The organism is Xaviernesmea oryzae (assembly GCF_900109605.1).
In the GTDB taxonomy this organism is placed as follows: Bacteria; Pseudomonadota; Alphaproteobacteria; order Rhizobiales; family Rhizobiaceae; genus Xaviernesmea; species Xaviernesmea oryzae.
This window is the reverse complement of the sequence record NZ_FOAM01000010.1, coordinates 57,672-114,187: the sequence shown is the minus strand read 5'-3', so window position 1 is coordinate 114,187 and position 56,516 is coordinate 57,672. Positions and strand designations below refer to the sequence as shown.

The following is a 56,516-nucleotide window of genomic DNA, read 5'->3' as shown; positions in this document are numbered from 1 at the left end:
GCGACAAGATGCCTATGAAGAGGCCGTCACGGCGCTGTTTGCCATGCTTGACGAGTTGGAGACCCGACTGTCGACCCGGCGCTATTTGATGGGCGCTCACCTGACGGAAGCCGATTGGCGGCTCTTCACCACGCTGGTGCGGTTCGATGCCGTCTATGTCGGCCATTTCAAATGCAACATCCGCCGCATCGCCGACTATCCGCACCTGCAGGCCTATCTGAAAGATCTCTACCAGGTTCCGGGCGTGAAGGAGACCGTGGTCTTCGATCATATCAAGCGGCACTATTATATGAGCCATCCGACGATCAACCCGACGCGGATCGTCCCTCTTGGCCCGGTTCTGGATCTGGACAGTCCGCATGGGCGGGAGAGCCTGGGCTAAGAAGCAGGCGTACTACAAGGAGCCTAGCGCTCGTCGGTGAGATGATCCATCGTGACGCATTCGCTACGAGAAGTCGGGCTGCGCACGGACGCGTTCGCCACAGCGGGAACAAGCCAGTTTCGGCAATATCGCATGGCTGATCCCAATTTCGCCAAAATCCAGGCCAGCCGGTTTTCTTTGACGAGGTCGAGCGCTAGGTAAAGCGCATGTTCAAGCTCGCCCATATTTCCGACGTCCATCTCGGTCCGCTGCCAGATCTTTCGCTGCGCGAACTCGCGTCAAAGCGTATCACCGGCTTCGTCAACTGGCACCGCAATCGCCGCAAGCACATGGTCAGCGACACGCTGGAGGTCTTGATGGATGCGGTGGAGGCGGCCGGCGCCGATCATCTGGCGATCACGGGGGATCTCGTCAATCTCGCATCCTCGCGCGAAATCGAGGCCGTCAAAACCTGGCTGACCGCCGCCGGGTCGCCGGAGCATATTTCGATCATTCCCGGCAATCACGATGCCTATGTCCCCGGCGCCTATGAAAAGTCGGTCAAAGCTTGGTATCCGTTCATGCGCGGCGAGCGGGCGCCGGAGAGTTGGAATGAGGATTTCCACTGTTTCCCCTATTTGCGCATCCGCGGAAATGTCGCGCTGATTGGCTGCTCGACAGCGGTGGCAACGCCGCCTTTCGCTGCCAGCGGCTATTTCGGCCGGCGGCAGGCGCGCGAGACGGTCAATCTCCTGCGCGCCGCAGGCGAGGCCGGCCTCTTCCGGGTGGTGATGATCCATCACCCGCCGATCCGTGGTGCGACCTCCATGCACAAGCGGATGATCGGGATCCGCCGCTTCGGCGCCGTGATCTCCTCTGGCGGCGCGGAGCTGGTGTTGCATGGTCACACACATTTGAACACCGTCTATCAGCTGCGCGGCCAGATCCGCCCGGTGCCGGTCGTCGGCATCGCCTCGGCTTCTCAAGGGGTGGGCGGGCACAAGCCGCCAGCCGGATTCAACCTGTTTTCCATTAATGGCAGCCCTGGACAATGGCTTTGCCGGCGCGAACGCTTCCAGCTCGCCGCTGACGGACGCAGCCTTCAACTGGCGCAGACGGACGAATTCTAACAGGCAGCCTACCGCATCTCTCAATTCGCGCGTGCATCATGCTGGCACCGGCGATGGCGATCCGCCCGCTTTTATGCTAGAGAGAATCTCTAGACTGCTTCGTGCGCCATTTTGCGTTTGACCGGATGCCGCCGGCATCCAGCCTGATACGAAGCCTCCCGTTTGAAGACAGGCAGTCACCGATCAGCATCGATCGCCTGTGGTGAAACCGGATCGACATGGCCCTGCCGCCAAGGTGAGCGGTTTTTGGCCAGGCGATCACTGAACCGATGGTTGGAAAGCAATGCATCCAGCAGCGGACTCGCAAAATTTCATGAAGGATCTCGTGGCGCTTCTGCCGCGGCTGCGGCGCTTTGCCATGACGCTGTGTCCCAGCGCCAAGGCAGCAGACGAAATGGTCGGTGCCGTCAGCCTGCGCGCGCTCGCCCATGGGCAACCGGCCGCCGATATCAGGCTCGATGCCTGGGTCTACAGGCTGATGCGTGCCCTGCGTCAAGAAAGCCTGGTGCTGGCGCCGGAGAGCCAATCGATCGAAGCGGCAGCCCGGATCATTCCGCTGCCAAGCGGCTCCTCAGCTGCCTTCCTGCTCGTCAATGTCGAGAAATTCAGCTATGAGGTCGCAGCCGATATTCTCGGCATTCCGCATGAGGCGGTGATGCGCCAGGTGGCGGAGGCGCGCATGTCCTTTGCTGCCCAAGAGACGAAGACTTTTGAGAAACGAGCCTGATTCCTTGCCCCACGCCACTGGTTCAACCCTTGTTTTGCGTCTGTCCGCTCTGATCGACGGAGAAGTGGATGAGGTGGAACGACGCGAATTGGAGCGCCTGGTCGAGAGCGACGATGAGGCACGCCGCCTCTATCAGCGCCTGAAGGCCGGCGGCGAGGCAGGACAGGCCGCGTTCGAGACCATGCTGAGCGATCCCTTGCCTCTCTCTCTCGTCCGCCAGATGCGCAACGGCGCCGAACAGAGCATGCCTGCGCAGGAGCGTGTTGCCACCACGATGGCGAAGCCGAAGCGCGTGAAGCTTTGGCCGCGGTTTCTATGCGGCGGCGTAGCGCTGGTGCTGATCGGTGGCTCGACGGGGTTTCTGATCGGCCGCACGATGAATGACGAGCTTCCGCCCGAGAGCTTGGCACCCGCGCGCAACTGGCGTGACGACATGATCGACGCCTATCGCATTCACACCCGCCAGCAGGGCCATCTGGTGGAGATGACCGCAACCGAGCCGGACCGGTTGGTTGCCTGGCTCTCGCAAGGAGCCGGCATCGGCTTCGCCCTGCCCGATCTCGCAGATCGCCAGCTCACGCTCGAAGGCGGACGGCTGATCGTGGCAGAAGGCAAGCCTGCAGCCACCCTGCTGTATCGCAATGGCGATGGCGACGTCGTCGCTCTCTGTCTGATGAAGGCGCCGCTGGCCGCCACGAGCGACAGCGCCGGAACACTTGCGGAAACGATGCGTGACAATCTCGCCATGCTCTCCTGGACCTCCGGCGGCATCACCCACGCCTTGATCGGCCCTTCTTCCGACGCCAATCTGCGCGGCCTGGCCGAAGAGCTTGCCGAACGGACGTGAGGCAGCGTCAGTCCGACTAGGATTAAGAGACCAAAATGAAGAGAGGCAGGGTGTTCGCCCTGCCCCACTGTCTCACTCAGTTCCCGATCACCCGATTGGCCGCCGACACAATCGCCTCCAGCGAGGCGGCGACGATGTTGGTGTTGATGCCGACGCCGAAGAGCTTGCCCTCAGGGTGTTCCAGCTCGACATACGCGATGGCCGAGGCGTTCGATCCGTGCTGGAGCGAATGTTCGGAATAATCGGCCACTGACATGGGAATGCCGAGATAAATCGACAGCGCATTGACGAAGCCGTCGATCGGGCCGTTACCCTTGCCCTCGATCTGCTTTGTTTCGCCGCGGTCGATGATTTCAGCCGCAACCACGCGCTGGCCTGGATGCTCGGTGCCGGCGGGATAGGTGTGGTGCTCGACAAAGCGCAGGCGCGCGCCGGGCTGCTCGACATAGCGCTCGAGGAAGCGAGCATGGATCGCCTTCGACGGCAGTTCCTTGCCGCCTTCATCGGTGATGCGCTGAATGTCTTCGCGGAATTCCACCTGCAGGTTGCGCGGCAGGTTGATGCCGTAATCCTCCTGCAGGATATAGGCGATGCCACCCTTGCCGGACTGCGAATTGATGCGGATGATCGCCTCGTAGGAGCGGCCGACATCCTGCGGGTCGATCGGCAGATAGGGCACTTCCCACAAGGTGTGATTGGCGGTCTTGATCGCCTTCATACCCTTGTTGATCGCATCCTGATGCGAGCCGGAGAAGGCGGTGTAGACCAGCTCGCCGACATAAGGATGGCGCTCGGGAATGACCATCTGGTTGGAATATTCATAGACCTCGCGCATGCGCACGATGTCGGAGCAATCCAGTTTGGGATCAACGCCCTGCGTATACATGTTCAGCGCCAGGGCCACGACATCGACATTGCCCGTGCGCTCGCCATTGCCGAAGAGCGTTCCTTCGATGCGGTCGGCGCCGGCCATCAGGCCGAGTTCGGCCGCCGCCACGCCCGTCCCGCGATCATTGTGGGGGTGCAGCGAAATCAGCACGTTCTCGCGATTGTCGATGTTGCGGCACATCCATTCGATCTGGTCGGCATAGATGTTCGGCGTCGACATTTCGACCGTCGAGGGCAAATTGAGGATCAGCTTGTTGTCGGCCGTCGGCTTGATGATCTCGACGACCGCGTTGCAGATCTCCAGCGCCACCTCCAGCTCGGTCCCGGTGAAGCTCTCGGGCGAATATTCGAAGCGGTAGCCGCCTCCGGCCTTAGCCGCCATGTCGGCGATCATCTTGGCTGCGTCGGTGGCGATCTGCTTGATGCCGGCGACATCCTTGCCGAACACCACGCGGCGCTGCAGCTCGCTGGTGGAATTGTAGAAATGCACGATCGGCCGGTGCGCGCCCTCCAGCGCCTCGAATGTGCGGGTGATCAGTTCGGGCCGGCACTGGACCAGCACCTGCAGGGAGACGTCCTTGCCGACATGCCCCTCTTCCACGCACCAGCGGGCAAAGTCGAAGTCGGTCTGTGAGGCGGAGGGGAAACCGATCTCGATTTCCTTGAAGCCCATGTCCAACAGCAGCTGGAACATGCGGGCCTTGCGGTCGTGCCCCATGGGATCGACCAGCGACTGGTTGCCGTCACGCAGATCGACGGAGCACCAGATCGGTGCCTTGTCGATGATCTTGGAGGGCCAGGTACGGTCCGGCAGGGCCACCGGCGGATAAGGCCGATATTTGCGCGCGGCATCGGGCATGCCCTGCTTCACGGGGTGGGTCTTGACGATCATCTCTCGGGTTCTCTTCGTCTGACGACCAGGCTTCGCGCATGGCCACTCCCCGATCTCGGCAGAAAGTAAGCGACAAGGCGACGCCGATGGCGTTCTATGGCTTATAAATTGGACGGATTGCAAGGAGCTGTGCCGGCGGGCTTTTCGGCTGCCGGGCGCTCCTTCAAAGAACCCGGCAACCGCGCGTAAGGCCGAGAAGAAGAAGAGACGTGAAGGCACGGGCGCGCTGGCGGACGCTGTCGCGTTCCGGCTGGCTCTGGCGCATCTCTGTCACGTCGTTGTTCGTCATGCGTCCTCTATAACGACCGCCGAAATAAAGGGCAAGCCTTGCCGTGAAATTCGGCAGCGACCGCGCGGATCGCATCCGCGCAAAGGGTTCATGGCTTTGCCAGCAGGCGGCCGGCGCGCTATGATAATTTCCATGACCATCCTGCCGCTGATCGAGGCCGAGGGCCAATTGCGAGAGCTTGCGCGCCGCGTGGAAGCGGGCGAGCGCATCACGCTGACGCTTGACGGAAAACCCGTCATCGAGCTCGTGCCGCCGGAGAAGACGACCGAAACCGGATCGATGCCAGGCCTGGAGGCGTTTCGCGCCTACAAGCGGGAAAAGGGGATCGATAGCATCTTCACCTACGTTGCCGAAGATTTCGACGATCCGCTCCCCGTGGATTTTCTGATCACGCCACTGCCGGCGCTTGAAGGCGAAAAATGAGGCTGCTTCTCGACACGCAGATCTTCATTGCGATCTTGATGGATTCAACGAACCGACTACCAGCCACGATTCAAGTCCTTCTTGAGCCCCTGTCAGCCGGCCGCTTCACGGAACCGAACAAGACATTCATCAGCGCAGCGACGCTGTGGGAAATGGCAATAAAGGTTCGGCTCGGCAAGCTTGGCTTCGGTGTGCCAATTGACACTCTGCCCGACATGATTGCGCGTCTGGGCATGACAATCATGCCCGTTCAAGCCAGCCATGCGCTGTTTCACGTCCAGCCCGAGCCACCGACGCGCGATCCGTTCGATCGTCTGCTGCTCGCCCAATGCGCCATTGAGGGCTTGCGGCTCGTGGCCATGGACCAAGCCCTGTCGGAATACCCGCTATTGGCCACCAGCCACGGCTGATCATGGAGCCAGACATGAAAAAGGCCCCGCCGGTCACTAGGCAGGGCCTTCGATGTCAGAAGCGCGAGGCTTCAAATATCGGCAACATTGGTGACAATGCGCGAGACCAATCCATAACCCACGGCGTCTTCGGCCGAGAGCCAGTAGTCGCGATCGATGTCCTTGGCGATCTTTTCTTCCGGCTGGCCGGTGGCCTTGGAGAAGATCTTGATCAGCCGCTCGTTCATCTTGATGATTTCACGTGCCTGGATCTCGATATCGGAGACCATGCCGCGCGTGCCGCCAGACGGTTGATGCAGCAGGAAGCGGGTGTTCGGCAGGCAGATCCGGCGCTCCTTCGGCACGGAAACATAGATCAGCGCGCCCGCAGAGGCGACCCAACCGGTGCCGATGACCCAAACCTTCGGCTTCACGAACTTGATCATGTCGTGAATGCTGTCGCCCGATTCGACGTGGCCGCCGGGCGAATTGACGAAAATCCTGATGTCGTCATCGCCGGCGGCGGCCAACGCCATCAGCTGCGAGCAGACTTTTTGCGCCAGATCCTGCGTAATCCCGCCATAGATGAAGATCGAACGAGACTTGAACAGGTTCGCCTCGGTTTCCTTGCCCAGCGGCAACTCCGTCTTCTTGTCGTCGTCGTCTTCGTTCATGCGTCTCTCCCCAAGGGATGCTTCGTGATGTCCGCTTTCCAGATAAGGCGACTCGACGGCGAAAACAATGCGCCTTGCCGCACAAGCACGGCCATGCCTGCCGTCAGCGTGGCGTTTTCGCCGATATGGTTTCCAGCCTCCGCCTGAAGCCGGGTGCCGCCGCGCCGACGATGGTAGGCTCCATCGGATTACGCAAATGTAAGAATAAACAGACTTCCATTTGTCACGATCGCCCCCTAACTCATGCTGTGCCGGTCGTTGCACCGGCGCCGCCGGTCTCAAATCCGGGACAGGGCGGCTTGAACCATTGGCGTGGACGTCCGTTCCTAGAACCAGGAACGAAACGGCGTTTCAAGGAGGCGCGCATGTCCCCGGATGAAAAACAGCTTTTGACCGCCCTGTTCGACAGGGTGAAGGCGGCTTCGAATACCCCGCGCGACCGCGAGGCCGAAGCCCTGATCGAGCAGGCCGTTCGGGCCCAGCCCTCGGCCACCTATTATCTCGCGCAAGCCGTCATCATTCAGGAAAAGGGGCTGGAAGCGGCCTCCGCCCGGATCGAAGAGCTGGAAGCGCGGCTGCGCGATCTGGAAGCGAACCGGACGCGGGCGCCTGAACAAGGCGGCGGCTTCCTGAGCTCGATCTTCGGCAGCAACGACCGGCCGCAGCCAGCCCGCGAGGATGCCCGCCCACAGGCCGCACCCGGCGGCCCCTGGGGTCCGCGTCCGAGCAACTACGGTGCTCCGCCTCCGCAGGCACCCGCTTATGGCGGGCAGCAGGGCTATGGCAGCCCACCGCCTGCCTATGGCGGCAATCCCGGCCCCTGGGGCGGTGCGCCGCAGCAGCCATCGGCCGGCGGCGGCTTCATTCGCGGCGCGCTTGGCACGGCGGCTGGCGTGGCCGGCGGCATGCTGCTGGCCAATTCGCTGAGCGGCCTCTTCGGCAGTCATATGGCGCAGCAGGGCCTGACGGCACCAGGCGAAACGCTCGCCGGCTCGCCGATCGAGGAGACAACCATCGTCAACAATTACTACGGCGATGACGCGATCACCGAGGCCTCTGATCCCGGCAATGCAGGGGATGGCGGCTGGGGCCAGGATGACGGAGGCTTTCAGCAGGCCGATGCCGATCCGGGCGACAGCTTCGGCGGCGATGACTTCGGCGGCTTCGGCGACGACAGTTCGAACGTCTGAGCTGGAGGTCTTCCGAGATCGGGGGATATAAAGCCCTCACCTACCCCAGTTTCGGAGAAGGCCGCCACCGCGAAACCACACCATCCTCGGGCTCGTCCCGAGGATCTGCCGACATCCATCTGTCGACACATCGCTGATGCTCGGCAGAAGCACGAGCATCACGATCTCGTCAGGCGGAGGCGATCACAAGGCAGAATACCGCCACGCTCAGTGGAGCCGTGGATCAGCCTCGGCCGCGATAGGTCGGCACGCCCTGATCGGGAAGCCAGAGACCCTCGGGCGGTGCGCCCGTCTGCCAGAAAACATCGATCGGGATGCCACCGCGCGGATACCAGTAGGCGCCGATGCGAAGCCATTTCGGTGCGAGGAGATCGACGAGCCGTTTGGCGATGTCGAGCGTGCAGTCCTCGTGAAAGGCACCGTGGTTGCGGAAGGAATGGAGAAAAAGCTTCAGGGATTTGGATTCCACCAGCCATCCAGCCGGCACGTAATCGATGACGATATGGGCAAAATCCGGTTGTCCGGTCATCGGGCAGAGCGACGTGAATTCCGGCGCGGTGAAGCGCACGACGAAATCTGCGCCCTGATGCCCGCTCGGTACCCGCTCCAGCACCGCATCGTCCGGGTTGGCAGGCAGATCCGTCTTCTGCCCCAGTTGGGAAAGCCCTGTTACGTCCGTCTTGGTCATGCCTTGCGGCCTCCTGTCAGTTTCACGCGCACGCCATGCGCTTCTTCGCTTTCCGGCTCCACATGGATGGCAATCTTGGCCGTGGGCTGGACGGCACGGATCGCGTCCTCGATGCGGTCACAGATAAGATGCGCTTCACCCACTGTCATGCCGGCAGGCACGACGAGGTGAAAATCCACGAACATCGCCGCACCCGCCTGGCGGGTCTTGAGGTCGTGCACTCCGAGGGAGCCGCCGGCATGGGACGCGATCGCCGCTTTGATCGCCTCTTCGTCCTCCGCCGGCACCGCGCGATCCATCAGGCCATCGACCGAACGGGCAATCACCTTCGAACCCTGGATGAGGATGTTGCAGGCCACGAGCACGGCGAGCAGCGGATCGAGCACCGCATAGCCGGTGAGGAAGGCGAGCGCGAGGCCGATGAGCACACCGCCTGATGTCACCACATCCGAGAAGATATGATGCCCGTCTGCCTCCAGCGCCGGCGAGCGTAGCGCCTTGCCAGCTCGCAGCAGCACGCCTGCCCAGATGGCATTGACGATACCGGCGGCGGCATTGATAGCGAGACCGAGCACCGGCGCTTCCGGCAGCTTCGGATCGAAGATCGCCGGGGCAGCCTCGTAAACGATCATCAGGGCGGCCACGACGATCAGCACGCCTTCGATGACCGCTGAGAAATATTCCGCCTTGTGATGGCCGAAGGGGTGGGAGGCATCTGCCGGCTTGGCGGCGTAGGAAATCACCACGAAAGCAATGATCGCCGCCACCACGTTGACGATGGATTCCAGCCCGTCCGACAGAAGCGCGACGGAACCGGTGACCCACCAGGCCATCAATTTCAGGCCGAGCACGCCGATCGACAGCGGAATGCCCCAAAAGGCCAGGCGATGCGCCCTTGCGCTATTGGCTGCGTCCATGAGGGATCCTCAAACAAGGGTTCGGGCCTGAGGCCGTCTGAGAAAAGGGCGAGGTGCTGCAGCAGCCCTAAGGATGAGCTGGAGCTCGAAGACCCACGGTAGAGCAAAGCTCTCAATTTTCAGCAAAGTGCCAAGGACACATCTGTTCCGACGACCGCAGCGCCGGAACGTGCCCGGGCGGCTCTTAGACCATTTCAGCTCGAAAGAAAACCAGACGCCAGGTCACTTGCTCGACACGCTCACCGTCTCGAACCGTCGATCATGACGACGAAGGAACCGCGTCATAATCGCTACGCAGCAGGCCCATCTGGATCAGATCGATGAAATGTCCATCAATGCGCGCAGCTTTGCGTAGCAGACCTTCCTCACAAAAGCCGACCTTACGATAGAGCGCCGCCGCGCGCGGATTATCGTGGTGGCACGTGAGCTCTATTCGCTGCATCCCAGCAGCCCAAGCCGCTTCGATCGTGCGTAGGATCAGGCGCTTTCCCAAGCCTTGATTGCGAAAATCAGGGATGATCCCCATGCCCAAAATGCCGCAATGGCTTCGCGCCGGCCGGCCCTCGCGCCGGATGTCACACCAGCCAACGACCTCGCCCGCCGCCACCGCCACCATTTGAGGATGGCCATTGGCGATATTGTCACGCACGAAGTCACGGGTACCATCAAGCGGCGGCGCTTCCAGAAAGATGAGATAGCGACGCTCGCGGGCGACCACGTCGAGCGCTCGATGAAAGCCCTCGATCAGACCCTCGCGGATTGGCTCGATCGTGATCGCCTCGGCGCTCACGGCTCAGGCCGCCTTGACCTTCGCGCGCTTGGCCAGATGTGCCACGACGTTCTCGATCATGCGCATGCCGGCGTCATGGCCGAGCGTCATGATCGATTCCGGATGGAACTGCACGGCGGCGACCGGCTCCTTCACATGCTCTATGCCCATGATCGTCCCGTCCTCGCTCTCGGCGGTGATCATGAACTCGCGCGGCAGGCTGGCCGGGTCGGCGAAGATCGAGTGATAGCGGCCGACCGTCACCTCCTTGCCAAGCCCGGAGAAGACCAGGCCGGGCTCCAGCACGCGGATGCGTGACGGCTTGCCATGCATGGGAACGGCGAGCTGGCGCAGATCGCCGCCATAGGCTTCGGCCAGCGCCTGCAGGCCGAGGCAGACGCCGAAGATCGGCAGCTCGCGCACCCGCGCCTTCTTGATCGTCGCCTTGCAGTCGAAATCCTTGGGACGGCCGGGCCCGGGCGAGAGCACGACGAGATCCGGCTTGACGCTGTCGAACACCTCTTCCGGCACCGGCGAGCGCACGGTGACGACCGCCGCCCCGGTCTGGCGGAAGTAGTTGGCGAGCGTGTGGACGAAGCTGTCCTCATGGTCGACCAGCAGGATTTTGACGCCCGTGCCGACGGCAGCGACGTCGCGGGCGATCTTGTCGCGGTTGCCGGTCTTGGCGTCACGAATGGCGGCGATCATGGCGGAGGCCTTCAGTTCGGTTTCGGCTTCTTCCTCATGCGGATCGGAGTCATTGAGCAAGGTGGCGCCAGCGCGCACCTCGGCAATGCCGTCCTTGATGCGCACGGTGCGCAGCGTCAGGCCGGTGTTCATATCGCCATTGAAGCCGACCATGCCGACGGCCCCGCCATACCAGGCGCGCGGGCTCTTCTCATGCTCCTCGATGAAACGCATGGCCCAGAGCTTCGGCGCACCTGTCACCGTCACCGCCCAGGCATGGCTGAGGAACCCGTCAAAGACGTCCATGTCGTCGCGCAGGCGGCCTTCGATATGATCGACAGTATGGATGAGACGCGAATACATCTCGATCTGCCGGCGGCCGATGACCTTGACCGAGCCCGGCTCGCAGACCCGGCTCTTGTCGTTGCGGTCGACATCCGAGCACATGGTCAGCTCGGACTCGTCCTTCTTGGAATTCAGCAGTTTGAGAATCTGCTCGCTATCGGCGATCGGGTCTTCGCCGCGCCGGATCGTGCCGGAAATCGGGCAGGTTTCGATCCGTCGTCCGGAAACGCGCACGAACATCTCCGGCGAAGCGCCCACCAGATATTCCTGATGCCCGAGATTGATGAAGAAGGAATAGGGCGACGGGTTGATCGCCTTCAGCCGGTTGGAAATCTCCGAAGGGCGGCTGTCGCAGCGCTCGAAGAATTTCTGGCCAGGCACGACTTCGAAGAGATCGCCTCGGCGGAAGCTTTCCTTGGCCTTGGTGACGAGCTCGGCATATTCGCCCGGACGATGGTCGCCATGCGGCGGGATGCTGTCGACCGTGCGGAAAGGCTCCGGCGTCACGTCGCCGGCTTTGCCCTCCGTCGTCAGATCACCCTTGGCGAAATCATAGCGGTCGATCCAGGCCTTGGCGGCGTAATGATCGACGACCAGAATTTCGTCGGGCAGGAACAGCACCATGTCGCGCTGGTCATCAGGCCGCTTCAGCTTCAGGTCGATCGCGTCGAACTGGAAAGCGAGATCGTATCCGAAGGCGCCATAAAGGCCGAGGCTGGAATCCTCCGCCGAAAAGAACAGCGCCGTCACCGCGCGCAGAACGGTGAAGACCGTCGGCATTTTCGAACGCTCTTCCTCGGTGAAGACGCGCGCGGGCGGATCGATGGTGAGGTCGAGGCGGCGGGCGCTGCGCGTGCCGAGCGTGATGTCGGCAACGGTTGCCAGATGATCGGCGATCACCTCCAGCAGCACCTCGCCACGTTCATTGAAGGCCTCGATCCACAGCGCGCGGCCGAAGGAGGAGAGACCAAGCGGTGGATCGACGATGGCCGTATCCCAACGCGTATAGCGACCGGGATATTCGTAATTGGAGGAGAAGACGGCACCGCGCCGCTCGTCGAGCTGGTCGACATAGGCGGAAATGGCGGTTCCATACGATGCCTCTCGCCGGCGGCGTGTGACGGTGATCCCGCCCTTGGTCTGATAGGTCTCGCCGCCATCGGCCAGAATTGTCGTCGCCATCTGCTCACTCGCTCCGTTCAGGCCCGGTCCGTTGCTGCGGCTTGAATATGAAAAAAGCCGCCTCGAATGTTCGGGCGGCTTGTCGTCTCAATCACGCATCTCAAACGCATGAGGGGTCGAGGCCGCTGTCAGCGGGCCCACCACCAGTTCATGCTGATCGAAATCTTGCGCATGCGCATCTTCTACACTGCCACGCGCACCTGCGCAAGATCGCTGCCTGTTTGAAGAGGCAATCCGGGCACAGGCGCGCCCGGATACGGACCGACGAGTACGCGCAGCCGTCTATTCGGCTGGCAGCGGACGGACGCGCATGAAGCGCACCGTGGCGAACCACAGCACCACCCCCAGCGCCAGAAGCGCGCCGGCAATCAGATATTGAACCGGATCCCGACCTGTCCACGGCCCCGCGAAGAAGGCACAGGAGACGGCACCAAGCACCGGCAGAATCGTTGGCGTGCGAAAATGCTTGTGATCGACCGGATCGCGGCGCAGCACCAGCACGGCGACATTGACGATGGCAAAGACGCAGAGCAGCAACAGTGCCGTGGTGCCGCCAAGCGCCGGCACGCTGCCGGCAAAGATGATCAGCGCCAAGGCGATTGCGCTCGTGAACAGGATTGCGACATAGGGCGTGCGCCGGCCGGCATGGACCCGGCCGAGCGCGTCCGGCAAGACGCCTTCGCGCGCCATGCCATAGATCAAGCGGCTGGCCATCATCATGTTGATCAGCGCCGAATTGGCGACCGCGAACATGGTGATCACAGCGAAGATGCCGATCGGAAAGCCGGGTGCGCCGGCCTGCACGACTTTCAGAAGCGGCGTTTCCCCCTCTCCGAGCTCGGCTGCGGGCACCAGCGTAATCGCCGAAACGGCAACCAGCACATAGATGACACCCGTGAGCATCAGCCCACCCAACAACACCTTGGGAAAGATGCGGCTCGGGTCCTTGCATTCTTCGGCCATGTTGACCGAATCCTCGAAGCCGACCATGGCGAATTTTTTTTTTGATGTTGCGGCGATCACCGAGAAGATCAGGCTGCTGTCGCCAGGTGTGGCAAAGGTAAAGGCGCGGGAGACATCCCCCTGCCCGCCGAGGATTGCATAAGCGCCGATCCCGATGATCAACAGCAATCCGGTCAGTTCGACGACGGTCAGCACCACGTTCATCTTCACGCTTTCGCCAACGCCGCGGAAATTGACCAGGCCGACGAGCATCAGGAAGAGCACGGCCACCAGCGTGACGCCGATCGTCCCGGCATCGAGCCCGATCGCCGCCGCAAAATTGGCGGCAAAGGCGCGCGATGCCGTCGAAGCGGATGTAATGCCGGAGGACATGACCGCAAAGGCGACGATGAAGGTGAGGAAATGGACGCCGAAAGCCTTGTGCGTGTAAAGCGCCGCGCCAGCGGCCTTGGGATATTTGGTGACCAGCTCGAGATAGCTGAAAGCGGTGAGCAGCGCCACGACGAAGGCAATCAGAAAGGGCAGCCAGACGACCCCGCCGACTTTCTGCGCCACCTGTCCCGTCAGCGCATAGATGCCGGTGCCGAGAATGTCGCCGACGATGAAGAGAAGCAGCAGACCCGGGCCCATCACCCGTTTCAGCTCGCCCTCCCCCTCGCCCGCGCCGCTCAAATGCCGCTCCATGCTGCCCATCGCCTGTCCCTCCCAAAACGCCGATTACGCTCTGTTCCAAGGCAGTTAGGGCGGAGCCCGGCGGAAGGGAAGAGTATACATCAGCATATTCTTAAGAAGCGAGCCGCTCGGATCCAGGGTTCTGAAAAAACGACGGGCCCTCACAAGCCACTCCAAGCGGCTGAAAATGTTGAGATTCGTTGTAATCACCGTCATCCCATAACCAAGGGCGGTGGCGGCAATCACCTGATCGCCAAACCCAAGGTGACGGCCTCTTGCCTCGGCTTCGTCATCCAGAACACCGACGATCCGCGCGACCTTGGCATCCATGGGGCGGATCTGCTCAGCAAATTGATCGGTTATTTGATCCAGCCAGGCCGCAAGATGTTTCGCCTGTTCGATACCGCCTCTGCGATGTAGGGCCCTCAGGCTGGCTTCGATTTCCAGCAATGGTCATTGCGGAGAGATAGAGCATACCTGCCACGCCCTGCGCATGAAACCACTGGCGCATGTCAGCAGGGGGCGATCTTTTAACGGGCGCGAGAACCGACAGGATGTTCGGGTCGATCAGAAACCCATTCATAGATCGGCGTGACGCAACTGAGCCTCAACGCGCTTTGCTTCGTCCTTGCCTGGGTAGGCCATCAGGAAATCGCCAAAGTTTGGCTGAGGGCGGGCGAGCATCTTGCGGGCTGCCTCGGCGGCATCCACTGAAACCAGGACGGTGGCCGCCTTCCCAGGCCGGGTGATCGTGACAAAGCCGCCATTCGCCGCCTTATCGACGAGACCTGGAAAAACGCGCCTTGGCATCAACCACGCTGAAGCTAGACACGATCAATCCGGCAAAATGACTGTTAATGGTCATTACAGTGGGACACCACCTTATCCACAAGCAAGATCACAAGACTGCAGAACCAGGCTTTTGCGTGCAGCCTATCCCTTGCAGGAAAGGGACAAGCTCCAAAACCCCGCCGCTGCGGCGAACATGCGACATTGCGCGTCGCGCCTGCGGCGGCACCTGAAACACGACCCCCTAAACTGGCTTCCAACATCAGCACGCTTGAGTTGGCGGAGAATTGATGGTTGCCTAACGCATCATGAAAAGGGGAATGACATGCGCATTGTAAGCAAGCAGACACTCACGCGGGCCCTCGCCCTCACTCTCGCAACGGCGGCCTTTTCGCCGGCGCTGGCCGCTGAGCCGAAGAACTGTGGCACCGTCCGCTTTTCCGATGTCGGCTGGACCGATATTACCGCGACCACGGCAACCGTCGCCGCCATTGTCGAGGCACTGGGCTACAAGGCCGACATCAAGGTTCTATCGGTTCCTGTCACCTACCAATCGCTGAAGAACAAGGACATCGACGTCTTCCTCGGCAACTGGATGCCGGCCCAGGAAAAGGACGTCACCCCCTATCTGAAGGAAAAGACGGTCGATTCCATCGGCGTCAATCTGGAAGGCGCGAAGTATACGCTCGCGACCAACGCCAAGGGCGCCGAACTCGGCATCAAGGACTTTTCCGATATCGGCAAGCACAAGGACCAGCTCGACGGCAAGATCTACGGCATCGAGCCCGGCAATGACGGCAACCGCCTGGTCATGTCGCTGATCGACAAGAAGGAAATGGGCATGGGCGGCATGGAGCTGGTGGAAAGCTCCGAACAGGGCATGCTCGCCCAGGTTGCCCGTGCGGACAAGGCCGGCAAGCCGGTGGTCTTCCTCGGCTGGGAGCCGCATCCGATGAACACCACCTTCAAGATGACCTATCTGACCGGCGGCGACTCCACCTTCGGTCCCAATTTCGGCGGCGCAACCGTCTACACCAACACCCGCGCCGGTTATGTCGCGGAATGCCCCAATGTCGGCAAGCTGATCTCCAACCTGAAATTTACGCTGGAGATGGAAAACCAGATCATGGGCAAGATCCTGAATGACAGCGAAGAGCCGGCCAAGGCCGCGAAGGAGTGGCTGAAGGCCAATCCCAAGGCTGTCGAGCCCTGGCTGGCTGGCGTGACCACGAAGGACGGTGGCGATGCTCTGGCTGCCGTCAAGGGCGAGCTCGGCCTGTAAAGGCGCGTTCCCGCCTGCTTTCGCTCCGCTTCAAGCGTCGGCCTCTATTACCAGGCCGGCGCTTGAAGGAAGAGATGCGGTGCACCTCTTGCGCAAGCCGGGGCCTGTTGGCCAGCCGCGCAACATGCGGATGCGATCGCGCAGACATCCGTTGGGCAGATCATCATTTCATGTCGCTTGGCCGCGAATTGGTTTTCCATGCCCTAATGGTCCCTGCCTCCAAGCCAAATGGCTGCCACCCGGCGTTCGCATCCTGCAGGGGCTGTGCCGATCCTGAAGGAAAGCCCCTGCAAAGCCTGAACAGCGGATGGCGCCAGGGAAACATAATTTTGATCAAAAGCTTAGCGCGCCCCATAGGCGAAATGGGCCTACATATCTTGCCTCAAAGGCTTTAAGCTGGGCCCAACAGCCCTGACCATGCTCCTATCAACGAAGATGGACCCAAGCCGGTGGAATTTCTGACCGAACATCGCGTGCCGATCGGCGTTGCCGCTAAGGCGTTCGTCGATTGGCTGACGACCAATTTCGAGCTGTTCTTCCAGCAGCTTTCCAACCTGCTGCTCGCCGTTGTCGATGCGCTGCTGTTCGTGCTGCAGACGCCGCACCCGCTCGTCGTCGTCGCGGCTGTCACGGGCTTGTCCTGGTGGCTCCGGCGGTCGATCGGCATCACGCTGTTTACGCTGCTCGGCTTGTTGCTGATCATCAACCAGGGCTATTGGAAGGAAACCACCCAGACGCTGGCATTGGTGCTGGCAGCCAGCGCCGTTTCGATGGCAGTCGGCATCCCCATGGGCATTGCCGCTGCCCGCCGGCCCTGGTTCTATGCGATCCTGCGGCCGATCCTCGATCTGATGCAGACGATCCCGACCTTCGTCTACCTGATCCCGGCGCTCATCCTGTTCGGGCTCGGCATGGTACCGGGCTTGATCGCCACGGTGATCTTCGCCATTCCCGCGCCCATCCGGCTGACAAGGCTCGGCATCATCTCCACGCCTCCTTCCCTGGTCGAAGCGGCCGTATCCTTCGGCGCGACCCCGAGCCAGGTGCTGCGCAAGATCGAGCTGCCCTTTGCCATGCCGCAGATCATGGCCGGGCTGACGCAGACCATCATGCTCTCCCTGTCGATGGTGGTCATCGCCGCGCTGGTCGGGGCGGACGGGCTCGGCGTGCCGGTGCTGCGCGCGCTTAACACGGTCAATGTCGCCAAAGGCTTCGAGGCGGGCCTCTGTATCGTCATCCTGGCCATCATCCTCGACCGGCTCTTCCGGTCCTCCGACGCGGGAGACGCGTGATGAACGACGCAGTGATTTTCGGCAATGTCGACATCGTCTTCGGCGATCGGCCCGAACGGGCGCTGGCGATGGTCGATCAGGGCCGCAGCCGCGACGAAATCGGTGCGGCAACGGGCCTGGTGCTCGGTGTGGCCGGCGCATCACTCAGCGTTCGCGAAGGCGAAATCCTCGTGCTGATGGGACTGTCGGGCTCCGGCAAGTCGACGCTGCTGCGCGCGGTCAACGGGCTCGCGCCCGTGGTGCGCGGCAATGTCGGCGTCCGCACGGTCAAAGGCACGACGATCGATCCCTATCGCGCCTCCGCCAAGGCGCTGCGCGATTTCCGCATGCACACGGTTTCGATGGTCTTCCAGCAATTCGCGCTCCTGCCCTGGCGTAGCGTGGCCGACAATGTCGGCTTCGGCCTTGAGCTTGCCGGCGTGCCGGACGCCGAACGGCGCCGGCGGGTGAGCGAGCAACTCGAACTGGTCAATCTGAGCCAATGGTCGGAGCGCAAAGTGCAGGAGCTCTCGGGCGGCATGCAGCAGCGTGTCGGCCTGGCGCGCGCCTTTGCCACAGGCGCGCCGATCCTGCTGATGGACGAGCCCTTCTCGGCACTCGATCCCTTGATCCGAACCCGTCTTCAAGACGAGCTGCTGGAATTTCAGCGGCGATTGAAAAAGACCATCCTCTTCGTCAGCCACGATCTGGATGAAGCCTTCCGAATCGGCAATCGCATCGCCATCATGGAAGGCGGGCGCATCATCCAGTGCGGGACGCCGCAGGAGATCGTCAAAAATCCCGCCAATCAATATGTGGCCGATTTCGTCCAGCATATGAACCCGATCACCATGCTTTCGGCCGTTGACGTGATGGCGCCGGGTGTCGTCGCCACGCCGAACGCGGCCGGGGTGACCGCCACGGCCAGGCCGGACACGCCGCTGGTGGATATTCTCGATGCCCTCGCCCGCCAGCCAGGGGCTATCGGCGTGGTCGACAATGGCGCGATCATCGGCACCATCGACTTGCAAAATGTGGTGGAAGGGCTGACGCGCCATCGCCAGATACGCGAATGAGTGACGCTGAGCGGCCGAAGGGGCCGGACCGTAGGCGGGACGCGACCGACGATGACATAGCCCTGGCGCGCCGCCTTCTCGACGGCGCGCCTTATGCCGCTCTGGCGGTCATCGATCCCGAGAGCGGCCATCCTTTCGTCAGCCGAATCCTGTTTGCCACCGATATCGATGGTGTGCCCTGCCTCTTCGTGTCCGATCTTTCGCAGCATACCAAGGCGCTTGTGAGCGATCGGCGCTGTTCGCTCTTGGTCGGCGAACCGGGCAAAGGCGACCCGCTCGCCCATCCACGGCTCACGCTGCAGGCCGACGCTGTCGCCGTGCCGCGATCCGGTGAGGATCACGCCAGGTTGCGGGCTCGCTTCCTCGCCCGTCATCCAACATCTTCGCTTTACGTCGATTTTCCCGATTTCGGCTTCTTCCGCCTGTTGCCTCTGCACGGCCATCTCATCGCCGGATTCGGCAAGGCCTTACGAATCGGTGGTCACGATTTTTTGATCTCTTGATCAACGTTTAACATCTGCCTTAAAAACGATGTGACTTTGCTTGACAGGAGAAGTCTGAAATACCCGGAGACGAGATTTCTGTATTCACGATTCTTTTTTAAGGGATCGGGAACTCTCGCCAAATCTGGGGGTTGGATCTCATCGGACAGCACCTTAAAATCAGTAGCGGCTTTCATTGTGATTGAATGCCCCTTCAGTCACATACGAAGAGTTTCAATGTCTTGCCGCAGATCTGAAGGCAAAGTCTCAAGCCTGGTTCGGTTTAATCGACCTTACCGCCCCTAAATTTTGCAGTACGCGGTTGTTCTTGCATGCGACTACCCTAATGATCGTAGGAGCTAACCTTGTAGTGCAAAAGCGCCAGCGCACGGAGTTTGATAATATGCCAGCGACAAACCCTACCGATATTGACGAAGCCGAAGTGGCCGCCGAATTCCTTTCGGCCATGGCTAACCCAAAGCGATTGATGATTCTGAACTACCTGGTCAAAGAGGAAATCGCCGTCGGCGCCTTGGCGAACCAGGTCGGCCTCAGCCAGTCGGCGCTTTCCCAGCATCTCTCGAAGCTCCGGGCTCAAAACCTCGTCAGCACCCGACGTGATGCACAGACGATCTATTATTCCAGCTCGTCCGAAGCGGTGATGAAGGTGCTGAAAACCCTCACCGAGATCTATGGTGTGGATGAGAAGATCGAAAGCGGCAAGAAGAAGACGGCCTGAACGAGGCTGTCACGCCTCACAGAGTCCGGTTTTGCTCCGCACGCACAGCGGATAAGGCATTCCGGCATCGGGGCGGAATGAAAGACCAGACACGTTCGGCCATGATGTCTGGACCAAACGGGAGGCCGGTGGACCGGCACTGCGGATATCTGGGAGGATAGCGCCGCATCATCACATTCCGGCGAAGGAGCAACGGCCCATCTCCAGTGGCCGCTCCTGCCGCTGGGATCGCAATGGCTTTCGCAGGATCAACCGGATCTCGGCCTATATTAAGCCGTGTGTCCGGTCTGTCCGTCGCGGGCCTCCCTCTGATACCGGGCGCCTTTCGGCAGCCCGGTTTTTTTTGGCCTCAACGCTCTTGGGCAGGACTGAACGGCGAAGCACTCGTCCTGACGGATCCATCCCAATGCCTTCACCACGAAAGCGTTGAAAGCATGTTGGGCGGCAGAAAGATTCACGCTCAGCTTACGTATTTGTGATCTAACAAAATCCTTGCATCCGGCTATATCGGCTGAACAAGAAAAAGGCTGCGTACGTCTCTGAAGGTCTGGCAGACGGCGGCAGAAAGTATGTTTACGTCTTCTTTCCTTTTACGGTCTCAAGCGTCCGCTGAGATGCACACGAAATAGAGGAACACTTCAGAGACGATGCGCTGATCATCTCTGAACCTTTAGCCGATTCAAGGAGATCTGAGGCAGGCATGGATCTAGGCCAGCGGGAGAGGCAAGACCATTTGATGGACTTGGTGAGGACAAGTCCGGTTCCGCTTCGCTGGGGCGTGATCGGGGCGGGCGAGATCGGCATTACGTTCGCTCAAGATATTGCATCTGTCCCGAATGCCCGGTTGACGGCGGTGACGAGCCGTCGACCCGACCGGGCACGGCTTTATGCGGAGCGCTTTGGCGGGCTCGCATGCCTTCCCGATCTCGATGCTCTGCTCGCCCATGATGTCGATGCGATCTATATCGCCACCCCCAACACCCAGCATGCCGAGCAGGCAGTGCGCGCGCTGGCCGCAGGCAAGCACGTGCTGGTGGAAAAGCCGCTTGCCATGTCGGCTGAGGAAGGCCGCGCAATCCAGGCTGCGGCCAAAGCGCATGGTGGTTTCGCCATGGAAGCGCTCTGGACCGTCTTTCTCCCGGCGATCACCCAGCTGCGCAATTTGCTGCAGGAGGGCGCGATCGGCGAGATCAGACAGGTCAGCGCGCAGCTCGCCTATCAGAAGCCGGAGGACCCTCGCAGCCGCTTCTTTTCGGCAGAGCTTGGCGGCGGGGCAATGCTCGATCTGGGTATCTATCTCGTCGGTTTGACACTGCATCTCTTCGGCAGTCCCAAAGACATGTCAGGCCGCTGGCAGGCCGCCTCCACAGGTGTGGACATGCGGGCCGACATGAGGCTCGCCTATGAGGGGTTCTCAGCCGAACTTGCCTGCGGCTTCGATCGAACCGAGACCAATCGCTATGTCATCGCGGGCGAGACCGGTGCGCTGATCATCGATCAGCCCTTCATCGCCGCCCCCCGCCTCTACCTATCGCGCAGTGGCATGGTCACACGCCAGCTCGGCGCATCGGGTCACGCGCTTGCCGGCAAGCTGCTGCAGCGGCTGACGGCCTGGCCGCTCGTACCGGGTGTCCGCCAGTTCCCGCATCCGGGCAGCGGCCTCGGCTTCGAGATCGAAGCCGCAAGCCGTGCCATTTACGCTGGCAAGACCCAGCTCTCAGCCATGCCGCTGGCGCGCAGCATCGAGGCGCTTGCAATCCTCGACCGGATCCGCGCCCAACCGCCTGAAAACTCGCGGCAGTCAGGATAGGCTTTGCGTCCTGTCGCCATCCATGGCGGAGGCGGCAGGCGGCAGCGGTCGATGCTGGTTGAGCCCGGCATGCAGCGCCAGGGCGATGTCGGTCAGGTGCAAGGCAGTGCGGCCCGAAAAATAGGGCGCGGTGCCGGTACGGATCGCCTCCGCCTGAACCGCCACGCCACGCGCGAAGTCGATGCGCGAGGGATAGGGCGGAAGCACTCGCTTGCCCTTGGGATAGGCCTCGCTGCGCCCGGCCGTCAGGCGAAAACCAAGCTTTCGGCCAATCTCATGCTCCAGACGGTCAACGAGCCGCGGCCAGAACGGGCGTTTCGCCCCGAAGGGCTCGACATGCACGGCGGAGAACTCGTCCCAGAGATCGCGCACCACGATGATCCCCGCGTCGCCGACGATGGTCAGCGAGCGATCCCGAGGCGCGCCAAGCCCGCTGGTCAGCCGGGCCGACACGCCTGAGCGGAAAGCAAGGCAGCCGACGGAAAAGTCGTGGCCAAGCGACAGGCCCTCCGTGCCCGGCCCCTTGTCGGGAAAGGCAAGGCTTGCAAAGGCGGTGACGTGATCGACCGCGCCAAAAAGCGACACCAGCCAGCTCGCAGCATAGCCGGAATGTTCCAGCGTGCAGCCGATGGTGAATTCATGCACACCGGGCCAGGGCGCGCCGGATTGGGCGCTCTTCCAGCTGCGCCAGTTGCCGCGAAAGACCGGTCCGTCCTCCATTTCGGCATAGGCCAGCCGCGGCTTGCCGATCACGCCGCTGCCGAGCAAACGGGCGCAATGGGCGCGTGCCGAAGACAGCGCATTGGCCGGCGCGCCGGCAATGACCAGACCCTTTTCTTCCGCCAGCCGAACTACTGCCTCGGCATCCTCGATGGCCATGGCCAGAGGCTTCTCGCAATAGACATGCTTTCCCGCCGACAAAGCCCGGAGATTGATCTCGGCATGGACATGCGGCGGCGTGAGATTGACGACAATCTCAACCTCGGGATCCGCCAGCAGCGCCTCCAGGCTGTCATAGGCCCGCGTTTTCCAAGCCTGGCAGAAGGCAGCGCTGCGCTCGGGGAGGATATCATGGACCCCGACAAGCCGCAGCGACGGATGGTTGGCGAGGGTCAGCCCGTAATAATCGGCGACGAAGCCGCAGCCGACAAAGGCTATGCCGGTGGTGGAAGGTCGGGTCATCGGCTTTGCCTCATCGGCCGGGCTCCGCGAGGAAGGACGCCATATAGACCAGCGGCGCGTTCCAGTTGATCGCCATCTCGTTGGAGCCCCAGGCATTGATATCATCGAGATAGCAAAGCTGCGGCGGGCAGTTCTTCAGCTTGGCGCGCGCCAGCTCGTCGACAAGCGTGGAGTTTGGCCCGCCTGCAAGCGTGCCGACCGGCGGACCGGGCAGCGAAGGATCGACCTGATGCGCATACCAGCGGCTGTGCTGGTTTCGGGCAAAACGGGTGCCGTAGCCGGTGATGTAGGAGAGGTTCATGGCATTGCGGCCAAGCAGATAATCCATGCCCTCGCCTGCCGCGTCGCGATAGCCGTTGCGCCCCGTCAGATCATAGGCGGCGGAAACCACGACCATGTTCTGCAGCATCATCTGATTCGAGCCCCAGTCATATTTGCCATCGCCTGGACGGTAGATCTGGCCGAAGCCTTCCTCCGCCTGCAGCGTCAGAAACCGGTCGGCCGCGTCCACGATCGACTGCACCACCTCGCCGCGCTCGGCCGCCGGCATGGCCTTGGCAAACAGGGCCAGCTGCACCCGACCGAGCCCGGCGGTGCTGCGCCAGTCGAAGGCCGTATTGCCCTGGAAAAAGACGTCATCGTTCCAATGGGACGAGCGCTTCAGGCGGTCGAGATAGAAGGGTGCGCCGGTGGTGATATAGAGTTCGGCTGCTGCCCAATAGGTTTCATCCTCGATATCGTCGTCGTCATAGTCGCCGCCGCCCTGCTGGCCGTCGGAGGTCGGAGCATAGAGCACGGGATTGTCGCCCGCTGCTTTCCATGCCTTGACGGCCGCAGCCGAAAGACGCTTGGCGAAACCTTCGTCATAGGGAGCGAACAAGCGGGCGCCCTGCGCCGCCACGGCCGCAAAAGCCAGCGTGGCGGCCGTCGATGGCCGATGCAGCGCCCGTTCCATCGGATCGGCGGCCGGGAGCATCGGCACCTGGGTCCATTTGGTGTCATGAACCTTGTGATGCACCATCCCGGCTAGCGGTGCGCCATCGGGCACCATCATCTTCAACAGGAATTCCAGCTCCCAGCGCGCCTCATCGAGGAGATCGGGCACGCCGTTGCCATTTTCGGGAATGCGCGACAGGCTGTCGCTGAAAACGGCCGAGCTGGCGCCGGCATATTTTGCCCCGCGCTCGAAGGCGGCCATGAGCTGGGCAACGGCAATGGCACCATTGACGGTGTACTTGCCCTGATCGCCGGCATCGTACCAGCCGCCGGAGACATCCAGCCGGTAGGTGCAGGACCAGTCGCCATAAAGGGTCCTGGCTGCCTTGCCCGTCAGGCAGCCGACATCCTTGTCGCCCCGGTTGGGCGCCACACCGACGTGGCCTGCCGCGCGCGCATAGGCCGCCCCGGCGATCTTGCCGTCAATGGCGATGCCGCTGCGCTGGGGATAGAACCAGGACAGCGCGTCGATACGCAGGGCCGCGAACACATCCTTGCCGATCGAGAACGGATCACTCGTCAGCGCCCCGACCTTCAGGCGAAACGCCGCGCCCTGAACCTGCACCTGTGAAAAGTCCAGCACCTGCACATTCGCGCCGACCGTCGGATCATAGATCGTCGGCCGGCCGCGTCCTGACATCACCACCTTGCCCGAAGCATCGATCAGGCTGAAATCGACCGGCTCGTCGCCGCCAATATAGGTCGCGCGCTTGATGGCGCCGAGGCCATAGCCGCTCTGATTGACGGCAATCAGCGCGGGCAGCTTGCGGCCGGTCTTGGGAATGGAGAGGGCGATGGTGGCTTGGGCAAGGCACAGGGTGTAGTCCACCGCCACTCCGCCCAGATGCAGCACCAGCTGTGACGGCTTGCTGTCCTGCGCAATGAAATTGACGGAGAAATCCATAGGCTGGCCCGGCTGCAACTTGGCCACCAGACGAGTCTGCGCCTTATAAGGCGGCGCATCCTGCTGGACCAGAACGGGCACCGACACCGGCTTGTCGGCCTGGAGCGAAATCGAGAGGCGGTAGCTCTGGCCGCCGCGCAGCTGCACGCCATTGATGCCGATCATCTTGTCCCAGGGCGCGCCGCCCGAGGGAACGCTGACACAGGCCGCCTTATCCTGAAGCTCCGGCTCCACACCACCGGCACCCCAAACAGCTGCTGGCTGGCCCGCACCATCGGCGGAAAAAAGCACGAGTTCGCCGGCGGGCGCATCGGCCTGTGCGCTCACGACACCGGCCATCAGGGCCAGAACAGTCAATAAGGGTCGCATGAACACCGGCGAGAGATCCTTTCTGGCTTCGCCCCTCCCCGAGCCCATCGGCCTTCAAGCCCGCTGGCGCCTTGGATTGAAGGACATGAATGGGTTGACGTCCATCCGGGCTTGAGGGTCGTTCTGGCGCATGGTCTAGCACAGGCGCTCACCGGCGGGTGACGCTGCGCCACAAACAATGAAAACTCGTTAACGCCATTGGCTCAAGGGCGATCATCACCCACCTATCGGCAGCTTGAAACCGGCGTAGCTGGAGCATTGCGCCGCTCCTGACCTTCCTTTCCGTCTGGCCGGCGGTAGGCCCTACACCCAGGCAAAAGCCGCTTTTTGCCCGGATCGGCTTGCATTCGGATGGTCGGACACTTACCTTTCGGCCATCGAACTTTGCTTGCGTCTTCGCCTGTCGCCTTCGGGCCCTGCCAGATTTCCTCTCATTGTCGATCTCAAGCCGGCCGCTTTGGCCGGAAACCATCAACGATTGAAAGGAATCGTTATGACCAGTGGTACCGTCAAGTGGTTCAACAGCACCAAAGGTTTCGGCTTCATCGCACCTGACGATGGCGGCGCGGACATTTTCGTGCACATCTCTGCCGTCGAACGTTCGGGCCTTGGCGGCCTGAACGATGGCCAGAAGGTCAATTTCGAAATCGTTCGCGACAAGCGTTCGGGCCGTAGCGCCGCCGAAAACCTCCAGGCTGCCTGATCGATCCGATCGTGCCTGGTCTGACCGCTGCCAAAAGGCTTTCGTCACGAAGGCAGCGAATGGATCGGAGGCCGGGTTCGCCCGGCCTTTATCTTGCCCGCCGTCCCATGCGGTCTGGTGGCCAGTTCCTCTCTCTATGTCGTGAACCGGTTTTGCGGGAACGATATACATCAAAACAAGGCGCAAAGCGCTCGTGCGGATGGTGCAATCGCCATACGCTTTTCAAGGCTGCGGCCCCGTGGCCTTACCGCCTCAGACGGCATCTTCGATTTCCTTGACCTTGATCATCGAAGCACTGCGACGTCCGTCTTTGGAAAAAGCCGATGCAAAAGCCCTATGCTTGAGCCTCGCAACACGAAACCAGCCATCTGTCCGAAGCAGGTCGCGCAGCAATATGTAGCGGCCCGGCTGAGATGACGACGGACGGCCTGTGAGCAAATCTGGAGATTTGCGACACATCGAAGGAAACAGCAGCCTCAGGCTGCGAAAGGAGAGATCATGCAGGTTCTTGTTCGAGACAACAATGTCGATCAGGCGCTGCGCGTGTTGAAGCGCCGCATGCAGCGCGAGGGCATCTTTCGCGAAATGAAGGCCCGCAGCTTCTATGAGAAGCCCTCCGAGCGCCGCGTTCGCGAAAAGGCCGAAGCCGTTCGCCGCATGCGCAAGCTCGCCCGCAAGAAGGCCCAGCGCGAAGGCCTGCTGCCCGCGCCCAAGAAGAAGGACGCGCGTTAAGGTGCACCACCGTTTCAAGATGAAGGCTTCTGCCTCGAACGCCCGGGACCGGCATGGTCCCGGGCGTTTTGCGTTCTGTCTGGCGGCGTCTTTCGCCTTTTACGAAATTAAAGCCAGCCGCGCCGCTTGAAATAATAGAAGGGACCGGCAGCCGAGAGGAACATCACGAACAGTGCCCAGGGATAGCCCAGCACCCAGCTCAGCTCCGGCATGGCCTGAAAGTTCATGCCATAGATCGACGCCACCATGGTGGGCGGCAGGAAGACCACCGAGGCGACGGTGAAGATCTTGATGATCTGGTTCTGTTCGAGGTTGATCAGGCCGAGCGTCGCATCCAGCAGGAAATTGATCTTGCCGGACAGAAAGGTGGCGTGATCGCCAAGCGAGACCGTGTCACGCTGCAGAAGCTTGACCATCTGGCGCACCTCCTTGGCAACCTTGCGGCCCGAGGTCTCGACAGCGGCATGATAGGCGACCATGCGTGAAATCGACACGAGGCTTTCCCGCACGCTGGAGAGAAAATCACCCTTCTGGCCGAGTTGCTCGATCAGCGACTGAAGGTTGCTGGTTTTCTTGGTGGAAGAGCCGGTCTTGGAGCGGAAAACTTCGCGCGAGATCATGTCGATCTCATTGCCGATCCGCTCCAGCACATCGGCCATGCGATCGACCACGCTTTCGAGAATGCCAAGCATGACCTCTTCGCCATGGCTGTAACTATGCGCATTGACCCGAAGCGCCCGCGCGGTGAACAGCGCGAAGGGTTTCGGATCGGCATAGCGCACGGTGACCAGTGTCGCTCCCTTGAGGATGAAGGTCACCGGCGTCTTCATCGGCTCGTCGCCGTCGAGCTTGCTCAGGGCCGTGACGGTCATGAACTCGCCGCCATCTTCCTGATAGAGCCGGGCGGAGAGCTCGATCTCCTCCATCTCGTCTCGCGTGGGAACGGCAATGCCGAGATCATGCTCGACATGCTTGACCTCGTGCGGGGTGGGGCTGATCAAATCATACCAGAGGACGGCAGGCACCGGGGCGCCAGCCTGCGCGCCGTCCCGCTCAGTCTCGGCGGACATTCCCGGCTCGTCCTGGCTCAGTGTCAGGCGTTGTGCTTCGCGAACATACATGCGCAGCATTGGCGTCTCCTTTGAGAACGTGTCGTCCCGCCGGAGCGCGCCCATGCGCCGCTACCGGACAGGCAGGATCGGAATCGACCTTCGACTGTCGGGGTCCATGATGAGGTGTGTCCTTGAGAAAAGCGGCTGGTCCGCCAAACAGGGCCTTGCGCTCAAACCGCACGGGGGTCAAGCGCTTTTTGCACGTGCAAAAACGATGAGCGCCGGCCGGGTCCGGAATACGGGCATGCTTGAAAATAGGGCATGGCTTCAAGGAGATGGGCAGCGACACATGACGCCATGCCCCCGGCTGAGACGGCCATGTCTCACGCCTGGCGCACGGCGCCTGCGGCTACACTCTTGCCACCCTTGAAATTTCGCGGAACAAGCTGCGCATGACCCAGTTCAAGCACGACTACGATTTCGACCCCTCGCACGGCTACACCCTGGATATGCTGACATCCCTTCAGCCGCCGGACGCGCCCCCAGGCTTCGATGCCGCCTGGAGCGAGCGTTACGCACGCGCTTTAACGGTCGATCCGCGTCCGGTCCTTAGCCCGGCGCAGGAGAGCCATCCCGACTGGATCGTCCATGACATCGCCTACAGCTCGACGGACCGGATGACCATCCGTGGCTGGCTGCTGACGCCGCGCACGGGCACGGTCACGCGCGGGCTGGTCGTCGGCCACGGCTATGGCGGGCGGGACGCGCCGGAATTGGACCTTCCCGTGGAAAACACGGCCATCCTCTTTCCCTGCTTTCGCGGCATGTCGCGCAGCGCGGCCCCGCCGATCTCGCCCAATGCGGCCTGGCATGTGCTGCACGATATCGACAAGCCGAGCCGATACATCATCGGCGGCTGTGTGGAAGATCTCTGGCTGGCGGTCTCCGCGCTGCTCGCGCTCTTTCCCCAAGCCCATGGCCGCGTTGGCTATAGCGGCATCAGCTTCGGCGGCGGGCTTGGGGCTTTGGGCATTCCCTTTGATCCGCGTATCGACCGGGGCATGCTGGAAGTGCCTACCTTCGGCAACCGCCCGCTCTGGCTGAAACTGCCCTGCATCGGCAGCGCCCGCTCCGTGCAGCTTTATGCGCGACGCCATCCCGAGGTGCTGGAGATGCTGCGCATGTATGATGCGGCGACGGCGGCTGCGCGCATCCGCGTGCCGATGATCGCAGCCGTGGCCCTATTCGATCCGGCGGTGGCCCCGCCCTGCCAGTTTTCCATCGCCAATGCCTTGCCGAAAAACGACTTTAATCAAATCTTCATCCTCGACGCCGGGCATTCCGACTATCCTGAAAACGCAGCGCAGCATCAGGCCCTGAAAGACAGGGTCCGCGAACATTTCAAGGCCACATGAACAGGGATTATCGACGCTGGTACAGCCCGAGCCTTCACCGCGACATGGAGCTTCTGGTCTTCGGCCATGCCGGGGCCAAGGTGCTGATGATCCCGACCCGCGATGGTCGCTTCTACGAATACGAGGATCTCGGCATCGTCCAGGCCTTGGCGCCGAAGGTGGAAGCCGGCCAGTTGCAGCTCTATTGCGTCGATAGCCTGGCCAAGGAAAGTTTTTACGACACGCGCCTGCATCCGGCCGACCGCATCCGCCGGCATGGCGCCTTCGAAGCCTATCTGCTCCATGAAGTCATGCCTTTGATGGCCGCCCTCAATCCGCATGATTGCGTGATCGCGCAGGGATGCAGCCTCGGCGCCTTCCAGGCCGCCGGCCTATTTTTCCGCCACCCGGAACGCTTCCGGAAACTCGTCGCCTTCTCAGGCCGCTATGACCTCACGATCGAGGTGGAGCATTTCTCCAACCTGTTTTCCGGCTATTACGACGAGGACATCTACTTCCACACGCCGGCGCATTTCCTGCCCAATCTCGAGGGCTGGCGGCTCGACCTTCTGCGCCAGCGCGACATCGTGCTGACCATCGGGGCGGAAGATCCCTTCCTGGAAAATAACCTCCATTTTAGCCAGCTGCTGTCGCGCAAGGGCATTGCGCATCAGCTGCACCTGTGGGAAGGGCGCGCTCACCGGGCCGGAGCCTGGCGGCGCATGGCGGGCATCTATGTCTAAATGCATCCGACCGAAAGGCGGGTATCCTCTCTCAATCGGACGCTCAAGAAACAGCAATGCCCGCCGGGATAATTCAGCCGGCATGCTTCCAATCAGACGATCATGATTGGCCTTCGCGCGCCTTGCGGGCAAAGTCGTTGATCGTCGTCAGCGCGGTCTCATAGCGGCCTTCGGCTTCCGCATTGCGCAGGAACTTGACCTGCTCCACCAGGATTTCCGAGGGCGTCGGCTGTTGTGAAAACAGAGCCATGACCTGATCGATGAAATCACCCAGCGGCATGTAGCCCGGCCGGTCGCGCTGGCCGGGGGTAAGGTCCGTCTGCACAGCCGGCGGCGCAAGCTCGATCACCTCGACCGCGTCCTTCAAAATTTCGCGCAGGCTGACGGTGTAGGAATGCAGAGCCGCTTTCGTCGCGCTGTAGGTCGGTGTGGCGACCAGCGGCACGAAAGCGAGACCTGATGTGACATTGACGATGGCCGCATCCGGCCGGCTCTTCAAATGGCCGACCAGCGCATTGGTCAGCCGGATCGGGCCCAGCAGATTGGTGGTGATCGTCGCCTCGGCATCGGCCAGATCGCGCACGGCAGCCGCATCCTCAAAGCGCATGATGCCGGCATTGTTGATCAGCACGTTGAGCTCGGGGTTCTGCGCCAGCACGTCATTGGCGAAGCTCTCGATACCGGCTGTGCTGTCGATATCGAGCGTATAGCCGCGCATGCCGGGATTGGCCGCCACGACCTCGTCGATCAGCCCTTGCCGCCGCCCGGCGATGATCACCGTGTTCCCCGCCGCCTGGAAACGCTCCGCCAGCGCCCTGCCAATACCTGAGGTGCCGCCGGTGATCAGGATCGTATTTCCGCTCTGTTTCATGGCTTTCGTCCTTTTTGCGATCGGATGGATGCGCGGGAATGTGGATCTGATACTCTCCCTTGGGAAGAAGGCACCTGATAGATTGATACTTACCTGAAGGAGAGTGATCCGCGATGACCGAGCCCGCCGTTGACCGGATGACCCTGCCCCGCGACGGCGCGGTAGATGAACCCTCGAAAACGCCGGAGGTTGCGGCATCGGCCTCCCCTGTGTCGCATCTCTCGACTTCGTCGAGCGTCGATCCCCGTGTGGAAGCGCTGGTGAACGATCTCATTGGCCGCGTTGCCGACAAATGGACGATGCTGATCCTGGACCTTCTTGCCGAGAAGGGCGAGCTGCGCTTCTCGCAGATCGGCCGGGAGATCGGCACGATCAGCCAGAAGATGCTGACCCAGACGCTGCGGCAGATGGAGCGCGATGGGCTGGTGAGGCGCACCATCCATCCGGTGATCCCGCCAAGGGTGGACTACCGGCTGACAACGCTGGGCTTAGGTCTTGGTGAGGCCTTTTGCGGGGTCTGGCTCTGGGCCGAGGCCAATCTGGCCGCCGTGGATGAGGCCCGCCGCCGCTTCGATGCGGCCAAGACAGGCTGACCCCATGCCGGATGGAAGGCGTGCCCCCCGCCCTGTGCACAGGCGCCTCACCATGGCCCCTTCGCATAGCGCGCCTTCTTGCCTAGAGTTGCCGCGAAGCAAGCCGGATCGGAGACTGCCATGACGCCTCATCTCGAACGACTGATCGACCAGGGATGCGGCCGGGAGCCGGCTGATATCGTGCTGAAGGGCGGTCAGTTCTTCGACCTCGTCACCGGCGAACTGGTGGCCTCGGACATCGCAATTTCGGGCGACAGGATCGTGGGCACCTGCGGCACATATCAGGGCGTTCGGGAGATCGACATCGCCGGCCAAACCGTCGTTCCCGGCTTTATCGACACGCATCTGCATATTGAAAGCTCGCTGGTCACGCCGCACGAATTCGACCGCTGCGTGCTGCCCCATGGTGTGACCACCGCGATCTGCGATCCGCACGAGATCGCCAATGTGCTGGGCACCGAGGGGATCCAGTACTTTCTCGATTCGGCCGACGCCACGATCATGGACATCCGCGTCCAACTCTCCTCCTGCGTGCCGGCCGCCGCGCATCTGGAAACATCCGGCGCCGATCTGCCGATCGAACGGCTGCTGCCGTTCCGCGACCATCCCAAGGTCATCGGGCTCGCCGAATTCATGAACTTTCCCGGCGTGGTCCATAAGGATCCGGTCTGCCTGGCGAAGCTGGAGGCCTTTCAGGGCGGGCATATCGACGGTCATGCGCCGCTCTTACGTGGGCTCGAGCTCAACGCCTATCTCGCCGCCGGCATCCGCACCGACCATGAATGCACGAGCCCCGAAGAGGCGCTGGAAAAGATCCGCAAGGGCATGCACATTCTCCTGCGCGAAGGCTCGGTCTCCAAGGATCTGCATGCGCTGATGCCGCTTCTGACCGAGCGTCTCTCGCCTTTCCTGGCGCTGTGCACCGACGACCGCAATCCGCTCGACATTGCCGAGGAAGGCCATCTCGACCACATGATCCGGGAGGCGATCGCCTGCGGTGCCGATCCGCTTGCCGTCTACCGCGCCGCTTCGATTTCGGCCGCGCGCGCCTTCCGGCTGATGGATCGCGGGCTTGTAGCGCCCGGCTGGCGCGCCGATCTCGTGATCGTCGACAGCCTGGAAACCTGCCGCCCGCTGCAGGTGATCTCCGGCGGCCGAACGGTCGACGAGGCGCTGTTTGCGACCCGCGCCTCGGTCGCGCCGGTCGGGCTGGATAGCGTCAAGGCGGGCCAAGTTCATGCGGCGGCCTTTGCGGTGCCGTCGAGTGAAGGCGATGTGCCCGTGATCGGCGTTCTGCCCGGCAAGATCATCACAGAGCATCGGCGCTACCGGCTGCCCTCGAACGGCAATCAGACCGGCGTCGATCTCGACCACGACATCATCAAGGTGGCGGTGATCGAGCGTCACGGCAAGAATGGCAACCACGCTAACGGCTTCGTCCAGGGCTTTGGCCTCAAGCGCGGCGCCATCGCCTCCACCGTCGGCCATGACAGCCATAATATCTGCGTGGTCGGCGTCAGCGAAGACGATATGGCCATGGCCGCAAACCGCCTGGGCGAGATCGGCGGCGGCTTCGTTGTCGTCGACAAGGGTCAGTTCACGGCCGAGATCGCCCTGCCGATTGCCGGGCTGATGAGCCTTGAACCCTATGAAGCCGTGCGCGACACGCTCAAAGACCTGCGCCAGGCCGCCTTCGCGCTCGGCGCCACATTGCACGAACCCTTCCTGCAACTTGCCTTCCTTCCTCTGCCCGTGATCCCGCATCTCAAGATCTCCGACAAGGGCATGGTCGATGTCGACCGCTTCGCGCTGATCGGGTAGGTTGGGGTGAGCGCATGCACGAAAGGACATCACCATGAGCAGGCTGGAGCAGATTGAACAATTCGTGCGGGATCTGGAACCCCGCGAACTGGCCGAATTCGCGACATGGTTCGAGGCCTATCAGGCACGCCAATGGGATAACCGCTTCACGAGCGATGTCCAGAAAGGCGCTCTTGATGCTCTTGCCGATCAGGCGCTCGGACAGCTTCGGGCTGGCAAGACCAAGCCGTTGTGAAGCATCACGCTACCGCCGCCTTCTGGAAAAGCTACGCTGCCTTACCCAAAGAGATCCAAGATGTCGCTGACCGAAATTTCGAATTGCTAAAGGCGGATCCTCGGGACCCCTCCCTTCACCTTAAGGAGGTTGGCCGCTTCTGGTCCGTGCGCGTCGGGCGTCAATGGCGCGCTCTTGCGGTGCGTAACGGCCATGACCTCGTCTGGTTCTGGATCGGCTCTCACGCAGACTATGACCGGCTCATCGGCTGAACCTGCCCCCTTCAAACCTTCCGCCGGAAATAGACCACCCGCTCGGTTTCCTCGAAACCTGCCGCCAGATGAACGCGATGGCTGGTGATATTGTCGAGCGCGGCGTCGGAGGCCAGTTCGCGGCAGCCCTGCACGCGGGCCCAATCAACAGCAGCCGCGATCAGCGCAGCCGCAATCCCCCGGCGGCGAAAAGCGTCGGCAACGAACAAGCCTTCGACGAAGGCGACCGGCGACGTCTCACAGCCATTGACGTAATCGTGCCGGAGCGAAAGCTCGATAAGGCCGCACGGCGTTGCATCGCAGAACGCCAGAAGTGCCGAGGATTTATCGCCTGCGGCCATGGCCGCAAGCATCGCGGCAATATCCGCCGCATGTTTCTCGCGCAGCGCGTCAGGCCACAAGGCGGTGCGCAGAGCGCACCAAGCGGCGGCATCGTCTTCACCTGCACACCGGATGCACAGATCCGCCTTCCTCGGCATCAGGAGGCAAGCGTCGCGCAAAAGACGCTTAGGCCCTCGAGATGCAACTCGCCCGCCTCCAGCCGAGGCGCATGGCCGGGCATTGCCAGAGGCGCAGCGAGCGAAATGCCCTTCGGCACGGGCACGGTCTGGGGGCCATCATGCAGGTTGAAGGCGAAGAACAGGCGGTTCTCGCCCTTCTCCCGGGTGAACATCAGAATGTCCATCTCCGTCTCGATGAAGCGCAGGGATCCGTCGATCAGCGCCGGCTGGCTTTTGCGGAAGGCAAGCGTGGCGCGATAATGCGCCAGGACGGACTGGGCGTCCTTCTCCTGCCTGTCCACCGCCATCGCCTGATGTTCCGCCGGCACCGGCAGCCAGGGTTTGCCCTTTGAAAAACCGGCCTGCGCGCCCTTGGCCGTCCAGGGCATCGGCGTACGGCACCCATCCCGTCCCTTGAAGGCCGGCCAGAAACGAATGCCATAGGGATCGCGAAGATCTTCGAAGGCGAGTTCGGCTTCCGTCAAGCCCAGTTCCTCGCCTTGGTACAGGCAGATCGATCCTCTCAGCGTCGCCAGCACGGAGATCGCAATCTTGGCGATGCGGGCTCGGTCCTCCTCATGGGCGGAAAAGCGGCTGACATGGCGCACGACGTCATGATTGGAAAAGGCCCAGCAAACCCAGCCATCGGTGACCAGATCCTGGAAGGTCGCCACGCAGTCACGGATATGGGTGGCGGTGAAACGCGGATCGAGCAGGTCGAATGTGTAGCACATATGCAGCTTGTCGCCGCCCGAGACATAGGAGGCCGTGGTCTTCAGCGAGTGCGCGCCATCCCCCACCTCGCCCACCGTTGCCCGCTCGCCAAACTCGTCCAGAAGCGCGCGCAGCCGCTTGAGGAAGCCGATATTCTCGGGCTGCGTCTTGTCATAGAGGTGGTTCTGCATGCCATAGGGGTTGACGTCAGGCGCATCGAGACCGGGCGCGCTTTCATCCCGAGTGACAGGCGGGTTGTCGCGCAGCTCCTTGTCGTGGAAATAGTAATTGACCGTATCCAGGCGGAAGCCATCGACGCCGCGCTTCAGCCAGAAACGGACAGCATCGAGAACCGCATCCTGCACAGCGCGATTGTGAAAATTCAGGTCCGGCTGCGAGGTCAGGAAGTTGTGCATGTAATATTGCTTGCGCACGCCGTCCCATTCCCAGGCCGGCCCGCCGAAGATCGACAGCCAATTGTTCGGCGCCGTGCCGTCCGGCTTGGCATCTGCCCAGATATACCAATCCGCTTTGGGATTGTTCCGGCTAGCCCGGCTCTCCTTGAACCAGGGATGCTGGTCCGAGGTGTGCGAGATCACCTGATCGATGATCACCTTCATGCCCAGCGCATGGGCGCGCGTCATCATCTCGTCGAAATCGGCCAATGTGCCGAACATCGGATCGACATCGCAGTAATCGGAGACGTCATAGCCCATGTCGGCCATGGGCGAGGTGAAGAAGGGCGAGAGCCAGATGGCATCGACCCCAAGCGCGGCAATATAATCGAGGCGCGCTGTAATGCCCTTGAGATCGCCGATCCCATCATTGCCCGTATCTTGGAACGAGCGCGGATAGACCTGATAGATCACCGCCCCGCGCCACCAGTCGGGATTGGATTTCGGCGAAGGCGTCATGGGATGCTCCAGCGGATCGAGGCGGGGACGGGACAGTCTGCGGGCAAGGATAGCCAACTCGGCACGCTTGGAAAGATGCCAAGCCTGCTTCGTGCGATTTCGATGCCAATGCGCCCGCAGAATTTTCAGCGAGCCCGGCGTGCCTGCTTGTGCCGCCTGCCCATTCCGGCGTGCCTCGGTCAATCCTCTCTCACCTTTGGCTTCGCGATCTCAAGCGAATCGGTCAGAACATCCGCTTGAGGCGTGCGGCCATCGCCCGCGCGGGGAGCAAAGAACGATATCATGGTCCATCTTCTGTCGATCGGCGAATGCATGGTGGAGCTCGGCCAGGCCGGCAATGGCCTTTTGCGCCAGAGCTTTGCCGGCGACACCTTCAACCTTGCCTATTATGCCGGCCTCTGTGGCGATCCGGGTCTCCGGGTCTCCTACTTGACCGCTTTGGGCACGGACCGCCTGTCGCAGGACATGCTGGCCTTCATGGCCGAACATGGCATCCACACCGGTTTCATCACGCGGATCGAGGGCCGGATGCCAGGCCTCTACATGATCCATCTGGACAAGGGCGAGCGCAGCTTTTCCTACTGGCGCTCCACATCCGCTGCCAGGCTGCTGGCGCAGGACGGCGACCATCTTCGCCGGGCTATGGAGGCCGCCGATATCATTGCCTTTTCCGGGATCACCCTGGCGATCCTTCCGCCTGACGACGTGGAGACGCTGCTCAGCGAAATGCGGCGCGCAAAGGCGGCCGGCAAGCTTGTGGCCTTCGATCCCAATATCCGTCCTCGCCTATGGGACGATGCGGAACGCATGCGCCGTGTGATCACCGACGGGGCACGCGCTGCAAACCTGCTGTTGCCGAGCTTCGACGATGAAGCGACCCATTTCGGCGATGCCGACATCGCCGCAACGCAGGCGCGCTATCTCGGCCTCGGCGTCGAACGCGTCGTCATCAAGGATGGGGCAAAGGGCGTCACCATCGCCCAGGCAGGGCGCGAAACGGTTCATGTGCCGGCTCATCCGGTGGCCGAAGTGGTCGATACCACATCCGCGGGCGACAGCTTCAACGGCGTCTTCCTGGCCGGGCTCGCATCAGGCGCGTCGGTGGAGGACGCGGCGGCCCACGCCGCCAAGATCGCCGCAAGCGTCATCGGCCATCCTGGCGCCCTTATCCCGCGCGAAGCTCTCGCCATCTGAGCGGCACGGCCGCATCAGACCGAGACAAGGCTGGATCAGATGATTCTGGGCGTGCTTTAAGGCAAAGACCGCCTGAACACCTCGCCATCCGGCGCCAGTTACCAACCGCCGAGACCTTCACCATGAGCCAGCCTCGCCTGAAACACTCTTATCGCCCTGCTTTCGCTTGGTTGCTGATGGCCGCACTCGGCCTGTGGCATCCGGCGCAGGCGCAGCAATTGACCACGCCGGTCGACGGCCCTGCCCTGACCGAAGAAGGCCCGGCTGCTGCTGGCTGCACGCGCGGCGATGTCATCGTCTATGGCGGCACCCCGGCCGGCATTGCGGCCGCGATCCAGGCAGCACGGTTGAAAAAGAAGGTTCTGCTCCTTGAGCCGACCATGCATATCGGCGGCATGATGGCGAGCGGGCTCAACAAGACCGACGCTTCGCCGCGTCGCGGCGTCTATGGCGGGATCGTCATGGAGTTCCTCGATCGTGCCCGGGCGAATTACGGGACGACCGATCCTGTTCGCATCTATTTCGAATCCAAATGGGCCGAAAAAACCTTTGCCGCGATGCTGCGCGACGACGGCGTCAAGCTGGTGCGCGGGCAGCTGATCGCCTCGGTCAAACGCAGTGGAAAGACCCTGTCCGTGCTGAAGACCACAGCCGGGCGCAGCTTCTGCGGCAGCGTCTATATCGATGCGAGTTACGAAGGTGACCTGATGAAGCTTTCCGGGGTGACCACGGTCGTCGGACGGGAGGCTAAAGCGAAATATGGCGAGGATGCTGCCGGTGTGCAAAAGCTCGCCTATCCCAATATCGCCACGACCGCCCAGCCGGACTTCATCATCATCGATCCCTATGTCATCGCCGGAAGACCGGAAAGCGGCCTTCTGCCCGACATCTCGCCTATCGGTCAGCAACCCATCGGTGCTGCGGACAAAAGCCTGATGGCGTTCAACTATCGCCTCTGCGTCACCCAGGTGCAGGGCAATCTACGCCCTTTCACCCAGCCATCGGATTACGATCCATTGCGCTATGAAAGCCTGGCGCGCTTTATCGCCGCCATGCATGCCAATGGGCAGGCAATATCGCCCAACTATTTCATTGGCAACAGCGACACGGTCAACGGCAAGCTCGACGTCAATTCCAACGCCTTTTTCAGCACCAACGTCTGGAACATCAGCTATGCCTATGCGACAGGCAGCGAGGCGCAGCGTGTGCAGCTTCGTGCTTCCGTGCGCAGCTATATTCAAGGCCTGCTGTGGTTCGCCGTCAGCGATCCGCGCGTTCCGGAAGACGTCCGGGCCTACACGGCGCAGTTCGGCTATTGCGCCGATGAGTTTGCCGACAATGGGAATTTTCCCTATCAGATCTATGTCCGGCAATCGCGCAGGCTCGTCGGGCAATATGTGCTGACAGAAAACGATCTGGAAAAGAAAGCGACCTTCAGCGACGGGATCGGGCTTGGCTATTACCCGATGGACCAGCACGGCATGATCCGCACCGTGCTGAACGGGGCGATCGGCGAGGATATCCGCGAGAGCATTTCTGTCGGCCCCTACCAGATCCCTTACCGGGCCATGCTGCCCAAGCGTAACGAGATAACCAATCTGCTCGTACCTGTCGCGCTGTCGACGAGCCATGTGGCCTATACCTCGGTTCGGGTAGAGCCCACTTATATGGTGCTGGGCCAGGCCGCAGGCGCAGCCGCCGCCCTGGCTCCCGGCGGAAACGTCAACAATATCAACATAGTACAACTCAGGCGCGAATTAATTGCCGCAGGCCAGATTATCCGCTGGCGCTAACGCGTGTTTGTTTTATAAACAAGCCATATTGATGTGATCCGGAAGATTGGGGCGTGCTGCGCCGCTTCAAAGTCAATTCCGCGGACAAACAGGATATGGATAGAATGCTCGCACGTCGGACAGGCGCGATCGCCACGTTTGTGCTCGCCATGGTTATGGCATTCAGCTCGGTCTCCTGCACGTTCGTCCAGGCACAGGAACTTGCCAATCCCGTTCTCGAGACGGAAGGAGACGCCGCGAGACGGTCAGCGTCCCGTGGCACATGCAAGAGCGCCGATGTCATCGTCTATGGCGCGACCCCAAGTGGCATCGCAGCGGCGATCCAGGCTGCAAGGCTGAAGAAGACGGTCATCCTTCTCGAACCCACCCAGCATATTGGCGGGATGATGGCGGGCGGCCTGAGCCGGACGGACGCGGCGCCGCATCGCGGCGTCTATGGCGGGATTGTCACCGAATTCTTCGACAAGGCCACCACGACCTATCAGCTGACGGATCCGATTCGCATCTATTTCGAAGCGAAGTGGGCCGAGCAGACTTTTGGCACGATGCTGAACGCCAGCAAGGTCACGGTCATTCGAGGCCAGCTGATTTCTTCGGTCAAGCTGAAAAATCGCGCGATCCAGTCTCTGACCACGACCTCGGGTAGAAGTTTTTGCGGGACGAGTTTCATCGATGCCAGCTATGAGGGCGATCTCATGCAGCGCTCGGGCGCAAAGACGATCGTCGGCCGCGAGTCGCAGGCACAATATGGGGAAGAGGACGCCGGCGTCGTCAAGCTGCGCCTTCCCCCTGTTGGCTCCAGAACCAACCCGACCGAGCTGGTCCTCGACCCCTATATCGTCCCCGGCGATCCGCAGAGCGGCTTGCTGCCCGGCCTGTCGCCTATTGGCCAGCAGCCGATCGGATCCGCCGACAAGAGCGTGATGGCGTTCAATTATCGGCTCTGCGTCACCAACACGCCCGGCAACAAGCGCCCCTTCACCAAACCGGCCGATTACGACCCGATGCGCTACGAAGCACATGCCCGGTTCATTGCGGCTTTGAATGCGCAGGGCCAGCCGATTTCGGAGAACTATTTCGTCGGCGCCGATCTCACAGTGAAGAACAAGCTGGACGTCAATTCGAACGCCTATTTCAGCACGGATGTCTGGAATATCGGCTATGATTACGCTGTCGGCAACGAAGCCAAGCGCCAGGAGATCCGCAAGTCGGTGCGCAGCTTCATCCAGGGTTTGATGTGGTTTGCGGTCAGCGATCCCCGCGTGCCTCAAGCCACGCGGGATTACACAGCGCAATACGGCTATTGCGCCGACGAATATACAGACAACGACAATTTTCCCTACCAGCTTTACGTTCGCCAGGCGCGGCGGCTGGTCGGCCAATATGTGCTGACCGAGAATGATCTGAAGAACAAGCCGAACTTCCTCGACTCCATCGGGGTTGGCTACGCGCCGCTCGACCAGCATGGCATGATCCGCACTGTGCAAGACGGCCATATTGCCGAGGACAATCGCTACCCCTTCTCCGTTGCTCCCTACCAGATCCCCTATCGTGCGCTGCTGCCAAATCGCAGCGACGTCACCAATCTTCTGGTCTCGGTGGCGGTCTCCGCCAGCCATGTCGCCTACACCTCTATCCGGATGGAACCGACCTATATGGTGATGGGCCAGGCCGCTGGCGCCGCGGCAGCTCTGGCGCCGGACGGCGACGTGAGCAAGGTCAGCATCGCCAAACTCAGGAGCACGCTGCTCAAAGCAGGACAAGTGCTCAAATGGGACAAGTCCATCCGCCTGAAGTCCTGACACGGGCCCGGCCGAGGCGGTCAACGATCAGAACCGCAGATCGTCTCCTTCATTTAATGCTTCAAAACAAACGCGAAACGGACATTGGAGATAAGCCTGTGAGACAAAGGCGTGCAGCAATCTTGGCCTCGATCCTGAGCGCCATGCCGCTGATGGACACCATGGCAACGCGGACCGGTGCTGCCGCCCAGGAACTGTCGACGGGCGATTTGAGCGCACCCGTTTCCGTATCAGAGACTGAAGCGGCATCGCAGCCCGGCTGCGCCCGTGCGGATGTCGTCGTCTATGGCGCGACGCCCTCTGGGATAGCCGCAGCGATCCAGGCCGCGCGGCTGAAGAAGGACGTCATCCTCCTCGAGCCGACACGACACATTGGCGGAATGATGACGAGTGGTCTGAACAAGACCGACACGGCTGGCAAACGCGGGATTTACGGCGGCATCGTCAAGGAATTCCTGGATAAGGCCCAGGATAAATACGGCATCGGCGATGCGCGATACGCCTATTTCGAGTCCAGATGGGCAGAGCGCACCTTTGGCGACATGCTGGAAAAGAACAATGTCCGGCTTGTCAAAGGGCAGCTGATCGCCTCCATTCGCCGCAGCGGCAAAACGATCCAATCCCTGACGGCAACATCAGGGCAAAGCTTTTGCGGACGCAGCTTCATCGATGCGAGCTATGAAGGCGATCTGATGATGCGTGCCGGCGTTCGTACCATCGTCGGGCGCGAAGCCAAGTCGAAATACCGTGAGGACGATGCAGGCGTGCAGAAGCTTGCCTATCCGCATGTGGGAGATGGCAGCGACAGGATCGATCTGGTCATCGATCCCTATATCGTGCCCCGTAAACCGGCGAGCGGCCTCTTGCCCGGTCTCTCCTCCATCGGGCAGCAGCCTGTCGGCAAGGCGGATAAGAGCCTGATGGCTTACAACTATCGCCTCTGCGTGACAACCGATCCGAAGAACATGCGGCCCTTCACCAAGCCGGTCGATTATGATCCCCTGCGATATGAGGCCGTGGCACGCTTCATCGCGGCCTTGGCGGAGAAGGGCCGGCACCTTTCCAGCCAATATTTCATCGGCGGCGGCGATACCGTCAACGACAAGCAGGACGTCAACTCCAATTCGTTTTTCAGCACCAATGTCTGGAATGTCGGTTATGACTATGCAACCGGCGACGAGGCAAAGCGCGAGCAAATTCGACAGTCCGTCCGCAGCTACATTCAGGGATATTTCTGGTTTGCGGTCAGCGACCCGCGCGTTCCCAAGAAAGCCCGGGAATTCACAGCGCAATATGGCTATTGCGCGGACGAATTCGTCGACAATGACAACTTCCCCTATCAGATGTATGTGCGTCAGGCGCGGCGCCTGGTCGGTCAGTTTGTTTTGACCGAAAACAATCTGAAACAGAGAACGAGCTTCAGCGACGGCATCGGGCTCGGCTATTATCCTCTGGATCAGCATGGCATGATCCGCACGGTCTTGAACGGGCATATCGCCGAGGATATCCGCGACGGCATCTCGCTTTCGCCCTATGAAATTCCCTATCGGGTGATGCTCCCAAGCCAGAAGGAGGTCAGCAACCTGCTGGTTTCGGTTGCGATCTCCACCAGCCATGTCGCCTATACATCCATCCGGGTGGAGCCGACCTATATGGTGCTTGGCCAGGCTGCGGGCGCCGCAGCCGCGCTGGCACCTGGCGGTAATGTGAACAAGGTGGATGTCCAGCGCCTGCGGCAAGAGCTTGCCAAGTCCGGGCAGGTTCTCAGCTGGTGGTAGCGGAAGGGGCCTCGAAGCCGCGATCCTAGGATCGCTGCCTGGCTTCGCCGCCGCTGTTTCCCAAGGCAGTCGCATGAGGTGCGGCCATGAGGCGCTGGAAGCGAGCGCCCCTGCAGCTGACAGGGGCGTCGATTGGCCGTTTTCCAGTCCCGCCAGGAGACGTTGCGTTAGTCATGATACCGGGCGACGCGATGACGCGTCGGCCTAATATGGCTCTACCGCTTCTTCCGGTTCTCGAAGGGGTTCTCCGAGGCGCGCACATGCAGGCGGATCGGCACGCCCGGCATGTCGAAATCATTGCGCAGGCTGTTGGTGAGATAGCGCAGATAGCTTTCCGGCACGGCGTCGGGTCTGGTGCAGGAGATCATGAAGCCCGGGGGGCGGGCTTTGACCTGGGTCATGTATTTCAGCTTCAGCCGGCGGCCGGAGACGGCCGGTGGCGGATGCTGGATCTGCTGGCTTTCGAGCCAGCGGTTGAGCCTCGCGGTGGAAACACGCCGGTTCCAGACCTTGTCCGTATCGATGATCGACTGCATCAGCTTGTCGAGACCGTAGCCCGTCTGGCCGGAGATCGGCACCGCGCGGATGCCGCGTGCCTGGGGTAAAAGGCGTTCGGTCTTTTCGCGCAGATCGGCAAGTGCCGCCTGTGGATCGTCCACAAGGTCCCATTTGTTGAAGGCGAGCACGGCGGCGCGGCCTTCGCGCAGGACGAGATCGACGAGCTGAAGGTCCTGCTTTTCGAATGGAATGGTGGCATCGAAAACGATCACCACGCTCTCGGCAAAACGGATCGAGCGCAGGCTGTCGGCCACCGACAGCTTCTCCAGCTTCTCCTGCACGCGGGCCTTACGGCGCATGCCGGCGGTGTCGAACATCTTGATCGTGCGGCCGCGCCAGTCCCACTCGACCGAGATCGAATCGCGGGTGATCCCGGCTTCCGGTCCGGTCAGCAGCCGGTCTTCCCCGAGAAAGCGGTTAATCAGCGTCGATTTGCCGGCATTGGGCCGGCCAATAATGGCCACGCGCAGCGGCTTGGTGTCGTCATAGGCCGGCTCGGCCTCGTCCTCGTCGTCGCTTGCCAAGGATCTTAGGTCGATGTCGGTCTCCGCCTCGTCGTCGGCCGGCGGATAGGCGCGGTCCTCGCCGATGGCCTCGACGATCGCGTCACGCAGATCGAGCATGCCCTGGCCATGCTCGGCCGAAACGGGGCAAGGTTCGCCAAGTCCGAGGGTGAAGGCATCGTAGAAGCCGGCATCGGATCCGCGCGCCTCGGACTTGTTGGCAACCAGCACCACCGGGCGGCCGCGCCGGCGCAGCATTTCGGCCAGCGTCTCGTCGGCCGGCGTCAGGCCCGCCTTGGCATCCACGACGAACAGGGTCAAATCCGCCTCGTCGATGGCGGCTTCCGTTTGCGCCCACATCCGGCCCTGGAGCGTCTCCGGGCCGGATTGCTCGAGACCGGCCGTATCGATGATGGTGAAGCGCAGATCGACCAGCCGCGCCTCGCCCGGCCGCCGGTCCCGCGTCACGCCGGGCGTGTCATCGACAAGCGCGAGCTTGCGGCCGACCAGGCGATTGAACAGCGTGGATTTTCCGACATTCGGCCGGCCGACGATGGCGACGGTGAAGCTCATGGTCCTTGTTCTTTCTTATCCAGCCGCGCCGGCATCGCCGCCCGAGGCGATCACGTCGAGCAGCATCTGCGCGCGGTTGGCGACATTGCGCGGGCTTTCGGCATCATTGGCAATGGCCTGAAACCAGGACTTCGCCTTTTCCTTGTCGCCTGCCTTGTAGGCCGAGAGGCCGAGGACCTCGCGGGCAGAGTGGCGCATCGGATTGCCGGCAACTGCCAGAGGCTCCACCTCGGCCGCCACCTGCGGATAGGATCCGGTATCGATCATCAGATAGGCCGCGCGCAGCTTGGCGGCGTCGCGCATCGGCGCCTCGACGCTCTGATCGTCCGCCACCGCCTTGAAGGCAGCGATGGCCGCGGCGGTATCGCCCTTTTGCGCCTGCAGCGTGGCAACGCGCATGCGCGCCAGCACGGGATAGCTGCCATGGCCATTGGCTTCGAGCGTCTTGAGGTCGGCGATGGCCTCGTCGGTGCGGCTCTGCTTGGCCAGCGTCAGCGCGGCCAGGAAGGCGTCGCCAGAGGCGGAAGCCGAGCTGTCGCGCCAGTAGTCATAGGCAACCTTGCCGATCGTGCCGACGACGATCAAAAGCGCGATGGCGATGATCACGCCGCCAAAGCGCAGCCAGGCCGCCCGCACCTGATCGGAGCGCAGCTCCTCGTTGACCTCACGAATGAAGCTGTCGTTCTGGTTCGCCATCCACGTCCCCGGTTGTCCGGCCTTCTTCGTCTGCATGAGCGCACGCCGCCGACCCGACAGGGCCGATGCGCTCGCTCTTCAATTGGGCATCGCTTGAGCGAAAGACGGTGTCATCTGCCGGCCCGATGCATCAAGCGGAATGCCGGCTTCTAGCCTATTTTGCGCCGAATGTAAGGGGGCGCAGCGCCATGCCCGCCGCGCAAGGCCTGAAATTCCGCATGGGCCCACCAGGGTAGGCCCCTTCCTCGCTCAGCTCATGGGCAGCGGCGAAACGCCGATCAGCCATTCATGCAGACGCCAGACCATCAGCGCGTAGAGAAGCAGGCCGATAACGATGGCGTAGGTGTCGTATCGCGACGATTTGAACACGGGAAGAACAGCCTCGCCCCGTCTCTCCCGCCGCTTCAGCGAAATGCGCAGGATCACGCCCCAGGCCAGAAAGGCGACGAAGAGAATGACCGAGGCGGTCTCGCCATTGGACAGAAGATGCGCGAGCGCCCAGATCTTGACCGCCAGCACCTGCGGATGCTTCACCGCCACCGCGATGCGCCCGGCCGGCAGAAAGCCGGCCACGAGACAGATCATCGCCGGCACCATCAGCAGCAGCGTCAGATGCTTCAGGCCGACAGGCGGATTGTAGAGCATGCCGGTGACGGCGCGCGCCTCGCCGAACCCATAGACCAGCAGCGCGAGGCCCGCGAGGCTGACGAGCGAATAAAGCCCGCGCCATGGCCCAACGCCGATCCGGGCGATCACGGCGGTGCGAAAGCCCGGCGCCACGACATGAACGAGATGCGAGCCGAGGAAGATCAGAATGCCGAGAATGAGCAGGGTCATGAAAGCGCGCCTTGGGTGAAATGGTCAGCGGAAACATCCGACTGGGTCGACGGATCTCCAGGGGCAAGTGATACTGCATCTGCGGCGAAACCGAAATCGCCGGATGGATCATACAGGATCGTGTCGAGCGGTCGCGACGATCAATCCTTGAGCGGGGTCTCAGCCGGGCCCGGCCGCCTCCGTTCGACATTCCGCTGCACGGACCTCGCCGCTCTGGCTCCGTTTACGCAGGCGGCCGTTGCCTGGACCAGCTTGGCGCAAGCATGATGCATTGAGCTTGATCAAAGCTTTGCCGCATTGCTGACCGAAAGGCTACAGCACCTCTCGCCGGCACGGCACCTTCGCGCTCGCCGCGCATCATCTCCCCACAGGTTTATGCCAAGCCCATGCATGCCTATCGCTCCGCTTTGTCCATGCTTCTCCCCGCCTGTCTTGCTCTCGGCGTCCTTGCGCCAGCAGCCGAAGCGCAGGCGCCGCGCCCGCCCCAGCTCGTCATCGTGTCCTTCGATGGCGCCCATGACAATGCGCTCTGGTCTCGCAGCCTGGATCTCGCCACACGGACGCATGCGCACTTCACCTATTTTCTCTCCTGCACCTTTCTGATGACCAAGAAAGAAGGCGGCAGGGCCTATGCCGCTCCAGGCCATTCGGTCGGTCGCTCCAATGTCGGCTTTGCCCAGAGCCAGGAGGAGATCGCTCTCCGGGTGCGCCATATCTGGCAGGCGCATCAGGCCGGTCACGATATTGGCAGCCATGCCTGCGGCCATTTCGACGGCAAGGATTGGACGAAAGACGATTGGTCGCGCGAATTTGCCGCCTTCACGCAGGCGCTCGGCGGCGCCTGGGAGGCGGCCGGCATCCAGTCCGAGGAGCCGGAAGGCTGGCAGGACTTCGCGCATCACGGGATCCACGGATTTCGCGCGCCCTATCTTTCGACCAGCGCCGGTCTGCTGCCGGCCGAGCAGGCTGCGGGATTCGCCTATGATGCGAGCCTGGTGACCAAAGGTCCGGCGCTGCCTGTCGAGGAGGATGGCCTTCCGCGCTTCGGCCTGCCGACCATTCCGGAAGGGCCCTCGTCGCGGCGGGTGATTGCCATGGATTACAATCTCTTCGTTCGCCACTCCATGGGGGTGGAGAACAAGAAGGACAGCGCGCTTTTCGAGGAGCGGACAATTGCCGCCTATCGCGCAGCCTTTGAGGCGCAATATGCGGGTGAGCGCGTGCCGCTGCAGCTCGGCTTTCATTTCGTGGAGATGAATGGCGGCGCCTATTGGCGCGCATTGGAGCGCTTCCTCAGCGAAACCTGCGGCCGAGAGGACGTGGCCTGCGTCAGCTATGCGGAAGCGCTTGAGCGGCTGAAAAGCGACCATGCCGGCCGGCCGGCGCAGGGCGCGCTTTAAAGCGCATCGGATTATCTTTCAAAGACAAGGGCCCCGGCTGGCAAAACCGGGGCCCTTGTCCGTTTCATGGGGAAGTCGTGAACACGGGATCAGGGCGCGGCCGGCGCCTGCTGTTCCTCGCTCTCGCCCCTCAGATAGCGCTCGTCGATCGGCGGCAGCGGCGCATCGTCGATCGCCGCTTCGAAGGCCTTGAGGCGCTTGTGGATCGACAGCAGCTCGATAATCGTGGTCCAGGAATTGACCAGATACTGGAACGAGTTCGACACTTGGCCGAAGGCCGTGGAGATCTGCTGGTAGATGCCGTAGGTGATCTTGCCGGCGACGATCGTCGGCACCAGCATGAAAGTGACGAAGAGGGCGTCGGCCTGCACATAGAAATAGCGAGCGACGTTGAAGTAAAGATAGTGGAAATACATGCGGAAATAATTACGCCTGACGTTTGAAAACAGCTCAACCACGGTGATCGGCTGAGCACGGTCCATATGGTCCTCGCCATAGACCAGCTCTTTTCGATAGGCCGCTTCAACGCGCTGGTTGCGGAAATGCAGGCCCGGCAGCTTGATGCCGGCAATCGCCAGCAAAGCCGTGCCGAAGATCGACCAGCCAATGGCCAGCCAGAACAGCGTGTGCGGGATCTCGCCGATGATCGGCAGCGTCGTTACATAGGACGACAGCGCAAAAAGGATCGGCAGGAAGGCGATCAGCGTCATCACCGAATTGATCAGGCTGACGCCCAGCCCCTCGAGAATATTGGCGAAGCGCATCGTATCTTCCTGGATACGCTGCGAGGCGCCTTCGATGTGGCGAACCTTCTCCCATTTCGAGATGTAATAGTCGTTCATGGCATTGCGCCAACGGAAGACGTAGTGGCTGACGAAAAAGTCGGTGATGATCGAGACGAACATGCTGAGAAAGGCGATCTGGCAGAAGACCAGCATCAGCGAGTAGAAATCGCCGACGGTGATGCCCGGCTTGCCGGTCAGCGCATTTTGCAGGAGGTCGCCGAAGGGACGGCGCCAGTTGTTGATGGCCACATAGACCTGCACGCCGAAATAGGTCGAGAAGATGATCAGCGCCGAGCCCCAAATCGACCAGTCAATCCAAGGGTGATTGCGCGCAAGCACCGTCCATGTGCCGCAAAAGGCCAGCGTGCAGACGATAAAATAGGAATAGAACCATCGATTGTCGGGGGTCAGGAAGAACCGCAGATCGATCGGCGTCTGTCCTTCAGGCGGCGCGGTATAGCCCAGCGAATTGCCCCAATCGGCGACAAAGCCATACCAGAGAAAAATGCAGACCAGCGTCCAGACGATGAGGGAGGTGAAGAACAGCTTCGGCTTCGGGAAGAAGGAATGGAACAAGGTGGCACTCGCTTTGATGCGCACGGTCTGATGCGTGCTTCGCAGGTGCGTCACGCTAGGCCAGAACCGCGCATGAAACAATTGCGTGGACGGAACCTTACAGCGATTTAAGGATGCTTGGACTTGGCCGGCCGGACCCGGCAGGCGGTCCGGCGCTCACAGCCTGGCCGCTGCACGGATCGACCGGCCGCTAAGCGCCAGCACGCCGGCAGCCAGCATCAGCACGGCGGCGGCCGCGAGCGTAGCGGGCGTATAGGTGCCGGATCGTTCCGTCAGCCAGCCGGCAACGAGCGGCCCGATGATCTGGCCGATGCCGAAGGCAGCGGTCATGATCGCCAGCGCCTTGCGCTCCGATCCGGGAGACAGGGCGCGGGCAAGATGGAGCCCGAAGGCGGTAATGACCATGAAGGTGGCACCCAGCAGAAGCCCGCCGAGGATCGGTGCCAGCGGAAAAGGCAGGGTGACCGTGAGCAGCAGGCCCACCGCCTCGAGCGCCAACGCGCAGAGATAGGCCCGGACGATGCCGAAACGGGCCATGACGGGGCGCCAGACGAAGAGCGACACGACGGCGCTGAGCCCAGTGACGAACCAGCAGAGAAATTCCACCATCTGCCCGCCTGCAACCGCATGGGCCGCTTGGCCGCGCGCCATGGCCACAAGGAAGGTGGCGGTGACGACATAGCCGAAACCGAAAAGGCCATAGGTCAGCGCCACGGTGGAAAAGGCGCGCGACCAGAGGAGCGGCGCTTCGCGCTGGCCGGCTTCGTGGCCGCTGCGGGCCGCGCCATCCGGAAGCAGCAGGCCGACCAGCGCAGTGCCGGCCAGCGCCACGAGCGCCGAGCCCGCCCAGGCTTCGCGCCACGCAGGCCAGGCGGCGTTCGGCCTGGTGGTGACGAGGAAGACCAGCAGCGACGAGACGGCGATGCCCAGGCCAACACCGGCAAAATGCACGGACTGCACATGTGCATTGCCCGCCTCTGCCCCCCGGGTGAGCACGATCTGCGACAGGAAAATCATCGCGAAGGCGCTGGCGAGACCGGCCAGGAAGCGCAGGGTGGCAAAGAGGATGACGGAGCTGCCGAGACTCATGCCGGCAAGCAGCATACTGGTGGCCAGCAGGGCGCCGAGACCGATGGTCTTTTCCCGCCCCTCGCCCCAGCCCTGGCCCGCGCAAACCGCGCCGACCAGATAGCCGATGAAATTGGCCGAGGCGATCAGCCCGGCATCGCCCGCCGTCAAATGCAGGTCACCCATCATGCCCGGCAGGATGGGGGTGAAAGAGAACCGGCCGAAGCCCATGGCAACCGCCATGGCGATGGCGCCGGCCAAAGCCGTCGAGGCCAGCCGACGCCGGTCGCCGCGCAGGCCAGCGCTCATCGTCCCGCACCTTTCGTCTGCCCCCTCACGCCGCGACGCTCGGCATGGTGACGATCACCGCGCCCGTCCGGGTGGCCACCACCGTGTGCTCGAACTGCACGGTCGGCGCGCGGGGCTCGCTATAAAGCGTCCAGTCGTCCTCGCCGCCTTCGGCCCATTGGCCACCGAGCGACAGGAAGGGTTCGACGGTGAAGACCAGGCCATCGGTGATCACCCGCTTGTCGCGCTTGTCGGGCCAGGTGGCAATTTCGGTCGGCTCCTCATGCAGCGAACGGCCGACGCCGTGGCTGGCAAGATTGGTGATCAGCGTATAGCGATGCTTACGGGCAAAGCCACCGATGGCCGTCCCGATGGCCGACAGAGGCCGGCCGGCACGCACCTCGCTCAAGCCCACGAAGAGCGCCCGGCGGCCGTCCCGGCACAGGCGTTCGATCGAGGATTTGACGGGCGGCAGGAAGGTGGATGCGCCGGTATCGGCGAAAAACCCATCCTTTTCGGCCGAAACGTCGATATTGATCAGATCTCCCGGGCGGATCACGCGCTTGCCGGGGATGCCGTGCGCGACCTCCTCATTGACGCTGATGCAGGTGGCGCCGGGAAATTTATAGGAGAGCTCCGGCGCCGAGCGCGCGCCCTCGCGCTCCAGCAAGGCACGGCCGATCGCATCCAGCTCCGCCGTCGTCATGCCGGGCTCCAGCGCCGCCGTCATGGTCTGCAGCGCGTCGGCACAGATGCGGCCGATTTCCTTCAGCTTTTCAAGATCATTGTCATTGTCGAGGGTCATGCTTTTCTACAATCTCTGCTGTCCGGCCTTGGCTGGCTGGTCGGCGTGCAGGCACGCCGTCATCGCAACCGCTTTTTCATGCCGCCGCATCGCTGGCAAGGGCCTGCCGCACCATGGGCGCCACCTTGGTGCCGTAGAGCTCGATGCCGCGCATGATCTGGTCATGCGGCATCAGGCCGATCGCCATCTGCAGGAGGAACCGGTCATTGCGGAAGATGCGGGCATGGCGAATGATCTTCTCGGCCACCAGATCGGGATCGCCGAGGAACAGATTCCCATTGGGCCCGCGCGACTGGTCGAACTGGGCTCGGTTGGTCGGACCCCAGCCCCGCTCCCGTCCGATGCGGTTCATCACGGCGGCCTGAGGGCCATAAAACTGGTCGGCAGCCTGATCCGTGGTGTCGGCAATGAAGCCATGCACGTTGATGCTGGTCTTCAACCGGGCCGGATCGCGGCCGGAGCGGCGTGCGGCCTCGCGGTAGAGATCGAAGAGCGGTGCATAGCGCGCGGGTTCGCCGCCGATGATAGCCAGCGCGAAAGGCAGGCCGAGCGCGGCAGCGCGCACCACCGATTGCGGCGTTCCGCCAACGGCGACCCAGATCGGCAGATTCTCCTGAAGCGGACGCGGATAGACCCCGCGCTGGTGAATCGCGGGCCGCATGCCGCCCTCCCAATCGACCACCTCATTTTCGCTGAGCGCGATCAGCAGACGCAGCTTTTCCTCGAAAAGCTCGTCATAATCCTCCAGCCGATAGCCGAAGAGCGGGAAGGACTCGATGAACGAGCCGCGCCCGGCCATGATTTCCGCGCGCCCGCCCGATATCAGATCAAGCGTCGAGAACTGCTGGAAGACGCGAACCGGATCATCCGACGACAACACGCTGACGGCGCTGGTCAGGCGGATGCGCTTGGTGCGCGCGGCCGCAGCCGCCAGAACCACGGCAGGCGCCGAGACGGCGTAATCCGGCCGGTGATGCTCGCCAAGACCGAAGACATCGAGCCCGACCTGATCGGCCAGTTCGATCTCCTCGATCAGGTGACGAAGGCGCTCCTCGCCCTCTGGCCCCCGCCCTCGCGGCGCCTGCGGATCGACATCCGCGAAGGTGTAGAGCCCCAATTCCATCGCACCGCTCCCGGACAATTCGATCGACTTTGATCAATAGCTGACAGATAGTCCCGCCCAGCGATCCGCGCCAGTCCCTCAGCCAAGAACGCACCGTTCTCCGCACCAGCGTTGTGGCTCTCGGCAACCGTCACAGAGCCAGCATGGCGCGAAAAATGCAATTGTCACTCACAGCGCTTTGGGCATAGTTTGACGACAACAAGAATCCAGACGGGGCAGCATGACATCGGACACCGGCACGATCCGCTTCATCCTCAACGATCGCAGTGTGGCGCTCGACGATGTCGGCGCGACGACAACTCTGCTTGACCATCTGCGCCTCGCCCGCCGGCTGACCGGCACCAAGGAAGGCTGCGCGGAAGGCGATTGCGGAGCCTGCACGGTGCTGGTCGGGCGGCTTGCAGGCGACGAGTTGGTCTATGAAGGCGTCAATGCCTGCATCCGCTTCGTGGGCTCGCTCCATGCGACTCACGTGGTGACCGTCGAGCATCTGGCGGCGAAAGACGGGGCCTTGCATCCGGTGCAGCAGGCCATGGTCGATTATCACGGCTCGCAATGCGGCTTCTGCACGCCGGGCTTCGTCATGTCCCTCTACGGGCTCTGGCTTTCCAAGGACCGGCCCGGCCGCGCCGATATCGAAAAGGCGCTTCAGGGCAATCTCTGTCGATGCACCGGCTATGAACCGATCGTGCGCGCGGCCGAGGCGGTGGCAGAGGCGCGGCCCGATGCGGTCTTCGATCCCATCCTCGCCATGCGCGCGCGGGTGAAGACCGAGCTGAAGGCAATGAAGACCGGCGCGACCATCGCCGTTGGCGAAGGCCGTAGGCTGGTCGTGCCTGGCACGGTCGAGGCGCTGGCCGAGGTGCTGGACAGCCATCCGCAGGCCACCATCGTTGCCGGCTCCACCGACGTCGGCCTCTGGGTGACCAAGCAGATGCGCGAGATCGCGCCCGTGGTTTTCATCAATGGCTTGGACGCACTTCAGACCATCGAGGAAACACCCGAAGGCGTCACGCTCGGCGCCGGCGTCAGCTATTCCGCCGCTTATCCGCTGCTTTCCCGCCTCTACCCTGCTTTCGGCCGGCTGATCGACCGGATCGGCGGCGACCAGGTGCGCAATATGGGCACGATTGGTGGCAATGTCGCCAATGGCTCGCCGATCGGCGACACGCCGCCGGCCCTGATCGCGCTCGGCGCGACACTGACCCTGCGCTCGAAGAAAGGCAGCCGCAGCCTGCCGCTGCAGAATTTCTTCATTCAATACGGGCGCCAGGACCGCCAGCCCGGCGAGTTCGTCGAGAGCCTGTTCATCCCGGCGCTCGCCCCTGACGCGCATTTCTCCGTCTACAAGATCTCCAAGCGCCGGGATGAGGATATTTCCGCGCTCTGCGGCGCCTTCCATCTGAGGCTCGATGCCGATGGCAAGGTCAAGACGCTGTCCATCGCCTTTGGCGGCATGGCGGGAACCCCGAAGCGGGCGTCGCAGACGGAAGCGGCAATGATTGGCCGCCTTTGGACCGAGGAGACGGTCGCGCTCGGCCAGGCAGCGCTGGCGAAAGACTTTCAGCCGCTGACAGATTGGCGCGCCAGCGCCGCCTATCGCAACCTAGCGGCCGCCAATCTCTTGACCCGCTTCTATTTGGAAACGCGCGGCGAAGGCTGCGAACTGACCCGCTTCGAAGGCGCTGCCTGAAGCGCTGGGGTCGGCTCGCGCCATGTGCGGGTCCATGCAATCGAGTGAAACGGCGGCGTGCTCGCCGTGCCCTCGCCTTTGATATCGCCGCCTTATGAGGCAGCCTCAAGAGGAGGACATCTTCCATGGATGCCACCGCTTTCGAAGACAAGACCGTCACCCCTCTCTCTGGCCCAATGCATGCGGCGCGCCGGCATGATTCCGCGCATAAGCATGTAGCCGGCTCGGCGGATTATATCGACGACATGCCGGAGCCGGCTGGCACGCTGCATGCCGCGCTCGGCATGACCGACCGGGCGCATGCGGAAATCCTGTCGATGGATTTCTCCGACGTCGAAAAGGCGCCGGGCGTTGTCTGCGTCCTGACCGCGCGCGACATGCCCCATTCCAACGATATCAGCCCCAGCCATCTCGATGACGAGCCGGTGCTGGCGGATGGGCTCGTGCAGTTTCACGGCCAGCCGGCCTTCGTCGTCATTGCCGAGACCCGCGACCAAGCGCGCCGCGCCGCACGGCTTGCGAAGATCGACTATCGCGACCTGCCGCATATCATCGACCCTGCGGACGCCATCGAGAAGGGCGGAACGCTGGTCACCAAGCCGCTGACGCTGAAACGCGGCGAGGCTGAGACGGCGCTTGATCACGCACCGCGGCAGCTCCGTGGCCGCATGCGCATCGGCGGGCAGGAGCATTTCTATCTCGAAGGCCATATCGCCTTCGCCATTCCCGGCGAGGATGACGATGTGACCGTCTGGTCCTCGACCCAGCATCCGAGCGAGGTACAGCACATGGTGTCCCACGTGCTCGACGTGCCCTCTCATGCGGTCACCGTCCAGGTCCGGCGCATGGGCGGCGGCTTCGGTGGCAAGGAAACGCAGGGCAACCAGTTCGCCGTACTCGCCGCCGTGGCCGCCAAGAAACTGAACCGCCCAGTGAAATTCCGCCCTGACCGGGACGAGGATATGTGTGCGACCGGCAAGCGGCATGATTTCCTGGTCGATTATCAGGTGGGCTTCGATGATGAAGGCCATATCCTCGCGGTCAAGGCGAATTACGCCGCGCGCTGCGGCTTCTCCTCCGACCTGTCAGGCCCGGTGACCGACCGCGCACTGTTTCATGCCGACAATGCCTATTTTTACCCGCATGTGCTTCTGACCTCACAGCCGCTGAAGACCAACACCGTCTCCAACACCGCCTATCGCGGCTTTGGCGGGCCGCAGGGCATGGTCGGCGGCGAGCGGATGATCGAGGAGGTCGCCTATGCGCTCGGCCTCGATCCGCTTCAGGTGCGCAAACGCAACTTCTATGGCGAGCCGGGCTCTGGCCGCGATCTCACCCCCTATCACCAGGAGGTCGAGGACAACATCATCGCCCGTCTGGTGGACGAGCTGGAGCGCGATGCCGATTACCAGGCTCGCCGCGCCGCCATCCTCGATTTCAACGCGAAAAGCCGGGTCATCAAGAAGGGCATCGCGCTCACGCCGGTGAAATTCGGCATCTCCTTCACGATGACGGCCTTCAACCAGGCCGGTGCCCTCGTCCATGTCTATCAGGATGGCTCGATCCACCTGAATCATGGCGGCACGGAAATGGGCCAGGGCCTCTATACCAAGGTCGCCCAGGTGATTGCCGATTGCTTCCAGGTCGATCTCGAGCGGGTGAAGATCACCGCCACGACCACCGGCAAGGTGCCGAACACCTCGGCCACCGCCGCCTCTTCCGGTTCGGATCTGAACGGCATGGCGGCCTTCGACGCGGCACGCCAGATCAAGGAGCGGCTGATCGCCTTTGCCGCAGAGCGCTGGCAGACGACGCCCGATGCCATCCGTTTCGTGGCGAACCATGTGGAGATCGGCGAGGAGCGCGTGTCCTTCCCCGACCTCGTCAAGCAGGCCTATTTCGCCCGCGTCCATCTTTCGGCCGCCGGCTTCTACAAGACGCCGAAGATCCACTGGAACCGCGAAACCGGGCGCGGCATGCCCTTCTATTATTTCGCTTACGGCGCCTCCTGCTCGGAAGTATCCATCGACACGCTGACGGGCGAATATCTGGTCGAGCGCGTCGATGTGCTGCACGATGTCGGCCGCTCGCTCAATCCGGCAATCGATATCGGCCAGGTCGAAGGCGCCTTTGTTCAAGGCATGGGCTGGCTGACGACCGAAGAGCTCTGGTGGGACGACAAGGGCCGGCTGCGCACGCATGCGCCCTCCACTTATAAGATCCCGCTCGCCTCCGACCGGCCGAAGATCTTCAACGTCAAGCTGGCCGACTGGTCGGAAAACCGCCAGCCGACCATCGGCCGCTCCAAAGCCGTGGGTGAGCCGCCCTTCATGCTGCCAATTTCCGTGCTCGAAGCGCTGTCCATGGCGGTCGCGTCCGTCGCCGACTATCGCGAATGTCCGCGGCTCGACGCGCCGGCGACGCCGGAACGCGTGCTGATGGCCGTGGAGCGGCTGAAGCGAGGCTGAGGAATGGACGGGCTCGCTGCCTTTCTCGATGCCGAGCCGGCACTGGTCCTGGTCGAGATCGTTAACGTCAAGGGTTCCGCCCCGCGCGAGACCGATGCCTTCATGCTGGTCGGGCCTCGCGCCTTGTTTGGAACCATCGGCGGCGGCCAGCTCGAATATCTTGCCATCGATGAGGCAAGACGACTTCTGACGTCTGGCGACGGACCGCTCCTGCGCGACGTGCCGTTGGGACCTGCCATCGGCCAATGCTGTGGCGGGCGCGTAAGCCTTCGGCTATCCCGCCTCGACGAGACCGCGCGTGCAGCCTTTCTGGCCGGCAAGGTGGCTGAAGCCGAGGCGTGGCCTCGAATCCTGCTCTTCGGCGCCGGTCATGTCGGCAAGGCGCTGGCTCAGGCGCTGGCACCGCTGCCCTTGCGCCTCTGCGTCATCGAAAGCCGCGCCGAGGAACTGGACAGCCTGCCTTCTGGCATCGACAGGCGGCTGACGCCGTTGCCGGAAGCCGAGATCGATGCCGCCGACGCAGGCAGCGTTATCCTCATCCTCACCCACGATCATGCCCTCGACTTCCTCATCGCCGCACGTGCGCTTGCTCGCGGAGATTTCGCCTATGTCGGGATGATCGGCTCGGCCACAAAGAGAGCGAGCTTTCGCCGCTATGCCCGTGAAGAGGGCTTATCGCCCTCGCAGAGTGATCGCCTGACCCTGCCGATCGGAGGCAGCGCCGTGCGCGACAAGCGCCCCGCCGTCATTGCCGCCCTGACAGCGGCGGAGATCCTGACGGTGCTCGCTCAAGCGCCTGCCAACGCCACCCTTGGCGCACGTTGACAAGCATTCGTATCCAAGCTCACCGCCACACCGGCCAGACGCTGGGATCGTCCCGCTTCGGCTCCCGACCATCGAGAATGCCGATATCGCGCTTCACGTGGTCAGGCACGTGTTCAAGCTCCAGCCTGTGGTTGCTACGGGCCATGCGGATGCAGATCCATTTCAAAAAGGCGGCAAGCTGGGAGGACCTGCCGGGTGCGAAAGGCACTGCGAGATCTTTTGCAAGGGAGGTCATCGTCGAGATCCAACATCAGGAAAACTGCTTTCAGCTTCCCGCTGGACAGACTGGGAATCC

53 protein-coding genes (1 of these 53 only partly in view) are annotated in these 56,516 nt (G+C 62.3%); 29 read left to right on the top strand and 24 right to left on the bottom strand.

Annotated elements, in window-relative coordinates:
* Positions 1–382: the end of a glutathione S-transferase family protein gene (locus BMX61_RS14015; protein ID WP_075628241.1), read on the top strand. The gene continues 599 nt to the left of window position 1, outside the view; only the last 382 of its 981 coding nucleotides appear in the window; the start codon falls outside the window, past its left edge; its stop codon occupies positions 380–382.
* 23 nt (positions 383–405) lie between these two features.
* On the opposite strand, the gene BMX61_RS24305 is transcribed toward BMX61_RS14015, so the two are convergent.
* Positions 406–606, bottom strand: a complete 201-nt coding sequence (locus tag BMX61_RS24305) for a hypothetical protein (RefSeq protein WP_139198928.1) — start codon at positions 604–606, stop codon at positions 406–408.
* On the opposite strand from BMX61_RS24305, the gene BMX61_RS14010 reads away from it, so the two are divergent.
* The 3 genes from BMX61_RS14010 to BMX61_RS14000 all read left to right on the top strand — a co-directional run bounded on the left by BMX61_RS14010 (position 589) and on the right by BMX61_RS14000 (position 3,065).
* Positions 589–1,491, top strand: coding sequence for a metallophosphoesterase family protein (locus BMX61_RS14010; RefSeq protein WP_075628242.1), 903 nt, complete (start codon positions 589–591; stop codon positions 1,489–1,491). The genes BMX61_RS24305 and BMX61_RS14010 overlap by 18 nt on opposite strands.
* Before the next feature lie 313 nt (positions 1,492–1,804).
* The gene (locus tag BMX61_RS14005) at positions 1,805–2,218 is read left to right on the top strand and encodes a sigma factor (RefSeq protein WP_170854945.1); all 414 of its coding nucleotides are present in this window, start codon (positions 1,805–1,807) and stop codon (positions 2,216–2,218) included.
* Between the two features lie 4 nt (positions 2,219–2,222).
* On the top strand, positions 2,223–3,065 hold the full coding sequence (locus BMX61_RS14000; protein WP_075628244.1) for an anti-sigma factor family protein: 843 nt from the start codon (positions 2,223–2,225) through the stop codon (positions 3,063–3,065).
* 76 nt (positions 3,066–3,141) lie between these two features.
* Here the strand turns inward: BMX61_RS14000 and leuA are convergent, their stop codons facing one another.
* Positions 3,142–4,845, bottom strand: coding sequence for a 2-isopropylmalate synthase (gene leuA / locus BMX61_RS13995; RefSeq protein WP_075628245.1), 1,704 nt, complete (start codon positions 4,843–4,845; stop codon positions 3,142–3,144).
* Positions 4,846–5,008: 163 nt separating this feature from the next.
* A complete protein-coding gene (locus BMX61_RS25340; RefSeq protein ID WP_267890863.1) occupies positions 5,009–5,134 on the bottom strand; it encodes a hypothetical protein in 126 nt (41 codons plus the stop codon).
* Positions 5,135–5,266: 132 nt separating this feature from the next.
* Between BMX61_RS25340 and BMX61_RS13985 the strand changes: the two genes are divergently transcribed.
* Together BMX61_RS13985 and BMX61_RS13980 are read left to right on the top strand one after the other, a co-directional pair.
* Complete coding sequence (locus BMX61_RS13985; protein ID WP_075628332.1) at positions 5,267–5,557, top strand: type II toxin-antitoxin system Phd/YefM family antitoxin; 291 nt, start codon at positions 5,267–5,269, stop codon at positions 5,555–5,557.
* Positions 5,554–5,967 (top strand): type II toxin-antitoxin system VapC family toxin, encoded by a 414-nt coding sequence (locus tag BMX61_RS13980; RefSeq protein WP_075628246.1) that lies wholly within the window; start codon positions 5,554–5,556, stop codon positions 5,965–5,967. The genes BMX61_RS13985 and BMX61_RS13980 overlap by 4 nt, the downstream gene beginning before the upstream one ends.
* Positions 5,968–6,038: 71 nt before the next feature.
* On the opposite strand, the gene BMX61_RS13975 is transcribed toward BMX61_RS13980, so the two are convergent.
* Positions 6,039–6,620 carry an ATP-dependent Clp protease proteolytic subunit gene (locus BMX61_RS13975; protein WP_075628247.1) on the bottom strand — a complete coding sequence of 194 codons (582 nt, stop codon included), beginning with the start codon at positions 6,618–6,620 and terminating at the stop codon, positions 6,039–6,041.
* A gap of 365 nt (positions 6,621–6,985) precedes the next feature.
* Here BMX61_RS13975 and BMX61_RS13970 point away from each other — a divergent pair, with 365 nt between their 5' ends.
* Positions 6,986–7,810 carry a DUF2076 domain-containing protein gene (locus BMX61_RS13970; RefSeq protein ID WP_075628248.1) on the top strand — a complete coding sequence of 275 codons (825 nt, stop codon included), beginning with the start codon at positions 6,986–6,988 and terminating at the stop codon, positions 7,808–7,810.
* Between the two features lie 223 nt (positions 7,811–8,033).
* Here BMX61_RS13970 and queF read toward each other — a convergent pair whose 3' ends face one another.
* The 6 genes from queF to BMX61_RS13940 form a co-directional block, all read right to left on the bottom strand.
* Complete coding sequence (gene queF / locus BMX61_RS13965; protein ID WP_075628249.1) at positions 8,034–8,498, bottom strand: preQ(1) synthase; 465 nt, start codon at positions 8,496–8,498, stop codon at positions 8,034–8,036.
* The gene (locus BMX61_RS13960; RefSeq protein ID WP_075628250.1) at positions 8,495–9,415 is read right to left on the bottom strand and encodes a cation diffusion facilitator family transporter; all 921 of its coding nucleotides are present in this window, start codon (positions 9,413–9,415) and stop codon (positions 8,495–8,497) included. The genes queF and BMX61_RS13960 overlap by 4 nt, the downstream gene beginning before the upstream one ends.
* A 259-nt stretch (positions 9,416–9,674) precedes the next feature.
* Complete coding sequence (locus BMX61_RS13955; RefSeq protein ID WP_075628251.1) at positions 9,675–10,205, bottom strand: GNAT family N-acetyltransferase; 531 nt, start codon at positions 10,203–10,205, stop codon at positions 9,675–9,677.
* Between the two features lie 3 nt (positions 10,206–10,208).
* Positions 10,209–12,398, bottom strand: coding sequence for an anthranilate synthase (locus tag BMX61_RS13950; protein WP_075628252.1), 2,190 nt, complete (start codon positions 12,396–12,398; stop codon positions 10,209–10,211).
* A 282-nt stretch (positions 12,399–12,680) separates the two neighbouring features.
* Positions 12,681–14,054 carry an APC family permease gene (locus BMX61_RS13945; RefSeq protein ID WP_234794684.1) on the bottom strand — a complete coding sequence of 458 codons (1,374 nt, stop codon included), beginning with the start codon at positions 14,052–14,054 and terminating at the stop codon, positions 12,681–12,683.
* Between the two features lie 45 nt (positions 14,055–14,099).
* Positions 14,100–14,483: a PIN domain-containing protein gene (locus tag BMX61_RS13940; RefSeq protein ID WP_234794683.1), complete on the bottom strand. Its 384-nt coding sequence runs from the start codon at positions 14,481–14,483 to the stop codon at positions 14,100–14,102.
* Between the two features lie 664 nt (positions 14,484–15,147).
* Here BMX61_RS13940 and BMX61_RS13930 point away from each other — a divergent pair.
* The 6 genes from BMX61_RS13930 to BMX61_RS13905 all read left to right on the top strand — a co-directional run bounded on the left by BMX61_RS13930 (position 15,148) and on the right by BMX61_RS13905 (position 21,482).
* Complete coding sequence (locus BMX61_RS13930) at positions 15,148–16,104, top strand: choline ABC transporter substrate-binding protein (RefSeq protein WP_075628253.1); 957 nt, start codon at positions 15,148–15,150, stop codon at positions 16,102–16,104.
* A 449-nt stretch (positions 16,105–16,553) separates the two neighbouring features.
* Positions 16,554–17,396, top strand: coding sequence for a choline ABC transporter permease subunit (gene choW / locus BMX61_RS13925; RefSeq protein ID WP_075628254.1), 843 nt, complete (start codon positions 16,554–16,556; stop codon positions 17,394–17,396).
* Entirely contained in the window at positions 17,396–18,451 is a 1,056-nt protein-coding gene (gene choV / locus BMX61_RS13920) for a choline ABC transporter ATP-binding protein (protein WP_075628255.1), read from the top strand. Before choW ends, choV begins: the two co-directional genes overlap by 1 nt.
* Positions 18,448–18,954 (top strand): HugZ family pyridoxamine 5'-phosphate oxidase, encoded by a 507-nt coding sequence (locus BMX61_RS13915; RefSeq protein ID WP_075628256.1) that lies wholly within the window; start codon positions 18,448–18,450, stop codon positions 18,952–18,954. The genes choV and BMX61_RS13915 overlap by 4 nt, the downstream gene beginning before the upstream one ends.
* A 382-nt stretch (positions 18,955–19,336) precedes the next feature.
* Complete coding sequence (locus BMX61_RS13910; RefSeq protein ID WP_075628334.1) at positions 19,337–19,672, top strand: ArsR/SmtB family transcription factor; 336 nt, start codon at positions 19,337–19,339, stop codon at positions 19,670–19,672.
* 736 nt (positions 19,673–20,408) lie between these two features.
* Positions 20,409–21,482 carry a Gfo/Idh/MocA family protein gene (locus tag BMX61_RS13905; RefSeq protein ID WP_075628257.1) on the top strand — a complete coding sequence of 358 codons (1,074 nt, stop codon included), beginning with the start codon at positions 20,409–20,411 and terminating at the stop codon, positions 21,480–21,482.
* On the opposite strand, the gene BMX61_RS13900 is transcribed toward BMX61_RS13905, so the two are convergent.
* On the bottom strand, positions 21,474–22,664 hold the full coding sequence (locus BMX61_RS13900) for a Gfo/Idh/MocA family protein (RefSeq protein ID WP_075628258.1): 1,191 nt from the start codon (positions 22,662–22,664) through the stop codon (positions 21,474–21,476). The two genes, BMX61_RS13905 and BMX61_RS13900, sit on opposite strands and share 9 nt — an antisense overlap.
* A 10-nt stretch (positions 22,665–22,674) precedes the next feature.
* On the bottom strand, positions 22,675–24,933 hold the full coding sequence (locus tag BMX61_RS13895) for a glycoside hydrolase family 9 protein (RefSeq protein WP_075628259.1): 2,259 nt from the start codon (positions 24,931–24,933) through the stop codon (positions 22,675–22,677).
* A gap of 493 nt (positions 24,934–25,426) precedes the next feature.
* On the opposite strand from BMX61_RS13895, the gene BMX61_RS13890 reads away from it, so the two are divergent.
* Together BMX61_RS13890 and rpsU are read left to right on the top strand one after the other, a co-directional pair.
* Positions 25,427–25,636: a cold-shock protein gene (locus tag BMX61_RS13890; protein WP_075628260.1), complete on the top strand. Its 210-nt coding sequence runs from the start codon at positions 25,427–25,429 to the stop codon at positions 25,634–25,636.
* A 498-nt stretch (positions 25,637–26,134) separates the two neighbouring features.
* Positions 26,135–26,368 (top strand): 30S ribosomal protein S21, encoded by a 234-nt coding sequence (gene rpsU / locus BMX61_RS13885; RefSeq protein WP_075628261.1) that lies wholly within the window; start codon positions 26,135–26,137, stop codon positions 26,366–26,368.
* A gap of 107 nt (positions 26,369–26,475) precedes the next feature.
* On the opposite strand, the gene corA is transcribed toward rpsU, so the two are convergent.
* Entirely contained in the window at positions 26,476–27,498 is a 1,023-nt protein-coding gene (gene corA / locus BMX61_RS13880) for a magnesium/cobalt transporter CorA (protein WP_075628262.1), read from the bottom strand.
* A 374-nt stretch (positions 27,499–27,872) separates the two neighbouring features.
* Here corA and BMX61_RS13875 point away from each other — a divergent pair, with 374 nt between their 5' ends.
* Positions 27,873–28,835 (top strand): acetylxylan esterase, encoded by a 963-nt coding sequence (locus BMX61_RS13875; RefSeq protein WP_075628263.1) that lies wholly within the window; start codon positions 27,873–27,875, stop codon positions 28,833–28,835.
* Complete coding sequence (locus tag BMX61_RS13870) at positions 28,832–29,557, top strand: esterase family protein (RefSeq protein WP_075628264.1); 726 nt, start codon at positions 28,832–28,834, stop codon at positions 29,555–29,557. The genes BMX61_RS13875 and BMX61_RS13870 overlap by 4 nt, the downstream gene beginning before the upstream one ends.
* A 100-nt stretch (positions 29,558–29,657) precedes the next feature.
* On the opposite strand, the gene BMX61_RS13865 is transcribed toward BMX61_RS13870, so the two are convergent.
* Complete coding sequence (locus tag BMX61_RS13865; protein WP_075628265.1) at positions 29,658–30,428, bottom strand: SDR family oxidoreductase; 771 nt, start codon at positions 30,426–30,428, stop codon at positions 29,658–29,660.
* 113 nt (positions 30,429–30,541) lie between these two features.
* On the opposite strand from BMX61_RS13865, the gene BMX61_RS13860 reads away from it, so the two are divergent.
* From BMX61_RS13860 to BMX61_RS25435, 4 genes are all read left to right on the top strand, one after another.
* Positions 30,542–31,021 carry a winged helix-turn-helix transcriptional regulator gene (locus tag BMX61_RS13860; RefSeq protein ID WP_234794682.1) on the top strand — a complete coding sequence of 160 codons (480 nt, stop codon included), beginning with the start codon at positions 30,542–30,544 and terminating at the stop codon, positions 31,019–31,021.
* A gap of 120 nt (positions 31,022–31,141) precedes the next feature.
* Complete coding sequence (ade, locus tag BMX61_RS13855; protein ID WP_075628266.1) at positions 31,142–32,842, top strand: adenine deaminase; 1,701 nt, start codon at positions 31,142–31,144, stop codon at positions 32,840–32,842.
* Positions 32,843–32,876: 34 nt separating this feature from the next.
* Complete coding sequence (locus tag BMX61_RS13850; protein WP_075628267.1) at positions 32,877–33,077, top strand: hypothetical protein; 201 nt, start codon at positions 32,877–32,879, stop codon at positions 33,075–33,077.
* Positions 33,074–33,328, top strand: a complete 255-nt coding sequence (locus BMX61_RS25435) for a type II toxin-antitoxin system RelE family toxin (RefSeq protein ID WP_075628268.1) — start codon at positions 33,074–33,076, stop codon at positions 33,326–33,328. The genes BMX61_RS13850 and BMX61_RS25435 overlap by 4 nt, the downstream gene beginning before the upstream one ends.
* Before the next feature lie 11 nt (positions 33,329–33,339).
* On the opposite strand, the gene aac(6') is transcribed toward BMX61_RS25435, so the two are convergent.
* Together aac(6') and bglA are read right to left on the bottom strand one after the other, a co-directional pair.
* A complete protein-coding gene (aac(6'), locus tag BMX61_RS13840) occupies positions 33,340–33,807 on the bottom strand; it encodes an aminoglycoside 6'-N-acetyltransferase (RefSeq protein WP_092742756.1) in 468 nt (155 codons plus the stop codon).
* Positions 33,807–35,456 (bottom strand): beta-galactosidase BglA, encoded by a 1,650-nt coding sequence (gene bglA / locus BMX61_RS13835; protein WP_075628337.1) that lies wholly within the window; start codon positions 35,454–35,456, stop codon positions 33,807–33,809. The genes aac(6') and bglA overlap by 1 nt, the downstream gene beginning before the upstream one ends.
* A gap of 282 nt (positions 35,457–35,738) precedes the next feature.
* On the opposite strand from bglA, the gene BMX61_RS13830 reads away from it, so the two are divergent.
* The 4 genes from BMX61_RS13830 (at position 35,739) to BMX61_RS13815 (ending at position 42,023) form a co-directional block, all read left to right on the top strand.
* Positions 35,739–36,650, top strand: coding sequence for a sugar kinase (locus tag BMX61_RS13830; protein ID WP_075628269.1), 912 nt, complete (start codon positions 35,739–35,741; stop codon positions 36,648–36,650).
* 122 nt (positions 36,651–36,772) lie between these two features.
* Positions 36,773–38,443, top strand: coding sequence for an FAD-dependent oxidoreductase (locus BMX61_RS13825; protein ID WP_083639487.1), 1,671 nt, complete (start codon positions 36,773–36,775; stop codon positions 38,441–38,443).
* A 104-nt stretch (positions 38,444–38,547) separates the two neighbouring features.
* The gene (locus BMX61_RS13820) at positions 38,548–40,245 is read left to right on the top strand and encodes an FAD-dependent oxidoreductase (RefSeq protein ID WP_170854944.1); all 1,698 of its coding nucleotides are present in this window, start codon (positions 38,548–38,550) and stop codon (positions 40,243–40,245) included.
* A 122-nt stretch (positions 40,246–40,367) separates the two neighbouring features.
* Positions 40,368–42,023 carry an FAD-dependent oxidoreductase gene (locus tag BMX61_RS13815; RefSeq protein WP_170854943.1) on the top strand — a complete coding sequence of 552 codons (1,656 nt, stop codon included), beginning with the start codon at positions 40,368–40,370 and terminating at the stop codon, positions 42,021–42,023.
* A gap of 215 nt (positions 42,024–42,238) precedes the next feature.
* Here the strand turns inward: BMX61_RS13815 and der are convergent, their stop codons facing one another.
* From der to BMX61_RS13800, 3 genes are all read right to left on the bottom strand, one after another.
* A complete protein-coding gene (gene der / locus BMX61_RS13810; protein ID WP_075628271.1) occupies positions 42,239–43,657 on the bottom strand; it encodes a ribosome biogenesis GTPase Der in 1,419 nt (472 codons plus the stop codon).
* A 15-nt stretch (positions 43,658–43,672) separates the two neighbouring features.
* Positions 43,673–44,353, bottom strand: a complete 681-nt coding sequence (locus tag BMX61_RS13805) for a tetratricopeptide repeat protein (protein WP_075628272.1) — start codon at positions 44,351–44,353, stop codon at positions 43,673–43,675.
* A gap of 249 nt (positions 44,354–44,602) precedes the next feature.
* On the bottom strand, positions 44,603–45,190 hold the full coding sequence (locus BMX61_RS13800) for an NnrU family protein (RefSeq protein ID WP_075628273.1): 588 nt from the start codon (positions 45,188–45,190) through the stop codon (positions 44,603–44,605).
* Between the two features lie 386 nt (positions 45,191–45,576).
* On the opposite strand from BMX61_RS13800, the gene BMX61_RS13795 reads away from it, so the two are divergent.
* On the top strand, positions 45,577–46,590 hold the full coding sequence (locus BMX61_RS13795; RefSeq protein WP_092742753.1) for a polysaccharide deacetylase family protein: 1,014 nt from the start codon (positions 45,577–45,579) through the stop codon (positions 46,588–46,590).
* A gap of 89 nt (positions 46,591–46,679) precedes the next feature.
* Here BMX61_RS13795 and sbmA read toward each other — a convergent pair whose 3' ends face one another.
* The 4 genes from sbmA to BMX61_RS13775 all read right to left on the bottom strand — a co-directional run bounded on the left by sbmA (position 46,680) and on the right by BMX61_RS13775 (position 51,235).
* Positions 46,680–47,951, bottom strand: a complete 1,272-nt coding sequence (gene sbmA, locus BMX61_RS13790; RefSeq protein WP_075628341.1) for a peptide antibiotic transporter SbmA — start codon at positions 47,949–47,951, stop codon at positions 46,680–46,682.
* Between the two features lie 156 nt (positions 47,952–48,107).
* Positions 48,108–49,328 (bottom strand): YbfB/YjiJ family MFS transporter, encoded by a 1,221-nt coding sequence (locus BMX61_RS13785; RefSeq protein ID WP_075628274.1) that lies wholly within the window; start codon positions 49,326–49,328, stop codon positions 48,108–48,110.
* 25 nt (positions 49,329–49,353) lie between these two features.
* A complete protein-coding gene (gene map, locus BMX61_RS13780) occupies positions 49,354–50,112 on the bottom strand; it encodes a type I methionyl aminopeptidase (protein WP_075628275.1) in 759 nt (252 codons plus the stop codon).
* Positions 50,113–50,188: 76 nt separating this feature from the next.
* Positions 50,189–51,235, bottom strand: coding sequence for an LLM class flavin-dependent oxidoreductase (locus tag BMX61_RS13775; RefSeq protein WP_075628276.1), 1,047 nt, complete (start codon positions 51,233–51,235; stop codon positions 50,189–50,191).
* A gap of 220 nt (positions 51,236–51,455) precedes the next feature.
* On the opposite strand from BMX61_RS13775, the gene xdhA reads away from it, so the two are divergent.
* From xdhA to xdhC, 3 genes are all read left to right on the top strand, one after another.
* Positions 51,456–52,928, top strand: coding sequence for a xanthine dehydrogenase small subunit (xdhA, locus tag BMX61_RS13770; protein ID WP_075628277.1), 1,473 nt, complete (start codon positions 51,456–51,458; stop codon positions 52,926–52,928).
* Positions 52,929–53,053: 125 nt separating this feature from the next.
* Positions 53,054–55,396: a xanthine dehydrogenase molybdopterin binding subunit gene (gene xdhB, locus BMX61_RS13765; RefSeq protein WP_075628278.1), complete on the top strand. Its 2,343-nt coding sequence runs from the start codon at positions 53,054–53,056 to the stop codon at positions 55,394–55,396.
* A 3-nt stretch (positions 55,397–55,399) separates the two neighbouring features.
* On the top strand, positions 55,400–56,221 hold the full coding sequence (gene xdhC, locus BMX61_RS13760) for a xanthine dehydrogenase accessory protein XdhC (RefSeq protein ID WP_075628279.1): 822 nt from the start codon (positions 55,400–55,402) through the stop codon (positions 56,219–56,221).
* Positions 56,222–56,240: 19 nt separating this feature from the next.
* Here xdhC and BMX61_RS25335 read toward each other — a convergent pair whose 3' ends face one another.
* On the bottom strand, positions 56,241–56,366 hold the full coding sequence (locus BMX61_RS25335; protein WP_267890864.1) for a hypothetical protein: 126 nt from the start codon (positions 56,364–56,366) through the stop codon (positions 56,241–56,243).
* Positions 56,367–56,516 lie beyond the last annotated feature (150 nt).

What these genes read in the sequence shown, in the direction of transcription:
- BMX61_RS14010 (WP_075628242.1), top strand. Translation starts at nt 589, where the DNA reads ATGTTCAAGCTCGCCCATATTTCCGACGTCCATCTCGGTCCGCTGCCA.
- BMX61_RS24305 (WP_139198928.1), bottom strand. Translation starts at nt 606, where the DNA reads ATGGGCGAGCTTGAACATGCGCTTTACCTAGCGCTCGACCTCGTCAAA.
- BMX61_RS14005 (WP_170854945.1), top strand. Translation starts at nt 1,805, where the DNA reads ATGAAGGATCTCGTGGCGCTTCTGCCGCGGCTGCGGCGCTTTGCCATG.
- leuA (WP_075628245.1), bottom strand. Translation starts at nt 4,845, where the DNA reads ATGATCGTCAAGACCCACCCCGTGAAGCAGGGCATGCCCGATGCCGCG.
- BMX61_RS25340 (WP_267890863.1), bottom strand. Translation starts at nt 5,134, where the DNA reads ATGACGAACAACGACGTGACAGAGATGCGCCAGAGCCAGCCGGAACGC.
- BMX61_RS13985 (WP_075628332.1), top strand. Translation starts at nt 5,267, where the DNA reads ATGACCATCCTGCCGCTGATCGAGGCCGAGGGCCAATTGCGAGAGCTT.
- BMX61_RS13980 (WP_075628246.1), top strand. Translation starts at nt 5,554, where the DNA reads ATGAGGCTGCTTCTCGACACGCAGATCTTCATTGCGATCTTGATGGAT.
- BMX61_RS13975 (WP_075628247.1), bottom strand. Translation starts at nt 6,620, where the DNA reads ATGAACGAAGACGACGACGACAAGAAGACGGAGTTGCCGCTGGGCAAG.
- BMX61_RS13970 (WP_075628248.1), top strand. Translation starts at nt 6,986, where the DNA reads ATGTCCCCGGATGAAAAACAGCTTTTGACCGCCCTGTTCGACAGGGTG.
- queF (WP_075628249.1), bottom strand. Translation starts at nt 8,498, where the DNA reads ATGACCAAGACGGACGTAACAGGGCTTTCCCAACTGGGGCAGAAGACG.
- BMX61_RS13960 (WP_075628250.1), bottom strand. Translation starts at nt 9,415, where the DNA reads ATGGACGCAGCCAATAGCGCAAGGGCGCATCGCCTGGCCTTTTGGGGC.
- BMX61_RS13950 (WP_075628252.1), bottom strand. Translation starts at nt 12,398, where the DNA reads ATGGCGACGACAATTCTGGCCGATGGCGGCGAGACCTATCAGACCAAG.
- BMX61_RS13945 (WP_234794684.1), bottom strand. Translation starts at nt 14,054, where the DNA reads ATGGGCAGCATGGAGCGGCATTTGAGCGGCGCGGGCGAGGGGGAGGGC.
- BMX61_RS13930 (WP_075628253.1), top strand. Translation starts at nt 15,148, where the DNA reads ATGCGCATTGTAAGCAAGCAGACACTCACGCGGGCCCTCGCCCTCACT.
- choV (WP_075628255.1), top strand. Translation starts at nt 17,396, where the DNA reads ATGAACGACGCAGTGATTTTCGGCAATGTCGACATCGTCTTCGGCGAT.
- BMX61_RS13915 (WP_075628256.1), top strand. Translation starts at nt 18,448, where the DNA reads ATGAGTGACGCTGAGCGGCCGAAGGGGCCGGACCGTAGGCGGGACGCG.
- BMX61_RS13910 (WP_075628334.1), top strand. Translation starts at nt 19,337, where the DNA reads ATGCCAGCGACAAACCCTACCGATATTGACGAAGCCGAAGTGGCCGCC.
- BMX61_RS13905 (WP_075628257.1), top strand. Translation starts at nt 20,409, where the DNA reads ATGGACTTGGTGAGGACAAGTCCGGTTCCGCTTCGCTGGGGCGTGATC.
- BMX61_RS13900 (WP_075628258.1), bottom strand. Translation starts at nt 22,664, where the DNA reads ATGACCCGACCTTCCACCACCGGCATAGCCTTTGTCGGCTGCGGCTTC.
- BMX61_RS13895 (WP_075628259.1), bottom strand. Translation starts at nt 24,933, where the DNA reads ATGCGACCCTTATTGACTGTTCTGGCCCTGATGGCCGGTGTCGTGAGC.
- BMX61_RS13890 (WP_075628260.1), top strand. Translation starts at nt 25,427, where the DNA reads ATGACCAGTGGTACCGTCAAGTGGTTCAACAGCACCAAAGGTTTCGGC.
- rpsU (WP_075628261.1), top strand. Translation starts at nt 26,135, where the DNA reads ATGCAGGTTCTTGTTCGAGACAACAATGTCGATCAGGCGCTGCGCGTG.
- corA (WP_075628262.1), bottom strand. Translation starts at nt 27,498, where the DNA reads ATGCTGCGCATGTATGTTCGCGAAGCACAACGCCTGACACTGAGCCAG.
- BMX61_RS13875 (WP_075628263.1), top strand. Translation starts at nt 27,873, where the DNA reads ATGACCCAGTTCAAGCACGACTACGATTTCGACCCCTCGCACGGCTAC.
- BMX61_RS13870 (WP_075628264.1), top strand. Translation starts at nt 28,832, where the DNA reads ATGAACAGGGATTATCGACGCTGGTACAGCCCGAGCCTTCACCGCGAC.
- BMX61_RS13865 (WP_075628265.1), bottom strand. Translation starts at nt 30,428, where the DNA reads ATGAAACAGAGCGGAAATACGATCCTGATCACCGGCGGCACCTCAGGT.
- BMX61_RS13860 (WP_234794682.1), top strand. Translation starts at nt 30,542, where the DNA reads ATGACCGAGCCCGCCGTTGACCGGATGACCCTGCCCCGCGACGGCGCG.
- ade (WP_075628266.1), top strand. Translation starts at nt 31,142, where the DNA reads ATGACGCCTCATCTCGAACGACTGATCGACCAGGGATGCGGCCGGGAG.
- BMX61_RS13850 (WP_075628267.1), top strand. Translation starts at nt 32,877, where the DNA reads ATGAGCAGGCTGGAGCAGATTGAACAATTCGTGCGGGATCTGGAACCC.
- bglA (WP_075628337.1), bottom strand. Translation starts at nt 35,456, where the DNA reads ATGACGCCTTCGCCGAAATCCAATCCCGACTGGTGGCGCGGGGCGGTG.
- BMX61_RS13830 (WP_075628269.1), top strand. Translation starts at nt 35,739, where the DNA reads ATGGTCCATCTTCTGTCGATCGGCGAATGCATGGTGGAGCTCGGCCAG.
- BMX61_RS13825 (WP_083639487.1), top strand. Translation starts at nt 36,773, where the DNA reads ATGAGCCAGCCTCGCCTGAAACACTCTTATCGCCCTGCTTTCGCTTGG.
- BMX61_RS13820 (WP_170854944.1), top strand. Translation starts at nt 38,548, where the DNA reads ATGCTCGCACGTCGGACAGGCGCGATCGCCACGTTTGTGCTCGCCATG.
- der (WP_075628271.1), bottom strand. Translation starts at nt 43,657, where the DNA reads ATGAGCTTCACCGTCGCCATCGTCGGCCGGCCGAATGTCGGAAAATCC.
- BMX61_RS13805 (WP_075628272.1), bottom strand. Translation starts at nt 44,353, where the DNA reads ATGGCGAACCAGAACGACAGCTTCATTCGTGAGGTCAACGAGGAGCTG.
- BMX61_RS13800 (WP_075628273.1), bottom strand. Translation starts at nt 45,190, where the DNA reads ATGACCCTGCTCATTCTCGGCATTCTGATCTTCCTCGGCTCGCATCTC.
- BMX61_RS13795 (WP_092742753.1), top strand. Translation starts at nt 45,577, where the DNA reads ATGCATGCCTATCGCTCCGCTTTGTCCATGCTTCTCCCCGCCTGTCTT.
- BMX61_RS13785 (WP_075628274.1), bottom strand. Translation starts at nt 49,328, where the DNA reads ATGAGCGCTGGCCTGCGCGGCGACCGGCGTCGGCTGGCCTCGACGGCT.
- map (WP_075628275.1), bottom strand. Translation starts at nt 50,112, where the DNA reads ATGACCCTCGACAATGACAATGATCTTGAAAAGCTGAAGGAAATCGGC.
- BMX61_RS13775 (WP_075628276.1), bottom strand. Translation starts at nt 51,235, where the DNA reads ATGGAATTGGGGCTCTACACCTTCGCGGATGTCGATCCGCAGGCGCCG.
- xdhA (WP_075628277.1), top strand. Translation starts at nt 51,456, where the DNA reads ATGACATCGGACACCGGCACGATCCGCTTCATCCTCAACGATCGCAGT.
- xdhB (WP_075628278.1), top strand. Translation starts at nt 53,054, where the DNA reads ATGGATGCCACCGCTTTCGAAGACAAGACCGTCACCCCTCTCTCTGGC.
- xdhC (WP_075628279.1), top strand. Translation starts at nt 55,400, where the DNA reads ATGGACGGGCTCGCTGCCTTTCTCGATGCCGAGCCGGCACTGGTCCTG.
- BMX61_RS25335 (WP_267890864.1), bottom strand. Translation starts at nt 56,366, where the DNA reads ATGGCCCGTAGCAACCACAGGCTGGAGCTTGAACACGTGCCTGACCAC.